The sequence below is a fragment of the Parerythrobacter lutipelagi genome (assembly GCF_005434975.1).
GTDB classification, from domain to species: domain Bacteria; phylum Pseudomonadota; class Alphaproteobacteria; order Sphingomonadales; family Sphingomonadaceae; genus Parerythrobacter_A; species Parerythrobacter_A lutipelagi.
The window spans coordinates 167,269-222,459 of sequence record NZ_SKCJ01000001.1 but is presented as its reverse complement, the minus strand read 5'-3'; the positions used below and the strand labels follow the sequence as shown (position 1 = coordinate 222,459).

61 protein-coding genes (2 of these 61 cut by a window edge) are annotated in these 55,191 nt (G+C 60.7%); 31 read left to right on the top strand and 30 right to left on the bottom strand.

The annotated features are described in order from the left end of the window. A protein-coding gene (gene uvrC / locus E0502_RS01140) for an excinuclease ABC subunit UvrC (RefSeq protein WP_137677462.1) crosses the window boundary here: on the top strand, positions 1 to 1,851 show its 3' portion. The gene continues 135 nt to the left of window position 1, outside the view; only the last 1,851 of its 1,986 coding nucleotides appear in the window; its start codon lies off the left edge, out of view; its stop codon occupies positions 1,849 to 1,851. Positions 1,852 to 1,943: 92 nt separating this feature from the next. Here the strand turns inward: uvrC and E0502_RS01135 are convergent, their stop codons facing one another. Then, the gene (locus E0502_RS01135) at positions 1,944 to 2,225 is read right to left on the bottom strand and encodes a hypothetical protein (RefSeq protein ID WP_137676155.1); all 282 of its coding nucleotides are present in this window, start codon (positions 2,223 to 2,225) and stop codon (positions 1,944 to 1,946) included. Positions 2,226 to 2,483: 258 nt separating this feature from the next. On the opposite strand from E0502_RS01135, the gene E0502_RS01130 reads away from it, so the two are divergent. Next, a complete protein-coding gene (locus E0502_RS01130) occupies positions 2,484 to 4,451 on the top strand; it encodes a TIR domain-containing protein (RefSeq protein ID WP_137676154.1) in 1,968 nt (655 codons plus the stop codon). On the opposite strand, the gene E0502_RS01125 is transcribed toward E0502_RS01130, so the two are convergent. Continuing rightward, a complete protein-coding gene (locus E0502_RS01125) occupies positions 4,432 to 5,934 on the bottom strand; it encodes a carotenoid oxygenase family protein (protein WP_137676153.1) in 1,503 nt (500 codons plus the stop codon). The genes E0502_RS01130 and E0502_RS01125 overlap by 20 nt on opposite strands. Positions 5,935 to 6,247: 313 nt before the next feature. On the opposite strand from E0502_RS01125, the gene E0502_RS01120 reads away from it, so the two are divergent. After that, positions 6,248 to 8,557 (top strand): EAL domain-containing protein, encoded by a 2,310-nt coding sequence (locus E0502_RS01120; protein WP_204517902.1) that lies wholly within the window; start codon positions 6,248 to 6,250, stop codon positions 8,555 to 8,557. A 171-nt stretch (positions 8,558 to 8,728) separates the two neighbouring features. On the opposite strand, the gene E0502_RS01115 is transcribed toward E0502_RS01120, so the two are convergent. The 8 genes from E0502_RS01115 to hisG all read right to left on the bottom strand — a co-directional run bounded on the left by E0502_RS01115 (position 8,729) and on the right by hisG (position 17,537). After that, positions 8,729 to 9,640, bottom strand: coding sequence for an acyl-CoA thioesterase (locus E0502_RS01115; RefSeq protein WP_137676151.1), 912 nt, complete (start codon positions 9,638 to 9,640; stop codon positions 8,729 to 8,731). Between the two features lie 32 nt (positions 9,641 to 9,672). Further along, entirely contained in the window at positions 9,673 to 10,554 is an 882-nt protein-coding gene (locus tag E0502_RS01110; RefSeq protein WP_137676150.1) for a cupin domain-containing protein, read from the bottom strand. 2 nt (positions 10,555 to 10,556) lie between these two features. Continuing rightward, a complete protein-coding gene (locus E0502_RS01105; RefSeq protein WP_240048803.1) occupies positions 10,557 to 11,540 on the bottom strand; it encodes a GNAT family N-acetyltransferase in 984 nt (327 codons plus the stop codon). A gap of 360 nt (positions 11,541 to 11,900) precedes the next feature. Then, positions 11,901 to 14,048, bottom strand: a complete 2,148-nt coding sequence (locus tag E0502_RS01100) for a sodium-translocating pyrophosphatase (RefSeq protein WP_137676148.1) — start codon at positions 14,046 to 14,048, stop codon at positions 11,901 to 11,903. 135 nt (positions 14,049 to 14,183) lie between these two features. Continuing rightward, complete coding sequence (thiL, locus tag E0502_RS01095; RefSeq protein ID WP_137676147.1) at positions 14,184 to 15,155, bottom strand: thiamine-phosphate kinase; 972 nt, start codon at positions 15,153 to 15,155, stop codon at positions 14,184 to 14,186. Further along, positions 15,152 to 15,595 (bottom strand): transcription antitermination factor NusB, encoded by a 444-nt coding sequence (nusB, locus tag E0502_RS01090; protein ID WP_137676146.1) that lies wholly within the window; start codon positions 15,593 to 15,595, stop codon positions 15,152 to 15,154. Before nusB ends, thiL begins: the two co-directional genes overlap by 4 nt. Next, positions 15,592 to 16,884: a histidinol dehydrogenase gene (hisD, locus tag E0502_RS01085; RefSeq protein ID WP_137676145.1), complete on the bottom strand. Its 1,293-nt coding sequence runs from the start codon at positions 16,882 to 16,884 to the stop codon at positions 15,592 to 15,594. The genes nusB and hisD overlap by 4 nt, the downstream gene beginning before the upstream one ends. Beyond that, complete coding sequence (gene hisG, locus E0502_RS01080) at positions 16,884 to 17,537, bottom strand: ATP phosphoribosyltransferase (RefSeq protein ID WP_137676144.1); 654 nt, start codon at positions 17,535 to 17,537, stop codon at positions 16,884 to 16,886. The genes hisD and hisG overlap by 1 nt, the downstream gene beginning before the upstream one ends. A 38-nt stretch (positions 17,538 to 17,575) precedes the next feature. Between hisG and E0502_RS01075 the strand changes: the two genes are divergently transcribed. Beyond that, positions 17,576 to 18,667 (top strand): DUF2332 domain-containing protein, encoded by a 1,092-nt coding sequence (locus tag E0502_RS01075; protein WP_137676143.1) that lies wholly within the window; start codon positions 17,576 to 17,578, stop codon positions 18,665 to 18,667. Positions 18,668 to 18,944: 277 nt separating this feature from the next. On the opposite strand, the gene E0502_RS01070 is transcribed toward E0502_RS01075, so the two are convergent. From E0502_RS01070 to E0502_RS01050, 5 genes are read right to left on the bottom strand one after another with little or no spacing between them, the layout of a single operon-like run. After that, complete coding sequence (locus E0502_RS01070; RefSeq protein WP_137676142.1) at positions 18,945 to 19,841, bottom strand: alpha/beta fold hydrolase; 897 nt, start codon at positions 19,839 to 19,841, stop codon at positions 18,945 to 18,947. Positions 19,842 to 19,843: 2 nt separating this feature from the next. Beyond that, positions 19,844 to 20,659 carry an SDR family NAD(P)-dependent oxidoreductase gene (locus E0502_RS01065; RefSeq protein ID WP_137676141.1) on the bottom strand — a complete coding sequence of 272 codons (816 nt, stop codon included), beginning with the start codon at positions 20,657 to 20,659 and terminating at the stop codon, positions 19,844 to 19,846. Positions 20,660 to 20,668: 9 nt separating this feature from the next. Continuing rightward, on the bottom strand, positions 20,669 to 21,550 hold the full coding sequence (locus E0502_RS01060; RefSeq protein ID WP_137676140.1) for a pirin family protein: 882 nt from the start codon (positions 21,548 to 21,550) through the stop codon (positions 20,669 to 20,671). 45 nt (positions 21,551 to 21,595) lie between these two features. Then, positions 21,596 to 22,435: a helix-turn-helix domain-containing protein gene (locus tag E0502_RS01055; RefSeq protein ID WP_137676139.1), complete on the bottom strand. Its 840-nt coding sequence runs from the start codon at positions 22,433 to 22,435 to the stop codon at positions 21,596 to 21,598. Between the two features lie 3 nt (positions 22,436 to 22,438). Continuing rightward, entirely contained in the window at positions 22,439 to 22,708 is a 270-nt protein-coding gene (locus E0502_RS01050; RefSeq protein ID WP_137676138.1) for a BolA family protein, read from the bottom strand. A 53-nt stretch (positions 22,709 to 22,761) separates the two neighbouring features. On the opposite strand from E0502_RS01050, the gene E0502_RS01045 reads away from it, so the two are divergent. Beyond that, a complete protein-coding gene (locus E0502_RS01045; protein WP_192895936.1) occupies positions 22,762 to 23,355 on the top strand; it encodes a J domain-containing protein in 594 nt (197 codons plus the stop codon). 354 nt (positions 23,356 to 23,709) lie between these two features. On the opposite strand, the gene E0502_RS01035 is transcribed toward E0502_RS01045, so the two are convergent. After that, complete coding sequence (locus E0502_RS01035; protein WP_137676137.1) at positions 23,710 to 24,081, bottom strand: DUF1428 domain-containing protein; 372 nt, start codon at positions 24,079 to 24,081, stop codon at positions 23,710 to 23,712. 51 nt (positions 24,082 to 24,132) lie between these two features. Beyond that, the gene (locus E0502_RS01030; RefSeq protein ID WP_137676136.1) at positions 24,133 to 24,978 is read right to left on the bottom strand and encodes an oxygenase MpaB family protein; all 846 of its coding nucleotides are present in this window, start codon (positions 24,976 to 24,978) and stop codon (positions 24,133 to 24,135) included. A gap of 91 nt (positions 24,979 to 25,069) precedes the next feature. Here E0502_RS01030 and cobS point away from each other — a divergent pair, with 91 nt between their 5' ends. Continuing rightward, positions 25,070 to 26,062, top strand: a complete 993-nt coding sequence (cobS, locus tag E0502_RS01025; protein ID WP_137676135.1) for a cobaltochelatase subunit CobS — start codon at positions 25,070 to 25,072, stop codon at positions 26,060 to 26,062. Positions 26,063 to 26,144: 82 nt separating this feature from the next. Next, entirely contained in the window at positions 26,145 to 28,307 is a 2,163-nt protein-coding gene (locus tag E0502_RS01020) for a transglycosylase domain-containing protein (protein WP_137676134.1), read from the top strand. A gap of 9 nt (positions 28,308 to 28,316) precedes the next feature. Here E0502_RS01020 and E0502_RS01015 read toward each other — a convergent pair whose 3' ends face one another. After that, on the bottom strand, positions 28,317 to 28,730 hold the full coding sequence (locus tag E0502_RS01015) for a PaaI family thioesterase (protein WP_137676133.1): 414 nt from the start codon (positions 28,728 to 28,730) through the stop codon (positions 28,317 to 28,319). Continuing rightward, positions 28,717 to 29,172, bottom strand: coding sequence for a PaaI family thioesterase (locus E0502_RS01010; protein ID WP_137676132.1), 456 nt, complete (start codon positions 29,170 to 29,172; stop codon positions 28,717 to 28,719). The genes E0502_RS01015 and E0502_RS01010 overlap by 14 nt, the downstream gene beginning before the upstream one ends. Before the next feature lie 124 nt (positions 29,173 to 29,296). Between E0502_RS01010 and E0502_RS15145 the strand changes: the two genes are divergently transcribed. From E0502_RS15145 to E0502_RS01000, 3 genes are read left to right on the top strand one after another with little or no spacing between them, the layout of a single operon-like run. Continuing rightward, the gene (locus E0502_RS15145; RefSeq protein WP_192895897.1) at positions 29,297 to 29,461 is read left to right on the top strand and encodes a hypothetical protein; all 165 of its coding nucleotides are present in this window, start codon (positions 29,297 to 29,299) and stop codon (positions 29,459 to 29,461) included. A gap of 6 nt (positions 29,462 to 29,467) precedes the next feature. Next, positions 29,468 to 30,424, top strand: a complete 957-nt coding sequence (locus E0502_RS01005; RefSeq protein ID WP_137676131.1) for a hypothetical protein — start codon at positions 29,468 to 29,470, stop codon at positions 30,422 to 30,424. After that, positions 30,412 to 31,311, top strand: coding sequence for a transposase (locus tag E0502_RS01000; protein WP_192895896.1), 900 nt, complete (start codon positions 30,412 to 30,414; stop codon positions 31,309 to 31,311). The genes E0502_RS01005 and E0502_RS01000 overlap by 13 nt, the downstream gene beginning before the upstream one ends. Here the strand turns inward: E0502_RS01000 and ruvX are convergent. The 7 genes from ruvX to pyrE are packed head-to-tail and all read right to left on the bottom strand — an operon-like array spanning position 31,308 to position 36,675. Further along, positions 31,308 to 31,793, bottom strand: coding sequence for a Holliday junction resolvase RuvX (gene ruvX, locus E0502_RS00995; RefSeq protein WP_137676130.1), 486 nt, complete (start codon positions 31,791 to 31,793; stop codon positions 31,308 to 31,310). The genes E0502_RS01000 and ruvX overlap by 4 nt on opposite strands. Beyond that, positions 31,775 to 32,911 (bottom strand): DUF3089 domain-containing protein, encoded by a 1,137-nt coding sequence (locus E0502_RS00990; protein WP_137676129.1) that lies wholly within the window; start codon positions 32,909 to 32,911, stop codon positions 31,775 to 31,777. The genes ruvX and E0502_RS00990 overlap by 19 nt, the downstream gene beginning before the upstream one ends. A gap of 2 nt (positions 32,912 to 32,913) precedes the next feature. After that, the gene (locus E0502_RS00985) at positions 32,914 to 34,005 is read right to left on the bottom strand and encodes an AI-2E family transporter (RefSeq protein WP_137676128.1); all 1,092 of its coding nucleotides are present in this window, start codon (positions 34,003 to 34,005) and stop codon (positions 32,914 to 32,916) included. After that, positions 34,002 to 34,913, bottom strand: coding sequence for a signal peptidase I (gene lepB, locus E0502_RS00980; protein ID WP_420813464.1), 912 nt, complete (start codon positions 34,911 to 34,913; stop codon positions 34,002 to 34,004). Before lepB ends, E0502_RS00985 begins: the two co-directional genes overlap by 4 nt. A 15-nt stretch (positions 34,914 to 34,928) precedes the next feature. After that, on the bottom strand, positions 34,929 to 35,330 hold the full coding sequence (gene acpS, locus E0502_RS00975; protein WP_137676127.1) for a holo-ACP synthase: 402 nt from the start codon (positions 35,328 to 35,330) through the stop codon (positions 34,929 to 34,931). 24 nt (positions 35,331 to 35,354) lie between these two features. Beyond that, a complete protein-coding gene (locus tag E0502_RS00970) occupies positions 35,355 to 36,095 on the bottom strand; it encodes a pyridoxine 5'-phosphate synthase (RefSeq protein WP_137676126.1) in 741 nt (246 codons plus the stop codon). Between the two features lies 1 nt (position 36,096). Further along, a complete protein-coding gene (gene pyrE / locus E0502_RS00965) occupies positions 36,097 to 36,675 on the bottom strand; it encodes an orotate phosphoribosyltransferase (protein ID WP_137676125.1) in 579 nt (192 codons plus the stop codon). Positions 36,676 to 36,868: 193 nt separating this feature from the next. Between pyrE and coxB the strand changes: the two genes are divergently transcribed. From coxB to E0502_RS00880, 17 genes are all read left to right on the top strand, one after another. Next, positions 36,869 to 37,909, top strand: coding sequence for a cytochrome c oxidase subunit II (coxB, locus tag E0502_RS00960; RefSeq protein WP_137676124.1), 1,041 nt, complete (start codon positions 36,869 to 36,871; stop codon positions 37,907 to 37,909). Positions 37,910 to 37,943: 34 nt separating this feature from the next. Next, positions 37,944 to 39,662, top strand: coding sequence for a cytochrome c oxidase subunit I (ctaD, locus tag E0502_RS00955; protein ID WP_137676123.1), 1,719 nt, complete (start codon positions 37,944 to 37,946; stop codon positions 39,660 to 39,662). A gap of 87 nt (positions 39,663 to 39,749) precedes the next feature. After that, positions 39,750 to 40,712, top strand: coding sequence for an alpha/beta fold hydrolase (locus E0502_RS00950; RefSeq protein WP_137676122.1), 963 nt, complete (start codon positions 39,750 to 39,752; stop codon positions 40,710 to 40,712). An 11-nt stretch (positions 40,713 to 40,723) separates the two neighbouring features. Beyond that, a complete protein-coding gene (locus tag E0502_RS00945; RefSeq protein WP_137677459.1) occupies positions 40,724 to 41,641 on the top strand; it encodes a heme o synthase in 918 nt (305 codons plus the stop codon). A gap of 124 nt (positions 41,642 to 41,765) precedes the next feature. Then, positions 41,766 to 42,356, top strand: coding sequence for a cytochrome c oxidase assembly protein (locus E0502_RS00940; RefSeq protein ID WP_137676121.1), 591 nt, complete (start codon positions 41,766 to 41,768; stop codon positions 42,354 to 42,356). Between the two features lie 65 nt (positions 42,357 to 42,421). Next, positions 42,422 to 43,243 (top strand): cytochrome c oxidase subunit 3, encoded by an 822-nt coding sequence (locus tag E0502_RS00935; protein WP_137676120.1) that lies wholly within the window; start codon positions 42,422 to 42,424, stop codon positions 43,241 to 43,243. Between the two features lie 92 nt (positions 43,244 to 43,335). Further along, positions 43,336 to 43,629 (top strand): DUF983 domain-containing protein, encoded by a 294-nt coding sequence (locus tag E0502_RS00930; RefSeq protein ID WP_338047300.1) that lies wholly within the window; start codon positions 43,336 to 43,338, stop codon positions 43,627 to 43,629. Further along, a complete protein-coding gene (locus tag E0502_RS00925) occupies positions 43,626 to 44,201 on the top strand; it encodes an SURF1 family protein (RefSeq protein ID WP_137676118.1) in 576 nt (191 codons plus the stop codon). The genes E0502_RS00930 and E0502_RS00925 overlap by 4 nt, the downstream gene beginning before the upstream one ends. Positions 44,202 to 44,274: 73 nt before the next feature. Then, complete coding sequence (thrC, locus tag E0502_RS00920; protein ID WP_137676117.1) at positions 44,275 to 45,675, top strand: threonine synthase; 1,401 nt, start codon at positions 44,275 to 44,277, stop codon at positions 45,673 to 45,675. Further along, positions 45,675 to 46,565, top strand: coding sequence for a class I SAM-dependent rRNA methyltransferase (locus tag E0502_RS00915; protein WP_137676116.1), 891 nt, complete (start codon positions 45,675 to 45,677; stop codon positions 46,563 to 46,565). The genes thrC and E0502_RS00915 overlap by 1 nt, the downstream gene beginning before the upstream one ends. Next, positions 46,562 to 46,936 carry a hypothetical protein gene (locus E0502_RS00910; protein ID WP_137676115.1) on the top strand — a complete coding sequence of 125 codons (375 nt, stop codon included), beginning with the start codon at positions 46,562 to 46,564 and terminating at the stop codon, positions 46,934 to 46,936. Before E0502_RS00915 ends, E0502_RS00910 begins: the two co-directional genes overlap by 4 nt. 38 nt (positions 46,937 to 46,974) lie before the next feature. Next, complete coding sequence (locus tag E0502_RS00905) at positions 46,975 to 47,346, top strand: dihydroneopterin aldolase (RefSeq protein WP_137676114.1); 372 nt, start codon at positions 46,975 to 46,977, stop codon at positions 47,344 to 47,346. 10 nt (positions 47,347 to 47,356) lie between these two features. After that, positions 47,357 to 47,680, top strand: coding sequence for a Rossmann fold domain-containing protein (locus E0502_RS00900; RefSeq protein WP_137676113.1), 324 nt, complete (start codon positions 47,357 to 47,359; stop codon positions 47,678 to 47,680). Continuing rightward, positions 47,673 to 48,677 carry a GTP 3',8-cyclase MoaA gene (gene moaA, locus E0502_RS00895; protein ID WP_137676112.1) on the top strand — a complete coding sequence of 335 codons (1,005 nt, stop codon included), beginning with the start codon at positions 47,673 to 47,675 and terminating at the stop codon, positions 48,675 to 48,677. The genes E0502_RS00900 and moaA overlap by 8 nt, the downstream gene beginning before the upstream one ends. A gap of 1 nt (position 48,678) precedes the next feature. Next, a complete protein-coding gene (locus E0502_RS00890; protein WP_137676111.1) occupies positions 48,679 to 48,921 on the top strand; it encodes a MoaD/ThiS family protein in 243 nt (80 codons plus the stop codon). 3 nt (positions 48,922 to 48,924) lie between these two features. After that, positions 48,925 to 49,377, top strand: coding sequence for a molybdenum cofactor biosynthesis protein MoaE (locus tag E0502_RS00885; protein ID WP_137676110.1), 453 nt, complete (start codon positions 48,925 to 48,927; stop codon positions 49,375 to 49,377). Positions 49,378 to 49,455: 78 nt separating this feature from the next. After that, complete coding sequence (locus E0502_RS00880) at positions 49,456 to 49,878, top strand: hypothetical protein (RefSeq protein ID WP_137676109.1); 423 nt, start codon at positions 49,456 to 49,458, stop codon at positions 49,876 to 49,878. A 109-nt stretch (positions 49,879 to 49,987) separates the two neighbouring features. Here E0502_RS00880 and E0502_RS00875 read toward each other — a convergent pair whose 3' ends face one another. After that, positions 49,988 to 50,500: a hypothetical protein gene (locus E0502_RS00875; RefSeq protein ID WP_137676108.1), complete on the bottom strand. Its 513-nt coding sequence runs from the start codon at positions 50,498 to 50,500 to the stop codon at positions 49,988 to 49,990. A 208-nt stretch (positions 50,501 to 50,708) separates the two neighbouring features. On the opposite strand from E0502_RS00875, the gene rplU reads away from it, so the two are divergent. The 3 genes from rplU (at position 50,709) to E0502_RS00860 (ending at position 52,250) form a co-directional block, all read left to right on the top strand. Beyond that, positions 50,709 to 51,224, top strand: coding sequence for a 50S ribosomal protein L21 (gene rplU / locus E0502_RS00870; RefSeq protein ID WP_137676107.1), 516 nt, complete (start codon positions 50,709 to 50,711; stop codon positions 51,222 to 51,224). A 13-nt stretch (positions 51,225 to 51,237) separates the two neighbouring features. Further along, complete coding sequence (gene rpmA / locus E0502_RS00865; RefSeq protein ID WP_137676106.1) at positions 51,238 to 51,507, top strand: 50S ribosomal protein L27; 270 nt, start codon at positions 51,238 to 51,240, stop codon at positions 51,505 to 51,507. Positions 51,508 to 51,701: 194 nt separating this feature from the next. Next, a complete protein-coding gene (locus E0502_RS00860; protein WP_137676105.1) occupies positions 51,702 to 52,250 on the top strand; it encodes a GNAT family N-acetyltransferase in 549 nt (182 codons plus the stop codon). A gap of 54 nt (positions 52,251 to 52,304) precedes the next feature. Here E0502_RS00860 and E0502_RS00855 read toward each other — a convergent pair whose 3' ends face one another. Next, complete coding sequence (locus E0502_RS00855; protein WP_137676104.1) at positions 52,305 to 53,180, bottom strand: metal-dependent hydrolase; 876 nt, start codon at positions 53,178 to 53,180, stop codon at positions 52,305 to 52,307. An 89-nt stretch (positions 53,181 to 53,269) separates the two neighbouring features. Next, a complete protein-coding gene (locus E0502_RS00850; protein ID WP_137676103.1) occupies positions 53,270 to 54,211 on the bottom strand; it encodes a metal-dependent hydrolase in 942 nt (313 codons plus the stop codon). 30 nt (positions 54,212 to 54,241) lie between these two features. Between E0502_RS00850 and E0502_RS00845 the strand changes: the two genes are divergently transcribed. Beyond that, positions 54,242 to 54,859 carry a TetR/AcrR family transcriptional regulator gene (locus E0502_RS00845; protein ID WP_137676102.1) on the top strand — a complete coding sequence of 206 codons (618 nt, stop codon included), beginning with the start codon at positions 54,242 to 54,244 and terminating at the stop codon, positions 54,857 to 54,859. Here the strand turns inward: E0502_RS00845 and ygfZ are convergent. Next, positions 54,840 to 55,191, bottom strand: partial view of a CAF17-like 4Fe-4S cluster assembly/insertion protein YgfZ gene (gene ygfZ, locus E0502_RS00840; protein ID WP_137676101.1) — the end only. The gene runs 395 nt beyond the window's last position; 352 of the gene's 747 nt are visible here — the last part of the coding sequence; its start codon lies off the right edge, out of view — the gene reads right to left on this strand; it ends in the stop codon at positions 54,840 to 54,842. The genes E0502_RS00845 and ygfZ overlap by 20 nt on opposite strands.

The following is a 55,191-nucleotide window of genomic DNA, read 5'->3' as shown; positions in this document are numbered from 1 at the left end:
CGCGAGACAGTGAAGACGCTCAAGCCGGTACCCGGGGTTTACCGCATGCTCGATGCGCGCGGAGACGTGCTGTATGTCGGCAAGGCGCGTGCGCTGAAAAACCGTGTGGCTAATTACGCCCAGGTGCAGGGGCTGACCAACCGGCTGCAGCGAATGGTCAGCCAATGCCGCGCGATGGAGATCGTCACCACCAACTCCGAGGCAGAAGCGCTCCTGCTCGAGGCTCAACTGGTCAAACGCTTCCGGCCGCCATTCAACGTGCTGCTGCGTGATGACAAGAGCTTCCCCTTCATCCTGCTGCGCACCGGACATGATTTCCCGCGCATCATGAAACATCGCGGTGCGCGCAAGGCCAAGGGCAATTACTACGGGCCTTTTGCGAGTGCAGGCAGCGTCAACACCACGATCAACGCGCTGCAAAAACTGTTTCTGTTGCGCAGCTGTACGGACAGCTTCTTCAGCCGCCGTGATCGCCCGTGCCTGCTCTACCAGATCAAGCGCTGTAGCGCGCCGTGCGTGGGACGGATAAGCGAAGCCGATTACAACGCTCTGGTCGACCAGACGAAGGACTTCCTGTCAGGCAAATCGGGGCAGGTGCAGCACGACCTCGAGCAGCAAATGCGCAAGGCTTCGGAGGATCTCGACTTCGAGACCGCCGCGATCCTGCGCGACCGGTTGCGCGCTGCGACTTTCATTCAGGGCAGCCAGGCGATCAATGCGCAAGGCGTGGGCGATGCCGATGTTTTCGCGCTCGCTTCCAAGGTCGGGCAGGTCGGCATCCAGGCGTTTTTCATTCGCGGCGGCCAGAACTGGGGCCACCGGGCAATCTTCCCGACGCACACCAGGGATGTCGAGGAGGCCAAGGTGCTGTCCGATGTCATCCTGCAATTCTATGAGGAAGTGCCGCCCCCGCCGATGGTGCTGGTCGATCGCGCGCTGCCGGAGAGCAAATTGATAGAGCAGGCGCTGAGCGAGCTAGCGGGCCGCAAGGTGGTGCTATCGGTCCCGCAGCGTGGTGACCGTCGCAAGCTCATGGAGCAGGCGAGCCGGAACGCGACAGAAGCGCTCGAACGGCGCATGGCGGAAAGCGGGACCAAAGCGAAAATCCAGCGCGAGCTGGCGGAGTTTCTCGAACTCGAAAGCGTACCGCGACGGATCGAAGTGTACGACAACAGCCACATTCAGGGCACCAAGGCGGTTGGCGCCATGGTGGTCGCAGGCGCGGAAGGTTTCCTTAAAAACCAGTATCGCAAGTTCAACATCCGCGAAGCGCAGACCAACGACGATTTCGGGATGATGCGCGAAGTCATGCGGCGGCGGTTTCGCAAGCTGGCGGAATCGGAGCGCGAGGACAGCGACACCAGCTCAGCAGCCGACAAGGGAACCCATCACGACAATTGGCCCGATCTGGTGCTGATCGACGGCGGCAAAGGCCAGATGTCGAGCGTGCGCGATACGCTGGAGGAACTCGGCATCGAGGATGTTCCGCTGATTGCCATCGCCAAGGGGCCGCATCACGGGCGCGAGGGGCGCGAGGTGTTTCATTTCCCCGACGGACGAGAGAAAACGCTGCCAACCAACTCGCCGCTCCTGTTCTACCTCCAGACCTTGCGCGACGAAGTGCACCGCTACGCCATCGGGGCGCACCGGGCGAAGCGCAGCCGTGCTATCACCGCCTCACCGCTCGACGAGATCCCCGGCATCGGTCCGGCCCGCAAACGGGCGTTGCTGCTGCATTTTGGCACAGCGGGCAAGGTAAGGGCCGCCTCGCTCGAAGACCTGCAACGCGCGCCAGGCGTGAGCGAGACCGTGGCGCGGACGGTGTATGATTTTTATCATGCGGGCGGGTAAAACCATTGTCTGAGAAGAGTTCATAAACTCAACAGGAACGGGCCAGAGGATCGCTCCTCCGGCCCGTCCGTTTGAGCCGTGGCTCGCTGCGCTTAAGAGCGGAGCGCCTTGATGCATTGCCCAACATTGGGGAAGCCAAGCACCTCCAGGAGGTCGAACGTCTTCAGGTAGTTGCAGAACTGCACTTCGCCTTCGGTATGATAGAAGCGAACGCATTCGCCGGGGGAGTAGGCACCCGTTGCTGCTGAGCCAGCTTTGCAAAATTCTGCAACGGCCTTGTTGTAGTCGCTTTGTCCCTGTGCTGCAGCAGGCGTGGACAGGCCAATGGTTGCTGCCATGCCAATGGCTGCAGCGGTAGCGATAATTTTCTTCATGAGTTTTCTCCCAACTTCAAGTGCAGGACAATCCTGCACTTCCATTGCGAGCCCGAAGTGCGGGACCATACAGAATCCGGTCTGACGCTGCAAACTGGACGACTAACTCGCTTAATTTTCGCAGAGTTTTGTGTGCTCGCGAAGCGTATTTCGTTGAGGCAAACTGCGACTCGGGCACCCGCGGCGGTTTCACACTGCCTTGATGCAATCTGGCAAAGTTGTATCTCCGATTACTGAGTTGAGCTTTGGGGGAAGCGATTGCCGCAGCCAGACATCTTTCTGTCTTATAGTCGCAGCGATTCCGCGAAGGCGAAGCTTTTTGCCGAAGCATTCGAGGAGTGCGGGCTAAAAGTCTGGTGGGACACGGTGCTTCGTTCGGGCGAAGCCTATGACGAGGTAACCGAAGCGGCGTTGCGTGGTGCGAAAGCGACCGTGGTGTTGTGGTCCAGGCGATCGGTGGTTTCACGCTGGGTTCGGGCGGAAGCGACGCTGGCTGATCGGAGCGCGACACTTATGCCGTGCATGATCGAACCATGCGAACGCCCGATCATGTTCGAGCTGACCCAGACAGCAGAACTTGCGCATTGGACCGGCGCAAAGGACGACAAGAGCTGGTGCGGTTTTCTGCGTGATGTGCAGCGCATGGTCGAGAGCCATCGTTCCGATGTGCCGGACAGCCAGCAGGCGGTGCCCGGCCTTCGCGAAATTGTTGCCGAACCACCTCCTCCGCGCGCAACCCTTGTTGCCGTACTCCCCTTCGAAAACCTGTCCAGCGACACGGAAATGAACTACTTTTCCGATGGGATATCCGAAGATATCCTGGGCCATCTGGCTCGAAGCTCCGATCTCCGGGTCGCCGGTCGGGCGTCTAGCTTTGCCTACCGCGGGGCTGACAAGCGCAAAGCGCCCGATGGGCTCAACGCGACCCATATCGTCGATGGCTCTGTGCGGAGAGCAGCGAACAAAATCAGGATTTCCGCCCATCTTTCGGAAACCGAAGGCCACACGACCTTGTGGTCCGATCACTACGACCGCGACCTGGACGACATTTTCGCCGTGCAGGATGAGATATCCCAAGCGATTGCAACCGCCCTCGATGTCGCATTTGCCCCGGTTGGCGCGGGCAAGGTCGATCCGGAGACCTACGACCGCTACCTGAATATCCGCGCCCATATGTACACGGACAACGACGCGCGACGGACGAATGCACTCACCGCCGATCTCGTACGATCAGCACCGGACTTCGCCGAGGGGTGGGCCCTGCACGCATTGACCACCGCGTTGCTGCGAAACGAGATTCCGTTCCGCGACCGGCCACCGCTCGAAGCCGAGAGTCATGCGGCAATCGAACGCTGTCTGGAACTTGCGCCCGACAGCCCGAATGTGTTCTCCGCGCAATGGGCGCTATGCCGGCCATTCGGGCAGTTCCTTGAACAGCATAAAGCCATGCTCAAGATGATGGAGCACTGGGAGAGGTCATCGCTGGCCGAATTCAGCATGCCGTTCCACCTGGAATGTGTGGGGCGCTCACGTGAAGCGATTGCCTTGCTAAGAGACTTTCAGCGGCAGAATCCGGCAGTCTACAATTCTTATCTCGGAATGGTCTTGTGGCGTTCCGGGCGATTTGCGGAGGGGCGCGCGGTCCTGGAAAAAGAGCTGGAGCTTTTGCCTGTCAATCATCACACCCGTGCGACGTTGGCCGGCGCCTATTGGCACGACCGTGATATGGAGGCGGCCAGGCGCCTGCTCGATCCCGCTGTGCTCGCCAGGTACCCCCTCTATGAATATTCGTGGCTGACGACGCTGGCCGAAGTCGTGGATGACGGGTCCGACGAAAAAATCGACGAATATATGAAATGGCTTCAAGAGAACTTCGTCAAGGACGGAGCAGCTGAACCAAATCTACTGTCCTATCTCGCCGCCGTGGGCGAGGTCGACGATGTGTTTGCCGTGGCGGAAAGTGTGCGCTTCGGCCCTAGCGGCGGCCCGGCCGATGTCCTTGGGGCGACCGGTTACCGAACGCATCATTTGTGGTCGGCACAGCATCCGCAATTTCGCGAAGACCCACGCTTCGTGAAAATCTGCGCCCGTCTGGGGCTGGTCGAATACTGGCTTGCGACGGAACTCTGGCCTGACTGCGCGGACGAAGTACCGTATGATTTCCGCGCCGAATGCGAGAAGTATCGCGACTACCCGAAAGATCCGTTCATACCGGAGCCGGGCTAGGTTTCATCCTCGGCCGGGTCAGGTGCTCTCGCTCTACCCATGTCGCGTGCACCCCGCTCGAAATCTTGTGCGGCAGGCGCGCACGGCAGATCGGGCCTTGCGAGATGTCGCTCGCGTCGAGAATCGCCAACTCGCTGGTGCCTGTGTTCTCGTCGATCAGGAAGGTCACGAGGTATCCATCATCTTCCGACTTGCCGCCCTTTCGCGGCACCATCGGGCTTTCGCTGGCAAAAACGCCTTCGGGCAGTTTGTAGATATGCTCTTCACCCGTCCGCGTATCCTGACGCGCATAGCCGTTGAACAAAAACCAGCCCAGCTTGGTGGTGGTTGACCAGACGTAGCGGCTCTTTTCCATCAGGCAGGCCGGATTTATCATCCCGAATTCGACGATCCGGTCGGACAGACGTTCTTCGCGGCATTCACCGGTTGCCAGGTTGAAGCGCCAACGGTGGAGGCGGCTCTGGAAGCTGTGTTCATCGACATAGGCCATCATATGCGCGTAGCGCCCATGCTCGGCGAGCGGTTCGGGCATCGGGCAGGACTGGTGATAGCCTTCGAGCACCACCTCGTCGCCATCGGGCCCCGAAACCTCATAGGCATTGGTCCAGTGAAGGACATAGGTCGGGTCAGCCTCGAACCAGCGGATGTCCTCCGGCTGCCCGTGGCGCGGGATCAGCGCGAAGCGCGTCGGCAGGCCGTCATGCATGCGCGCGGCATGGATATCGCGTTCCAGCGCTTCCGCATCCCAGAACAGCGGCATGTCGTTGAGGATCGACCAGTTCTTCGTAATCGCCATGTCGTGCGGTAGACGGGGGCCGGGCAGGGGAATTGGCACATAATGAACCAGCTTCCCGGCACGGTCGACCACGCCATAGTGCATGTAAGGCGCATGAACCGAGTAGTTGAAGAACATCAGTTCGCCGGTCTCCTCGTCCACCTTGGGATGGGCGGAGACACCGTCGAGCGGCCCCCACGGTGCCTTGCCAAGGTTGTCCAGCGTCTGCGGATCCAGCATCCACGCTTCACCACATTGGTAAAAGGTCGCGTAAGCCACCCCTGCATGAACGATGATGTCCGTGCTGCCTGTATCTTTCAAACCGCCGTGTGCGCCAAAGCCGGGTCGTTTCGAAGTGCCCGGCGGGTCCATCAAACCGCCCCACAAACTGCCCCCGGCGATCTGCTCTGCCTCGAAGCATTGGGTGCGCACGAAGCGGTTGCGGTAGCTGGCCTTGCCGTTCGCGATACTGACCTGGTGGATCATCGCGTCACCGTCGAACGGGTGGTAGCGACCGAGCGGTTGGTGGAGCGGGTTTTCCGTGTTGCGCAGATAGATACCGTCGATGTCTTGCGGAATAGCGCCTTCGATTACCTCCAGCTCGTCGACATCCACTTCTTCCGCCAGCGGAGACCACGGACCGGACAGATAGGGATGGTTCGACGGTTCTAGCGAATGTCGCAAAGCCGGCAGTCGGGAAATCTGCATCGGGGTTCCTCTCTCGGCAATAGAGTAGCGCAGCGCCCGACGTGTGCAAGCCGTGCGGTCAGGGGTTCCGGCGTGCGGGCGCCTGTTGGCAGCCAAGCGCCACGCTGGCTGAGGCCGGATTCGCTCCATAACGGAGCGATCGGTAACCATCGCCCAGAGGAAGAATTAAGGCTGAAATTAACCATGCTTCCCACATGATTGAGCGCAAGCATATGATTTTAATGAGGTTTTAGTAAACAGGCCCAACCGGGCGCTGGAAACCCCATCTTTACGATGTTTCGCTAGGGCAGAAGTCGAATTGGAGAAATGCGCTTTGCCGCAACTGGTGCGAAAATTCCTCGCCTCCGAAAGGCTCCGCCATGCGGGCATCGCCATTATTCTGGCGGCGCTGTTCGCTGCGGCAACGATTTTTCGCCCGCTCGATATTTCCATCTGGTCGATCCAGTCCAAGATGTTCGACAAGCAGGCAAGCGGCGAAATCGCGCTGGTCACTCTTGAAAGCACCGACACCTCGACAGGTGCGGTCGTCGCGAACCGGCAACTCGTCGACACTCTGACGAAACTCGATGCCGAAGGCGCAAAACGCGTTGTGCTCGATTTCCCGATCCGGAAAAGCGGATCGCAAGACCTCGATAGCGAGCTGCGCAAGACGCTAGTCGGCTTGGGTGACAGGGTTTTCCTTACCCGGACGGTCCGGTCGGATTTGCTCGAGAGCCGGGGTGTCGCGGAAACTGATCAGTACTTCTCTCGCGAGATGCGTTTCGTCAGCAGCGACTTTGAGACCGACTTTCTCGATTTCGTCTGGGGCGTTGAGCCATTCTTCGCAGACAACAGGGCAAACGTCCCGGCCATGTGGACCCTGCTTGCTGGCGAGGGCACACCTGCACGCCCGATTTATCCTGACTACACGATCGACATGGCGTCGATTCCGCATAGCACCTCGATTGCTCTGGTAGACGGGTCGTCCATCGCCGTGTCCGGCAAATCCGTGGTTGTTGGTGCAACCGGTTCGCCGGCGCGCGCGGTAAAGGTGCCAGACCAGGGCTTCGTGACCTCGAGCCTCGTCCATATTGTCGCTGCCGAAACGGCCAAGCGAGGTAGCGGACAGTCTTTTGACTGGGGCACGTCAATCACCGTTTTCGCGATTGCCTTTATCCTGCTCCTCGCAGCATTGCGCACCACGCCGCGCCGCAGGGTCGGCTATGCGCTATGGATGACGTCTATCGCGGTCGCCATCTTCATCACGTCCGGACTCGGTGTACGGGTGCTTTTCACTGGGCCGCTGGGTCTTGCCGGTTTTTATGCCATCCTGCGCTTCACAGCGAATTTCAAGCGGCGGCACTTGAACATCGAACAGCGAAGCGGGTTGCCCAACTTCGTCGCGATGAACCGCGACATGGGCAATCGCATCGGCGGTGATCGCTTGGCAATCGTCGTCGCCAAGATTGCCCGTCTCGATGCAATTTTCGCCACTCTCTCGCAGGGCGACCAGGGCAAGTACCTGCGCCAGATCGCGGGGCGCTTGTCGCTCGGCGAGCATGGCCAGACAATCTATTACGACGGGGGAAAGAACTTTGCTTTCGTACTACCGAGTGCTGCCTACAACGACATGCGGGGGCACCTTGAGGGGCTGCGGGCGATCGCGTCGCAATCGGTAAGCGTATCCAAGCGCGATCTAGACGTTTCGATGACCATCGGCGTCGACCAGTCGTTCGAAAAATCGATGTCGAGCCGGCTCAATTCGGCCATTGCGGCGGCCGATCAGGCGCGCGAGGCCTATCGCCCGGTGTTTGTCATTTCCGATTTCGAGGCGGATAGCGAAGACTGGGACTATTCGCTCCAGGCCCGGCTCGAGGATGCACTGTCGGAAGACCGGATCGGGATCAAGCTGCAGCCGCAGGCCGATCTGCAGACCGGGGAAATCATTGGCGCGGAGTCGCTCGCTCGATGGGTCGACGAAGAGCATGGCGACATCTCGCCGGCGCGCTTCATCCTTCAATGCGAGAGGGTGGGGCGTCTCGACGACCTGACCAAGCGCATTACGCACAAGACACTGAGGGCAGCCGAAAGTCTGCTCGAAGACGGCTTTGAACCGCAGATTTCAATCAATGTTTCGGCAATCCAGTTTGTCGATCACCGGATCGCCGACCTGGTCGAAGAGAACTTGGCCGCCTGCAGGATGAAGCCCGAAAACCTAACAATCGAGGTGACCGAGACGGCGCGCATCGAAAATTTCTCCGTTGCACGCGAGGTGTTCGAGCGGATTGGCAAGTCAGGCGTCAAATTCTCGATCGACGACTTCGGCATCGCCAGTGCTAATTTCGACGCGCTGTCGGAACTGCCGTTCGATGAGATCAAGATCGATCAGGTCTTTGTGCAGCGAATGCAAGCATCGAAGATGGCGCGGTCAATTGTCTCGAATATTATCCGACTGGCAGGAGAAACAGGACTGACTTCCGTGGCCGAAGGAATCGAGGATCGCGAATCGTACCAGATGCTTAAGGATTTGGGCTGCGAAGTTGGCCAAGGCTTCTATATCGCGCGACCGTTAACCCTTGCAGAGATGCATGAAACACTTATTTTACAGAGGGATAGGACACACTTTACCCGCAGAATTGGTTAACAGTTTACAAACATTCTAGGTTAACGTAATCTTCTGATGCTAGTCGCAACAGGAGAAAAAATATGTGGCGTTCAATCTGGGATTGGATCCTGAAATAAGATCCTGACGAATTATCAATAGAAAAGGGTCCCTCACGGGGCCCTTTTTTGTTTGATGTGCGGCAATCATGACCTAGCTGCGTTTGCGCCGGATCATTCCTTCCTGCGCTACGCTGGCGACAAGGTCGCCGTTGCGGTTGAATATCTTGCCAAGGTTGAATCCCCGGCCACCGCCGCTCCACGGGCTTTCCGTGACATAGAGCAACCATTCGTCAACCCGGGCGGGGCGGTGGAACCAGATCGCATGATCCAGGCTCGCCCCGACCAATTCACCCCGCATCCATGACAGCCCGTGGGGCAGCGCGCTTGTGCCAAGCAGTGTGAAATCGCTGGCGTAGGCGACGATCGCACGGTGGAGCGCGGGATCGTCTGGCAAAGGTGCCACTGTCCGAAACCAGCTGTGCGCCCGCGGTTCTTTGGCTTCGTTGTTCATCCAGTGCAGCTTGTCAGTCGTGCGCATGTCTATCGGGCGCGGGCGCAGCATTAGCCGCTGTTGCATCTCGGACAGCCGGTCACCGAGCCGCTCTGCAACGGAGCGCCGTATTTCCATGTCGGACTTCAATTCCTCTGGCGGCGGGACATCGGGCATCGAGGCCTCTTGATGTTCGAGGCCGCTCTCGTGCGACTGGAAGCTCGCCGTCAGATTCAGAATGGGTTTGCCATCCTGGCTCGCGACAACCCGCCGATTGGCAAAACTGCGGCCTTCAAAGTCGCAGGTGGTCGCATAGTCGATTCCCGGACCTTCTTTACCGCCGCGGAGGAAGTACGCGTGCAACGAATGCGCGACCTTGTCGTCAGCGACAGATGCTTGCGCCGCTTGCAGCGCCTGTGCGATCACCTGACCGCCAAAGACGCGGCCGATGCCGCCCGTTTGGGGCTGACCTGCAAACAGGTTGCTGCCGCGCTGCTCGACAGTGAGCAGGCGAACGAGATTCGCGACAAGTTTTTCGGGCGATGGGTCCGGTCGCTGAGAATGATCTGCCATGTCACGCGCTTTGCTGCGCAGCGTTGGCTACGTCAACGCGTGAGACCGAGTTTCCGGAGCGCGCGATAGGCAATCGCCTTGCCGCCATTTGGTGCTGGCCAGCGGCCAGGTGCGGCGGGCTGTAGTCCCAGCTTGCGGACCATACGGTTGAATCCGCGCGCATCGGCCTCCGCAAAGCTCCAGTCGCTGCGCCAGGTGATCGAGAGCGAAATCGAGCGTTCATGCCCGTTGCGGACAAAATGCGGGGCCATTACCGGGACGAACACGGCTTCGCCCGGACCGATGGCAAATTCGCGTCCGTGCTGGCGGAAGCTGTCTTTCCAGACCAATTCCCGCGCGCCGCCGGAGTGATAACTTTCATGCACCGCATCAGGCGCAAAGCGCGCGTCGCCAGCGGGGAACTGGGTCATGACCTTGGACCCTGCCAACTGAAGCAGAATGTTGTGCTCGGGGTCGAAATGGTAAGGCGTAACGGCATCAGGACTGGAGATGAAGATAAAGCCCTGCGGACGCATCATCGCGCCTGTCTTTGCTTCGATTTCCCCGCGCAGTTCGTTCAGCAGCTCGAGCAGCAAACCTTCGTACTCGGGCACTTGTTCGACATTCTTGAGCACCGCCCAGCTATTGCTCGATGCAATTCGCCGGATCGTATCCTCGATCGACAAGCCGGTCGGATCAGGCTTGCCATCGACCCCGATGGGTAGATCGGCCCGATTGAATTCGATCGACGTGTCGGGCAGCTTGCCGGCCAGCTGTGCCAGACCTTCGAGCTCAAGCAATGGATTGAGCCCGAGGCGATGATGCAATTTGTGCGGTGTTTCCGGATAGCTTGCGGCGAACCTGGCTCTGGCTTGCGTATCGAACACCGGTGCGGTTCGCGGCGCAGCAACGGGGATGTCCTGCAGGGCTCCCATAGCTAGTTTCCTTCCATTTCGGTCGGGGCTTCGCGGCGCAGGATCTGGCGGCACAGTGCCTGCCGTGCCTTTCCGCCAATGGCGGCGGAGACGCGCACCATACTGCGCTTTTCGCGCCAAATGCGGTCGATCATCGGGTGGTTGGCGGATGCGCAGCTATCGCTCCAGCGGATCTCGGGATTGCCGAGCACCTTGAGGTTTTCGCGCTGTAGCAACACCCCGGGGGAGAAGCGCGCGTAGCGCTCATCATATGCGGTCTTGTACGAGAACGCGCCAGGCGGCGACAGAAAATTGGCCAGCATGGCGATGGGGCAGCCGTTCATCAGCATGGTCAGGCGTTCGAGCTTGCCGGCGTTGCTTGCTCCCTCCAATGTGCTGCGGAAAAGGCTTTCGGTTGCCGGGTCGCACGCCAATGCGGAGCCGTTCTTGCCTTTCCAGCCTGCTTTTTCGAGCGTCAGGAAATCCTCCGTCCATCGAGAGAGACCGCGATCGTCAATCTTGCGCTCGAAAGTGAGTTCGCCCTCTTCGGCTAGACGGCGATGCTGGCGGCGCAGTTCCTTGCGTTTTTTGCCGCTCATTGACGCTGCAAGATAATCATCCGGCGAAAGGTCGGATCGCAGAAATGCGCGTTCTTCGCGGTGCACGATTGCAACAGGGCGCCCCTGGCTGGATGCGCTGGTCAGCAGTGCAGCGCACAGCGGCCCGTCCTCGGCAAGGTGCGAGAGATGCAGAAACAGAGCGCGGCCTGCGTGTTTGTCGGCCCAGTCGAGCAATGCCGCCCAGAACCGGTCCTCTTGTCCGGTGCGGACCAGAGGGCCGCCGCAGAACGCATTGTCATGGGTCCAGTTCTGCAGATTGGGCAGGGGATAGCGATAGTAGCGCATTGAACTGACGAGAGGGACAATTCCGATCAGCAGGTCGCCGGCGCGGCAGACCAGCAGCTGGCTCCTGCTTGCCGGATCATGTTCTCGCAGTGCGGGCAGCAAGGCCCAGGGCTCGTGGAAGGGGTTGGGCTCGCAGCAATTCTGCGCGAGTTGCTTCCAGTCTGCGAGAAATCCGGCATCCGATGTGCATTCCAGCCAAGGGCGCGATGTTATGGCAACAGGGTGCGCGGAAGCAACCGGCCGGGAGGCAGGTCCGAGATCTTGCGATTGCGGCCTGGGCTGGCTCGCCATTCGTTAACCTTCGTCTTCCGCAGCAATGCGTGCCGCCCCCTTTGTGTAAGGCTGATAGGCTGCGAAAAGTTTAACGCACTGTGGCTGGCCGACCAACGCAAAGACCCCGCCCGGATCGCTCCGGACGGGGTCTTTGCTTGCTGAACCGCGAAGGTCAGGCAGATTGTCGGATCAAGCCGCTCCGCCGGCCAGTGCTGCCAGAAGCAGCAGGGCGACGATGTTGGTGATCTTGATCATCGGGTTCACGGCAGGGCCCGCAGTATCCTTGTAAGGATCGCCTACGGTGTCACCGGTCACAGCAGCCTTGTGGGCTTCCGAACCTTTGCCGCCGTGATTGCCGTCTTCGATGTACTTCTTTGCATTATCCCATGCGCCGCCACCGGCAGTCATGGAAAGCGCAACGAACAGGCCGCCGACGATCACGCCGAGGAGCAGCGCACCCAGAGCAGCGAAACCGCTTGCCGGTCCGTCGATCCAGCTGATCACGAAGTAGACCACGATCGGAGCGAGAACTGGCAGCAGTGACGGTACGATCATTTCCTTGATCGCAGCCTTGGTCACCAGATCCACCGTGCGGGCGTAGTCAGGCTTTTCCGAGTAATCCATGATACCCGGTTTTTCCTTGAACTGCGCACGCACATCCTTGACCACATCGCCCGCAGCGCGGCCGACAGCGGTCATGCCCATCGCACCGAACAGATACGGCAGCAATGCGCCGAGCAGCAGCCCGACGATCACGAACGGGTTCTCGAGGCTGAAGTTCACCGCCGCACGGCCATCGACCACATCCAGACCCAGCTTATCGGCATAGGCGTTGAGGTCGGCGGTATAGGCGGCGAACAGCACCAGAGCGGCAAGACCGGCAGAGCCGATGGCATAGCCCTTGGTGACGGCCTTGGTGGTGTTGCCGACTGCATCGAGCAGATCGGTTTTCTCGCGAACACTGTCGTCGAGGCCCGCCATTTCGGCGATGCCGCCAGCGTTGTCGGTGACCGGGCCGTAAGCGTCCAGCGCGACGACCATGCCGGCAAGAGCCAGCATCGCAGTGGCACCGAATGCCAGACCGATCAGGCCGGCGATCTGATAGCAACCGATGATCGCAGCGATAATCGCCAACGTCGGCAAAGCAGTCGATTCAAGGCTGATGGCCAGACCCTGGATCACATTGGTGCCGTGGCCCGTTTCCGAAGCCTTGGCGATCGAGCGTACCGGACGGAAATTCGTGCCCGTGTAATACTCGGTGATCCAGATGATGATGCCGGTCAGCAGCAGCCCGATGATCGAACAATAGAACAAGTCCATGCCGGTGAACGGAACCATGCCCGTGCCATCGTTGATGACTGTGTTCATGCCTGTGCCGACTGTGCCGAGCGCATATTGCGTGACGAGGTAGATCAGCGGAACCGCAAGAACGGCGGTTACGATGAAGCCCTTGTACATTGCGCCCATCACATTCGTGCCGTTGCCGAGACGAACGAAATAGGTGCCGATGATCGAAGTCACGATACATGCACCGCCGATCAGCAGCGGGAGCGCCATCAGCGGAAGCAGCAGGTCGTCCAGCTGGGTCAGCAGCAGCGCGATCAGCACCATTGTCGCACCAACGGTGACGACATAGGTTTCGAACAGATCGGCAGCCATACCGGCGCAATCGCCGACGTTGTCGCCGACATTGTCCGCGATCACGGCCGGGTTGCGGGGATCGTCTTCTGGAATACCCGCTTCGACCTTGCCGACGAGATCGGCGCCTACGTCTGCCGCTTTGGTGAAGATACCGCCGCCGAGGCGAGCGAAGATCGAAATCAGCGAAGCACCGAAGGCCAATGCAACCAGGGCATCGATCACTTCGCGGCTGGCCGGTTCATACTGCATCGGACCAATCAGCACATAGAAGAACACAGCGATTGCGAGCAGCGCCAGACCAGCGACGAGCATGCCTGTGATGGCACCGGCGCGGAAGGCAAGGGTGAGACCCTCTTGCAGCCCCTTCGATGCCGCCTGCGCCGTGCGCACGTTGGCTTTGACTGAGATGTTCATCCCGATATAGCCAGCGACCCCGGACAGGATGGCACCGATCAGGAAGCCGACTGCCGGAACCAGGCCAAGGAACACGCCGACCAGCACGGCGACGACTGCGCCGACCATGGCGATGGTGGCATATTGGCGGTTCAGATAGGCTTTTGCGCCTTCCTGAATGGCTCCGGCGATTTCCTGCATTTTTTCGTTCCCGGCATCTGCGCCGAGAACCTGACGGCTGGTCACGAAGCCGTAAATCACGGCGAGCAGACCAAGCCCGATTGAAATGAGTACGAGTGTCACGAAATTCCCCCAATCCTCTGAGTGGAAACGGCCCGTTTTTGTGGGTCCGCGAAAGGTGGCACGGCTATAGAAGCGTGTCGCTTTCGTGCAAGCCCCTATCGCAGGGTTTGCACGCCTTGGCGCAAGCGGGCTTCGTCAGTGCTCGTAGCCGAGCGTCTCGTCCGGTGACGGCGGTTTTCCGCCGATCAGAAGACTGTGTTCGTCTTGCGGCAGAACCTGTCCGATCCGAGATGCTTCGACCGGAGGGTTTGCGCCGGCCGGCAGCGTGAAGAGCAGGGCGTAATCATCTCCCCAGCCAGCCGCTGCGCGGCGCACCGGGTAACCTCGGCTGAGAACGTCAAGCTGATTGCCCTCTGCCGCGTCGCGCATGAAGCGTGCTGAAAACGGAATGGCATCGAAGTCGATGTCGATCGCCACGCGGCTGGCGACTGCCATGCGCTGCACGTCGAGGAAGAGCCCGTCAGACACATCCATCATGGCTGTGACGACCGGGGCTAAGGCAATTCCTTCGGCCAGTAGGGGCTTCGGGCGGAGGAACTTTTCGACGAAATAGGGGTCTGGCGCCTTCGCCGTGCTGCGCGCGAACCCCATGGCTTCTGCGCGGTCGCCGGCGGTCAGATCGTCAAAGCCGCGCTTGGCATCCCCGATCGTCCCGCAGAGCCAGACTGTGTCGCCAACGCTTGCGCCGCTGCGCGACGGCGGCGGCGTATGCGTGGCCCGGCCAATCGCTGTCAGTGCCAGAGTGCGGGGCCCGGCGGCAGCAATCGTATCACCGCCAAGCAAGGGCACGTCGTAGCGGCCCAATACGGCCTGCAATCCCTCGATAAAGCGCGCGTCATCTGATCCAAGCGAATAGGACAGCAGTACGCCCAAGGGCTGCGCGCCTTTGGCAGCCAGATCAGACAGGTTCGCCGCAACCAGCTTCCAGGCGATATCGTATGGGTCGGTGCCTTCCAGCCAATGCGTGCCTTCGGCCATGCTGTCCTGCGTCAGGACCAGCGTTTCGCTGCCGAACTCCAGAACTGCTGCGTCGTCTTCTAGATTGCGTGCGGCGGGATGCGTCGCAAGGGCGCGCAGGCGTGCGATAAATTCCAGCTCGCCGCTCACCTGACCTCTTTGGCGACGGCGTCCAGAATGCCGTTCGCGAATTTCGCTTCGCGGTCGTCGAAGAAGGCCTTGGCGACGTCGAGATATTCGTTGATTACGGTGCCGACCGTCACATCGGCCCGCGCCATCAGTTCATACGAACCGGCGCGCAGGATCTGAAGCATGGTCTTGTCCATCCGGGCCAGGGTCCACCCATCCGCGAGATTCGCAGCCAGCCTGCCGTCGATTTCGTCGCGCCGCGCATCGACGCCGCTCACCACATCGTCGAAGAAATCGACATCGGCCTCGGCATATTGATCGTCTTCGATCTCGCGGCCCAGGCGATGCTGGTGAAATTCATTGAGCAGGCGGGCAAGCGGGGTGCCTTCCATCTGCTGCTGGTAAAGCGCCTGTACGGCGGCGAGACGGGCGGCCGCACGGGCCTGCGAACGCGAGGTCATTTCTGCAATCTCAATTCGATGGATTTGGCATGGGCGGGCAAGCCTTCGGCTTCGGCCAAAGCGATCCCTGCCGGACCGACTGCGGCCAATGCGGCGTCGTCGGCGGAAAGGAAGCTGGTGCGCTTCATGAAGTCAAGCACCGACAGCCCGCTGGCAAAGCGAGCGCGCCGTCCGGTCGGCAGAACATGATTGGGCCCGGCGAGATAATCTCCGACGGCCTCAGGCGTCATCCGGCCCAGGAAGACGCTGCCCGCATGGCGAAGCTGGGCGAACAGCGCGTCGGGATCGTCAACCGCCAGTTCGACGTGTTCAGCCGCCAGACGATTGGCGAGCGGTATGGCATCTTCGATCTTGTCGACCACGATGATTACGCCGTGTGCGTCCCAGCTCGCGCGGGCCACCTTGCTGGTCGCAAGCATCGCGGCTTGCACGTCGACGCGGTCTTCCACCTGCAAGGCGAAATCGGCATCGTCGGTAATCAGGATCGATTGCGAGGACGGATCATGCTCGGCCTGGCTCAACAGGTCGGCGGCGATCCAGTCTGGATCGTTCGTGCCATCGGCAATGACGAGGATTTCGCTTGGCCCGGCGACCATGTCGATCCCGACCACGCCGAACAGCTGACGCTTCGCTTCGGCGACCCATGCATTTCCCGGACCGGTGACGACATCGACGCGCTCGATTGTCCCGGTGCCATAGGCAAGCGCGGCGACGGCCTGTGCACCGCCGATGCGCCACAGCGTATCGATCCCGGCGACATGCGCTGCTGCGAGCACCAGCGGGTTGATCTTGCCGCCCGGAGTGGGCGACACAGCGACAATCCGCTCGACCCCGGCAACCTTGGCCGGGATGGCATTCATCAGCAGCGAGGAGGGGTAAGCCGCGCGTCCGCCGGGCACATACAGCCCCGCCGCATCGACCGGCAGCCATTTCGCACCCAGGCGCATTCCGACAGCATCGGTATAATCGCGGTCTTCCGGCAATTGCGCTTCGTGATAGGCGGTGATCCGCTTCGCCGCGAGATCGAGCGCATCGCGCAGTCCGCTTTCCAGCGCCTCGTAAGCGGCGGCAAACTCGGCCGGGCCGATCTGCCAGCTTTCAGGCGTGTCGAGCGTGTACTGGTCGAACCGCGCAGTCAGCTGGACCAGCGCCTTGTCGCCCCGATTGCGCACATCGGCGAGGATCGAGGCCACGTCCTTGGCCACATCGTCGTCGCTCTCGCGGCGGTCGTCGACGATTGCCGCGAACGCACGCTCGAACCCGGGGGCGGAGGCCTTGAGCAATTGCATCAGGCGGCTTCCCGTTCGGCTTCGGCGCGGAAAGCCTCCACCAGCGCTGCAACACGCGGGTCGGTCTTGAGCGCCGCGCGGTTGACGATCAGCCGGGCGGAGATGTCCATGATCTTCGAAGTTTCGACCAGCCCGTTGTCCCTCAGGGTCTGGCCGCTTGAAACCAGATCGACGATTCGCCCGCACATCCCTAGGCTAGGGGCGATTTCCATCGCGCCGTTCAGCTTGACGCATTCGGCCTGAATACCCTGCGCTTCAAAATGGCGGCGGGTGAGGCTGGGATATTTGGTCGCAACACGCACGTGGCTGGCGCCGTCGATGCTGGCGGCGCCGTTCTTGGGTTCGGCCACGGACAAGTGGCAGTGGCCGATGTCGAGATCAACCGGAGCGTAGAGGTCGGCGTAGTCGAATTCCTCGATCACGTCCGACCCGACAATCCCGATCTGTGCCGCGCCATGCGCCACAAAAGTGGCCACGTCGAACGCGCGCACGCGGATCAGGCGCATATCGTCGCGGTTGGTCGCGAAAGTCAGGCTGCGGTTGCTCTTGTCGTGAAACGCATCTTCCGGCACGACGCCTGCACGCGCCATGACTGGCAGAGCCTCGTCGAGGATCCGCCCCTTGGGAATGGCAAAGGTCAACTGTGTCGGCATAGCGTGCGGGCAGATAGGCAGAAGGCGGGCAAAGGGCAATGGTGAAGCAAGCGGCAAAGTACGTGGTGGCCGACCCGCAGGCGCGCGGGGCCGAAGCGGTCGCCCGCTCGCTGGAAAACCAGGTCGCCTATTGCCGCGACAACGACGCGCCGATCACCGCTTCGGTCTGTGCTGCGCTGCGCAGCCTGCTTGATAGCGAGCGAGGCGGGGTGGTGATGGAGCGGGTGCGCAAATGGGCCGGGCCGGCTCTGGCCGATGCGCTGCCGCTGCGCGTCGCGGGCGGTCTTCACGCGCTGCACCTTGCCGGCTCCGAGCCGGAGTTGCGCCCGATCTACGAAGGGCTGGAGCCGACCGATGCGCAAGACCGCATTGCGCAGGCACTGGAAACGCATGAGGCGTTCTTGCTGCCATGGCTCGACAGTCCGCCGCAAACCAATGAGGCGGGGCGGTCATGGGCATTTGCCGCTGCCATGCTGTGGCTGGTCGATGAAGGTCTGCCGGAGAAGTTCGAGCTGCTCGAATTGGGCTCGAGCGCGGGGATCAATCTCATGATGCAGCGCTATCGGTTCGATCTGGGCGGGGTGATTGCCGGGCCTGAGCGCGCTTCGATGCAGTTGTCGCCCGAATGGCGCGGCGATCCGCCGCCTCAGGCCAGCTTCGATATCGTCAGCGCGCGGGGTTGTGACGTTGCTCCGGTCGACCTGACCGACCCCGATCAGGCGCTGCGGCTGAAGGCCTATATCTGGCCCGAATTTCATGCACGGTTCGCCCGGATGGACGCCGCCATCGAAGCGGCGCAGACCGTGCCGCCTCAAATCATGCGGAGCGGCGCGGGCGATTTCCTGTCCGACGCGCTGGCCGAACCGCAGGAAGACGGCGTCACTCGCATGGTGATGCATTCGGTCGTGTGGCAATACATCCCCGCGCACGAACGCGACCGGATCACCACGCTGATGGAATCCAGCGGCGCGGCGGCAACCGACGACGCCCCGCTCGCGTGGGTCTCGCTCGAAGCGAACCGCGACACCCATCGCCACGAACTGAGCGTGCGCTACTGGCCCGGCGGCGAGGAATGGGTGAAACTAGGCACCGCGCACCCGCACGGCCAGTGGGTGGAGTGGGAAGGGTGAAGCGACCCCTCACAATCTGAGCCTCGTTCGTGTGGCCGAGTGACTGTGCGCGCGTCAGTCTGCAAGATATTCCGAAACCATTTTCCTACACGCGAGGCGCCCGCTAATCTCCGGCGCGCTATTAAAAAATTGCGGGTCCTTGCAGCGGGTCGGCGAAGCGCGAAATCAAAGTTCCTGCGCGTGGTGTCACCCTGTAGGGAATATGAAAATCACGCAATTTCAGGACTTTGGAAAATCCAACAGGGTGACACGTGTCACCTTATTCCGGCAAATCGGCCTACTCGGTGGCGGTCAGGAAGTCTTCCATTGCAGCGTTGAACGCCTCGGGCGTTTCCCACTGGACGAAGTGGCCGCAATCGGGGACTTTCGCCACCTTCGGGTCCTCGATCACCTCGCCCAGCCGGTCGAGATTGGCAGCGGGCAGCGCTTCGTCCTCCATCGCCCAGATCACCAGCGTCGGGATAGCGAGCTTCGGCAGCGGGTAGGGCGTGTAATCATCCGGTAGCGCGTAAGGCGCATCGACCGGCGGCACGGTTATCGGGCTCGCCCGGTAATAATTGAGCATCCCGAAAGCGGCGTCGGGGTCGGACCAGTCCTGCAGCATGGCGGCTTGCTCCTCTTCCTCCAGTTTCGATGCGACCTTGCCTTCGAAAGCCTTCATCAGCAACGGGGCGAGGCCATGCTGGCGGATCATCGGATCGTTCGCCGGGTCGCGGAACATGCTGAAATACTGGCTCGCCTCGCGCTGCTGGCGGTTGGTGTAGAGCAATTCGGGGAACAGCACCGGATGCGGCGCATTGGCGATGATTGCGCGCGTGACCCGCCCGTTCATCATCCCGGCGTGAGCGACACCCCATGCAATCGCACCGCCCCAATCGTGTCCGACGATGGTGAAGTTTTGAATGCCCAGTGCATCAGCCAGCAGGAAGACATCACCAACGAGTTTGTCCGGCGTATAGGCCTCAACCTCTTGCGGTTTCGAGCTGCCGCGATAGCCGCGCTGGTCGGGCGCTATGCAGCGATAGCGATCGGAGAAGTGCGCGATCTGGTTGCGCCAGGTGCGGTGGCTTTCAGGGAAGCCGTGGAGGAAGATGAGCGCGGGTGCGTCTGCTGGTCCGGCATCGACCACATCAAGTTCGATCCCGTTGGCGAGGGTAACGCGCCGCTGTTCCATGCTCAGCTCTCCGCTTCCATCTTGTCCATATATCCGGCCGCGACCATGGCGGAAACCTGGTCGAACAACTGGTCGGGCGTGCGGCGCAGCTCGCCCATCGCTTCTTCCATCCCGCGCGCGACGATGATCTCGCGCTGGTTGAGAGCGACCGCGTCGATCATGGTCTTCGCCGCTTCATCTGCCGGAATGCCCTCGTCGATCGCCTTGTCGCTTACGCCGCGCTTGCTCCCGTCAGAGGTGAGCGCGTTGCGCGAAACATCGGTCGCCACCGAGCCGGGGTAAATCACGTGCACGCCGACCCCGTCCTGCGACAGCTCGGCACGCAGCGCGTCGGCATAGCCCGCCAGGCCGAATTTGGCGGCACAATAGGCGGTCCGCATCGGCACCCCGACTTTGCCCGCGATCGAGGAAATGAACAGCAAATGCCCGCTGCCGCGCCCGGTCATGTGGCCGATCAGACCCTGAGTGAAAGCGATCTGCGCGGTGAGGTCGATGGCGATGATCTCGCGATAGACCGACATGTCGGTTTTCGCCGCCCGGCTGCGCTGCGAGACGCCCGCATTGGCGATGGCGATATCGACCTGTCCCTTCCAGCCGATCGCCTTGGCGGTTGCGTCCGCCAGCGCCTCGTCGTCGCGCACGTCGAACGGCAATATCAGCGAAGCCGTGCCCAGTTCGGCGGCGACCGCATTCAGCCGATCTTCGTCACGGCCTGAGAGGATGCACTGCACTCCGCGTCCCGCAAGGTCTCGCGCCAGTGCGGCACCAATGCCGGAGCTCGCCCCGGTAATCCACGCAACCTGTCCTTCGAAACTCATGGTATCTCCTTACGGATAGCTGACTGTGTTCGGCTGATCGGGCAGGGGGATGAATTCCTCCTCGTCGCCCGGCACCGTGGGGAAGCGGCCCTGTGTCCAGTCGTCCCGCGCCTGTCTGATACGATCGCGGTCGGAACTGACGAAATTCCACCACACATGGCGCTTGGTCGCGAAGGCTTCGCCGCCGAGCAGCATGACGCGGCCGCCCTTGTCGGACCTGAGCAACATGTTGCGGCCCGGTGAGAGCACTGTCAGTTCGTAAAGGCTGAGCGGCTGGCCGTCGACGCTGGCCTCGCCGCCAACCAGCATCAGCGCCCGTTCGTCGGCGCTGATCTCGATTGGCAGCGCGCCGGCCGGAGCAAGCGTGATCTCGGCGTAGATTGTGTCGGCATGGGTCGTGGTCGCGGCGCGCCTGCCCCACAATTCGCCCATGATGACAACAGCCCTGGCACCTTTGTCTTCAATGACAGGCAGGTCCGATCTGGCCTCGAATGCCGGGTCGATTTCCTCGCGCCCGTCGGGCAGCGCGAGCCAGGTCTGCATGCCGTTTAGCTTCGGTCCCGCATCGCGCTCGTCCTGCGGGCTGCGCTCCGAATGGACGATGCCGCGGCCGGCGGTCATCAGGTTGATGGTTCCGGGACGGATGGTCGAAAAGCTGCCGATGCTGTCGCGGTGTTCGATCGCCCCTTCAAACAGCCATGTGACGGTCGAGAGGTTGATATGCGGGTGCGGGCGAACATCCATTCCGGCCCCGATATCGAGCTGGGCCGGGCCGAATTGATCGACGAAGATGAACGGGCCGACCATTGTGCGCTCGCGGCCCGGAATGGCGCGGCGGACCTGAAACTTGCCAAGGTCGTGGGTGACGGGGGTGATGGTCTGTTCGATCACGCCGGACGTTGTGTCATGGCATGCGCGCGCGGTGCAAGCGGTTTCCTAATCCTCGAACCGGCTTTCCTCGCGCAGCTTGAGACCGGCGGTTTGCAGCGGGGTCATGGCGTTCTCGAACTGGGTCGGGGTCATCCGGGTGAACCGCTTGAACTCGCGCGCGATATGCGACTGGTCGAAATAGCGAAGCGCTGCGAGATCCTGATCGGAAGGGCTTGAAAAACCGCGCATTGCAGTCGCCATATCGAGGAACCGGCTGCGGCGGAGGATCGCCTTCGGGGTCAGCCCGAAAGTGTACTGGCAGCGCCGCTCAAGCTGGCGAACGGAGAGGCCGATCTGGCGCGCAGCGTCGTCGACCTTGATGGAACTGTCGGTGCGGGCGAAGACTTCGAACCGGGCCATCTGCGGGTCGATCGTGTAAGAGCCAACAGCCTCCAGCCGCGCAAGGATCGCCGCCTCCATCGCGGCCAGTTTTCCGGCGTCGTCACTCGCCTGCTCGACACCGTTCTGCATCGCAGTGGCGATGTCGCCCCAAAGCTCCTGAAGCGTAAGCAGTCGATCGGCAAATTCGCGGTGCGAGCCCTCGAACAGGCCCTTCCAGCCGCTCGGCCTGATCGCGAACCCGGCTACGGCAAAGCTGCCTTTCACGCGCACCCGAAACGGCAGCGCGTTGGCGCCGAAGAAAAGCGTCTTTCCCGGTTGGCTCCATTCACCGGGCGCAACCTCGCCTTTCCAGTCTCCCTTGAGCAGGCAGCGAACAAAGGCGGTTTCCGAGAGAAGGAAATCCTCGATCACCATCTCGCCGGGCAATTCCGCTTCGAAGACATAGAAACGCCGCACGTAAGGAGCGAGCGCTTCGGACGGGCGGTAAGTGCGTGAAAGCAGCATGGGTCAGGCGGGTGTCGAGACCTTTATCGCGAGCGCGTGAACCCGTTGCCCGGGGATGTCCCCCAACGCGCGATTGACCATTCGCTGTCGCTCGAGCCGCGAAACCTCTGCAAAGGAAGCGCTTTCGATGACGATGGTAAAGTGCGATTCGCCGCTGCCATCGTCACCCGAATGGCCCGAGTGCTTCGCGCTGTCGTTGATGATCTCCAGCTTGCTCGGCGCGAACGCCTCGCGCAGCAAGGCTTCCATTTCCTGTGCGACCGAATTTGCCATAAACCATACCTTGGGGCTTCACTTCCGGCTTGTCCATGCCCATCCTATGCCGCGTGAAACAATCGCGATTCCACGGACGATACGAAGACGGCAGCCGGTTGTGCGAGAAGCCGGGCTGCCGCGAAGCGGGTGAATTTCGCGCGCCGGGCACGCGCGGACACGGCTTTGACGGACCTGGCGTGTGGCGCTGGATGTGCCTCGAGCATGTGCGCGAATTCAATGCCGGTTACGACTGGTTCGAAGGAATGAGCGCAGAAGAAATCTTTGCCGCACAGTCACCGGCATCGGGTTGGCGGACCGAAAGCCCGAGCTTCCGGCCAACCGGCGGCGTCGACGGAATGCCGCGGTGGGCGGACTTCGAAGATCCGCTCGACGCGATTTCCTCGCGCGCCAACGGGATCAAAAGCAAGGCGCGGCGCGAGGCCGAAATGGCAATGGACGGGCGATTTTCTCGTGAAGAGGCGCAAGCGCTCGAAGTCCTTGGCCTCGGGATTGGTGCCGACCGGGCACGTTTGCGGCGGCGCTATTCGGAACTGGTTCGGCGTTACCATCCGGACCGTAACGGCGGTGATCGAAAGTTCGAGAAGCGCCTGACGAAAGTGGTCGAAGCCTATCAACTGCTACGCAAGAGCCGTGCTTTCGCCTAGCCTGCGATGGCTTCTTCGATCGCTGCGTGGTCGATCTTGACCATCTGCATCATGGCCGAGGCCATCCATTACGATATGGGGCACAACCTGCCAGCGGATTCGGAAACGGTCAGCTAGCAAGATGCACGCCATCGGGCTGCCTTTCATCGCCACGACTGGTCGCTCGAGAAGTGTGAAGTGGACCGTCAGGACATCGTCCTTCTTCCCGCCGGGCCAGTCCGATGGTGCCTCGTTGACTGCGTGAACCGCGTTATCCGGAAACAGTCAGCAATAGAACCGCGCCGCATTTTCTGCGCTTTCGCGAAACCAGAGGCACAGCGCGGATTTCTCCCGGCGATTGGGCTTTCCCATGGCTCAGGCCTCCTGCCAGACGAGTGGTTCGAATGCGCCGAAGATCATGCGTTTACCATCGAAAGGCATGTCGCTTCCATCGGGCGCACCGAAATTCTCTGCCATGCGCGGATCGGTCATCATTTTTTCGTGACCTGCGTCGGCGTCTTCCTTGCTGTCCCAGGTCACCCAGCTGAAAACGATTTTCTCGCCATTCTCCGCGTGGACCGCGCGACGGAAATCGGTGACTTCTCCATCCGGCACATCGGCTTCCCAGCATTCGATCTGGGATCTCGCGCCGCAGTCACGGGCGATCTCCCAAAATTTCTCAGCGACATCGCGATAGGCATCCTTGTTCGCTTCCGGAACGGGGATCACGAAACCCTGCACATACATGGCAATTCTCCTCCCGCGTGCATCGTAGAACGATTTCGCGGCAATTGCATGTCATCGCTGCCTGAATGCCCAGCGAAGCGTGCGCCCCGCAGAACGGGCTGCAATCCGCGCGGGCAGGGCTGAAAGGCCCGGCGCCTCGATGTCGAGCAACGTCCGCGCGTATGGTGGCAGCAGGTCGACCACGGCGGTTCCGAGGGCCGCCTGCACGCCGGGAGGCGCACCCTTAGGCTTCTGGTTCAGTACCAGCTCGGCGATCTCCCTTGCTGCAAGTGAAGTTGCGAGGTCCCCGCGCATCTCTCTCATCAGCTTTTCCGCTTCGTTCTTCGTCTCGGGAACGGGGTCGGCCCCGAGCGCTCGGGCGATCACGGCGAACTGGCGAAAGTATTCGTCCTGCTCAGCGAATGGCATGGTGGGCCGCACATAGCGAAGATAGGCTTCGAGGAAGCTCGTCGCTTCGGCCACATGTACCCAGGCGAGCGTCCGCGCATTAGTTGCCGAATAGGCCGAACCGTCCGGCAGAGTTCCCGAAACCTGCGAGTGAATGGAATTGACCCGTTCGATCACTCTGGCGGCTTCATCGCGATGGCCGAAGGTCGTCACCGCGATGAAGCGCGCAGTCCGTCTCAGCCGGCCATGCATGTCGGCGCGGAAATTGGAATGATCGAGAACGCCCTGCAACGCGTGAGGATGAAGCATCTGCAGCAGGAGACTGCGCACCCCACCAATCATCATCGATACGACATCGGCATGCACCAGCCGGATCGGCGTATCTTTGGCAAACAGCGCATCGTCGGATACGGGAACCGGCTGTTCGCCGCCTTCAACATCGTTGAACACCGCGCGAACACGTTCGACGAGCCGTTGGCGAATATGTTCGGATGGGCGGAGCGACTCCATAAAGCGCAATATAGGATTGCGGGCCGTGAATGGAATGTTGCGCTTCATTCGCTTGCAGCCGCAAGCGCGCGCGTCTAGGTCCGCCCGCGAGATGAACGACATGACCGAAAAAACCTTCGAAGCCGCCGACAAGACCGTCCTCGCCGCACCCGACATGGAAGTCGACGTGCGTGAGACTTTCGGCATCGATATCGACTGGAAAGTCCCTGCCTTTTCCAAGGCTGATGAGCGGGTACCCGATCTGGACGAAAGCTACGTCTTCGATCCTGACACCACGCTCGCGATCCTGGCTGGCTTTGCGCATGACCGGCGGGTGATGATCCAGGGTTATCACGGCACCGGCAAATCGACTCATATCGAGCAGGTTGCCGCGCGCCTCAACTGGCCCTGCATCCGGATCAATCTGGATGCGCATATCAGCCGGATCGATCTTGTCGGCCGCGATGCGATCGTCTTGCGAGACGGATTGCAGGTGACGGAATTCCGCGAAGGTCTGTTGCCGTGGGCGCTTCAGCACCCTGTTGCTCTGGTGTTCGACGAATATGACGCCGGGCGCCCGGACGTGATGTTTGTCATCCAGCGCGTGCTTGAACAGCAAGGCAAGCTGACCTTGCTCGATCAGAACCGCGTGATTCGGCCCGACCCCAATTTCCGGCTGTTCGCGACCGCCAACACCGTTGGCCTTGGCGACACAAGCGGGCTTTATCACGGCACGCAGGCGATCAACCAGGGACAAATGGACCGCTGGAACATCGTCGTCGGCCTGAACTATCTGCCTCAGGAAACAGAGCGGAAAATCGTCAAGTCGAAGAATCCCGAGACAGACGAAAAGGTCATCGCCGATATGATCAAGGTGGCCGATCTGACGCGTCAGGGCTTCATGAACGGTGATATCTCGACGGTCATGAGCCCGCGCACCGTGATCACCTGGGCGCAGAATGCGGCCATCTTCAAGGATGTCGGCTTCGCCTTCCGCCTCAGCTTCCTCAACAAATGCGACGAGGCCGAACGGATGCTGGTGGCTGAATATTACCAGCGCGTATTCGGTGAGGATTTGCCGGAGAGCGTGGTCAAACAAGGCTGAACTGGCGCTCAGGCCCGGTTCACTGCGCGGACCGCAAAGATTGCACTCGCAATTAGTGTATTGTCCGGGTAATACAGCCTGAATGGCATCGATTTTCCAGTTCTTCCGCGGGACTAAAGGCCGCGACCGTGCGGCGGAAAGCCATCGCGGTTACTATTCGTTGTACGAATCAAGTCAGCCCGATTGGGAAGGCGAAGAAGACGAGCCGGTCTATCGTTCCGGCACGCGCAGCCCCGATTACAAAAAATGGGATGCCCGGCTCGAGGCGCTCGACAGTGAAATTGCGGCTGCGCGCCCAAAGCAGAGTTTCTGGCGGCCTTCCTATTGGAAGGGACGACGCAAGCGGTGGTGGGCAGTGCGCATTGCCGCAGGGTTCTTCGCGCTGTTTATCCTGCTTGTCGCATGGTTGGCGATCACCGCGCCGCTATCCAAATCGCTCGAGCCGATCGCAGCGCCGCAGATTACGCTCTTGGCTGCCGATGGCACGCCGATTGCACGCAACGGCGCGATCGTGGCGGAACCGGTCGAAATAGCCGAATTGCCGCCACATGTGGTCGACGCGTTTCTGTCGGTCGAGGATCGCCGATTCTACGATCACTGGGGTGTCGATCCGCGCGGCATCGCGCGCGCGGCATGGACGGGGTACGGCGGCGGCAGCACCATTACCCAGCAGCTTGCAAAGTTCACTTTCCTGACACCGGAGCGGAGCCTTGGCCGCAAGGGCCGCGAAATGCTGATCGCGCTGTGGCTCGAGACATGGCTGACCAAGGACGAAATTCTCGAGCGCTACCTCTCCAACGCCTATTTCGGCGACAACGTCTATGGTCTGCGCGCTGCGTCGCTGCACTTTTTCTATCGCAAGCCGGAGAACCTGAAGCCTGAACAGGCCGCGATGCTTGCGGGTCTCGTTCAGGCACCGTCACGCTACAACCCTGTCCAGCACTATGGCCGTGCGGAAAAGCGCATGCGTGTGGTCATTTCGACCATGGTTGCGAATGGGAAGCTGACGCAAGCGCAAGCTGCTGCGATGCCGTCACCCAGAATCGACAAGCGCGCGAAAAACGACCTGCCGACCGGGACTTATTTTGCCGATTGGGCTCTGCCACAGGCCCGCGAAATGGTTGAGAGCGGCTATTCGAGCCAGACGCTCACCACAACGCTCGATTCGCGCTTGCAAGACTTTGCCCGCCGCGCCGTCGCTCGCGCCCCGCTGGGTGATGCGCAGGTAGCGCTTGTCGCTATGCGGCCCAACGGTGAAGTCGTCGCGATGATCGGCGGCAAGGACTATGGCCAGTCATCCTTCAACCGGGTGACGCAGGCGCAGCGCCAGCCGGGCTCGACCTTCAAACTGTTCGTCTATCTTGCAGCGTTGGAAGCCGGTCTCAAGCCGGACGATTTGATCGACAACACTGCGATCGAGCGGGGAAGTTATCGCCCCAGAAACTCAGGCGAGAATTACTCGGAAAGCCTGACGCTCGAACAGGCATTCGCGCGGTCCAGCAATGTCGCCGCTGTCCGTCTGTTCGAACGTGTCGGTGATGACGCAATAATCCGCACAGCGCGGGATTTCGGCATCCGCTCGCCACTCGCCAAAGGTGATCCCAGCCTTGCGCTGGGAACCTCGACAACGAATTTGCTGGAGATGACCGCTGCCTATGCCGGTGTTGCTGGCAACAGTTATCCGGTCGTGCCGCGCGCTGTCCCGGCAGAAGAGGAAGGCTGGTTCGACTGGTTGTGGGGCGGCACCGACGATCTCTCGTCATCGACTCATGAGGGAATCGAGCAGTTGCTGCGCGCTGCGATCAACAGCGGTACCGGACGAGCCGCAATGCTGCGCAGTCCCAACTTCGGCAAGACCGGAACGAGCCAGCAGAACCGCGATGCATTGTTCATCGGCTATGCTGGCGATCTGGTCGTAGGGGTGTGGATCGGCAATGACGACAACACTCCGCTAGACGGGATTTCCGGCGGCGGACTGCCAGCGCGTATCTGGCGTGATTTCATGAAGCAGGCCTTGGGCGAAGTGGAGGCACCGCGCCGCCAGCGCCAGGCGCCTGCACCCGACCCGAGCGGCCCGGTCCAGCCGATGGACGATATCCCGCTCGGCGAGAATGGATCGCGCATGCGTGTGCGTGAAGGAGAAGTGACGGTGTCGACGCAGGTCGAAGGCGTGCCGATTGATATCCGGCTCGACGAAAACGGCTTGCGGCTTGAACCTGGCGAGCGCGAACCAGCTGGCAATTAGGCTGTACGCCTAATCTTCGGAGCCGGACATCAGTATGTTCATCACCGCCGATGCGACAGGGCGATCGCGGTCGCTCTGCCATGCTTCGACCGAGAGGTTCGCATTGCGCCGCCCGAGTTTGGTAATGCGCGCCTTGGCGAAGGTTGGCTGGCTTTTCGCCGCTGACAGGAATTGCACGGTGATGTTGACCGGCTTGAGTTGCGGCTGGGTTTCCCGGCCGGCCAGCGCACAGCGCAGGGCGGAATAGCCAGCCGTTTCCAGCAGGCCGCTGGTTGCTCCGCCATGGAACACGCCGGGGCGCCCCTCCACGTTGGAGGCAAACGGCAGCGTCAGCACCGGCACGCCGTCCTCGTAACCATCGACCGTAATTCCGAGCGATTGGGCATAGGGCGTCAGCGATATGGCAGGCTTATTGCGGGACACGGCGCGTATCCCCCATGATCCACATGAAAATGCCTGCAATATTGGCTACCGGATCATCCGGATCGCCATCATGGGCGATGCCGCGCACAAAGGCCGCCGACTTGGTTATCTTGTAGCATTCGGCGCGGCCGATAACCGCCGCCCGTTCGCGGGCGGGGCGCTGGTAATCAACCCGCAAATCCAGCGTTGCGATCGCTTCGAATTTTTTCATCTTCGTCCACACGCACAGGCCCGAAGCCATATCCATCAGACTGATTATCGGACCGGAGGCGAGCACGTGCCGGTCGGGCTCGCCCAGCAGGTCCTTTCGCCATGGAAGCTCCAGCTCGATCCAGTTGTCGCCAGAGCCGCGAAACTTCAGGCCGAGCCACCCCGCATGGCCGTGGCCGAGCAGAAACTGCGCCGCTTTCGCCGGTTCGAATTTTGCTTCTGTCTGGGCCACTCGAATGCTTTGGAGAGGCCCGCATTCCCTTGCAATCTTTTAATTTCCTCCCCGGACTTGCGGCCCCCATCCAAGTGCCTGGGCGGGGCAATATCGCGGTCGCCCGCATTCAGGAGGGACGCAGATGAAACTGCCTAAAATCGACCTTGCAAGTTTGCCCGATCTACCCGGCGCAAGCGGCATGTTCGGCACATTGTCGGACTTGGCCACGGCCGGTACCGACGACCGTGTCGTGGTAATAATGGTGTTCGTCTACGAGACGGTGCCGCCAGAGAGTCTGGTCTTTTGACGCGCCATGCTGGTTCGTGAACAAATAAGCTTTCTGCGGGGCAATCCAGCCCCGCAGCATCGCGCGCAGCAGGCACTCGAACGTGCCAGGGACGGATGGCTCTCAGGGCCCGGATCGGCCATCGCGAGCAATCTGGCGGACTATGACCAGGGCGTTCCGGTTGAGGATTGTGCGGCATTGTCCGGCGTGCTTGCCGGCTGCGACCGGCGCGCGCTCGAAGGTCTGGTGAGCGAGTATATCGATATTCTGCGTATGTATCCGCTTGGCCATATCCCCATGCGGCATCATCTTTCGCACGGTGTCGGGCTGTTGCAATTGGTCGAGCGAGGGCGCGCGTCGCTCGCAATAGTTATGGATGAACCCCATGAAGAACGGCCAGCCCCTCAATCGGTGAGCTTCTCCGATGCGGAGCGGCATGAAGTTGTCCTCGCGGGCAGGGGAACTGCCAGAGTTCTCAGCTGGTCGGGCGTCGATGGCGAAATTCCGGCGTCCCGCAATTCAGTGCTCGAACCGGGCAGTCGCACATCGCTGTTTGGCATGGCGCAGGCCAAAGTGACGGAAACCGTCGGGCAAACTCTGGTCACGCTCCGGATCAGCCGCACAGCTGCAAAGCCGCGACCTGGTGCCGAAGTTAGTCTCGCAGACGGGCAGGTAATCCACCGCTCGGTTGGAGACCGTGACGAGAGCCGGCGCGAAATTGCCATGGCGTTGCTCTGCGCCATGGGGCGCATGGATGCGGTGCCGCACTGTACGGTTCTCGCTTCGCAGGGCACCGCCGAAGAACGCTGGCAAGCCGTGCGCCACTGTCTGGCGCTGGACACGGGTCAGGGACTCGCGGTGCTCGACGTGATCGCGCAGGATCATGACGACTTGCTTTGCGCGCCCGCGAATGCACTGCGTGAGCAATTGTTCGCCGCGCATCCCGAACTCGCTGACCAGGAGGGTGAATTATGCCTCGGATAATCGAGCTCGGGCAGCGCAGTGACGCAATGACGGTCGACGAATGCGCTGCGGCGATTGCGTCCAGCGGGTTCGATGCACGATGCGAAGCCAGCGTCCTCGCTGTTGCAGGATATCTCAAGGCATTGGGTGAAAACCGGACCTTTCTTGGCGACTGGATGATCGGTTTGCTGGCCGGCACAGGCAAGCGGGACGGTCCGGACAGTTCCTACAGTGCGCAATCGATCATGCTGACCGCCCCGCGCGACGGGTTTTTCCTGCGGGCGAACATCTGGCCAAGTGAACGGGACAGTTGTTTCCGCCGGAGCGGTGCCCATAGCTTCGCCTACGGAGCCGCGCATGATCACAACTTCGATTTCCTGACTTACGGCTATTTGGGGCCCGGCTATCGCAGCGACTATTTCGAATATGACCATCACGCAGTTGCCGGATACCGGGGCGAGCCAGCAGGATTGCGCTTCATCGAACGCAGTGCTCTGCATGAGGGCAAGCTGATGCACTACCGCGCACATCGCGATGTGCATTCGCAATTGCCGCCTGATAGCCTCTCCGTCTCGCTCAATGTAATGGCGTGTGATCCGTCGCAAGGATGGTACGACCAATACGGCTTCGACTTGGCGCAAGGGACGGTCAGCGATGTGTTAAGCACAGGCTCGACCGAGACTTTCCTGAGAGCAGCGGTCGCGATGGGCGGGGACAATGCAATCGGGCTGGCTCAGGATTGGGGCCGCTCCCATCCGAGCGACAGGATTCGTTTGGCAGGGTTCGAAGCCCGGGCCCATGCCGCCGCAAATGTCGCGGAGCGGGACGAGATCTGGCGCGATGCCGAACAATCGGGCAGCGTGCTGGTCGCAAAGGAAGCCGCACGCAAACGGCGGCTGATCGCCTAGAATGCGCTTCCGGAGAGCGCGTCGATCGCGGCCTGGAGGATGATCGCTGCGGCGTGACTGTCAATCCGCTCGGCCCGTTTGCGGCGGCTGAAGTCCTGCCCGATCATGTCACGCTCGGCACTGCTGGTTGACCAACGTTCGTCCCACAGCAGCACGGGCAGGTCCAGCGCCTGCGCCAGATTGCGCGCATAAGCGCGGCTTGATTGCGCGCGCGGCCCTTCGCTGCCGTCCATGTTGCGGGGCAGGCCGAGCACGATGCCTCTGATCGCGCGATCCTGCACGACTGCAGCGAGTGCGGCCGCATCTTTGGAGAATTTGCCTTTCGACAGTGTCTTGCCAGCGGTGGCGAAATTCCACGCCGCATCGCAGGTCGCGATGCCGATGGTCTTGGTTCCGAGGTCGAGCCCGAGCAGCCCGCCGCCGTCGCTCAGCGCGTCGCGAAACTCGCCGGCATTTTCCGTAATCAGGACTGTTTGCCCCATGCCTCAACTCGCGAAATCACGTCAGCCTGTACGTTCTTCCAGAACAGCGGAATATCGTAGACGTGGTAATTGTTGCCCGGAAGCACTGCATTGCCGACTTCTGGCGGGTCACCGATCAGCAGCAGTCCGCGCGCATCGCAGCGGGCCGGGACCGATTGCGGTACAAGCTCGCCGGTGGAATAATCCGCTTCCGGTATGAGCGTGCCCAGGTTGCGCTCTGCACCGGCTTGCCCGTTCACTGTGCCTGTCAGCGGGTTGGTGCACAGGATCTTGCTATCGCCGCGCGGCTTGCCGTCGAACCCGGTCGAATTGCTGTATGTTTCCATCACCGCGCTCGGGTCTGCCGGTTCGGCAAAGGTCGACCAGCTCATGATGCAGGCAGACTGGTTCGGCGCGGCGCAAGCGGGGAAACCAAGCGCGGGCAGATCGTGCTCGACAGAAATCGGCCAGCCCACCGCATAAACGGCTGCAACCCGCGGCGCCGCCGCGCTTCCCGACACTTCCTCGCGCAACAAGCGCAGCAGATGCAAAGAGCCTTGGCTGTGCCCGACAAGGACGATCGGGGTGTCCTGATCAACCGTCGCGATGAAAAACTCATAGGCCTGTTTCACGTCGGCATAAGCCGCGCCGATTGCCTTGTCGGCTTCTTCGCCAGTGGTGAGGAAACTGCCGATTGTCGCCTGGCGATATTTCGGAGCCCATATTTCGCTGGCCGCATTAAACGGGCTCGCCATGCCGCGGACATAAAGCCGGGCAACATTCTGCGAGTCCTCGTCGTCAAGCGGAGCATTCCAGCTGGAGCGATTCAAATAGCTGGTTGGATGGACGAAAAAGACCGCAAAATCCGCTGAATCGGCGACCGGGTCCGGCTTTGCGACATCATTTTCGAGCAATGCGGGTTGCCAGCGCGCGGGATCATCGACGCCGATGCCGGGGCGAGACAGCCACATTTTCGGGTCCTGATAGGCATTGCTGTCTAGCGGCTGCTGGTCGACATAATCTGTCGATGGCACAAACGCGATCGCGGTCAGCTCTTTCGACCAGATCGTCAGGGCAATCAGTCCGAGTATCACCACCATGATGATCCCGGCGACAAGATAGAGGAATTTCCGCGCCATCGTTATTCGGCCTTTTCCAGCAGGGCTTTGTCCACTGCATCATTGTGTTCCGCGCGGCGTTCCAGTGCGACTTTCAGCATGGCGAGCAGCGGGTCGGCCAGAAACAGCCCCAGAATGCCGAACAATATGCCCATGATGAGCTGTGCTGCAAGCACCAGCGCCGGGGCCAGGTCCACCGTCTTTTTTGCGATCATCGGGATGACCACATAGCCGTCGAATGTCTGGACAAGCAGATAGACGATGATCGTGTAAATGCCCATGTCGGTCCCGCCCGAGAACCCGACCAGGACCATCAGGCCCCCGGCAATCAGCGCGCCAAGGTTGGGTATGAAGGCGAGCAAGCCGGTGAGTATCGCGAGAAGCGCAGCCATCGGGACACCGTAGAGCGCAAGCATGATCCAGGTAAACAAACCTTCGAACACCATCCCGACCAGTCGCCCGGCCATCAAGCGCCGCATGGTGTAGCCCATCTTCGATGCCGTCTCGAAGAATTCAGCGCGGCGCTGGCGCGGCAGCATCCAGGCGACACCGCGTTCATAAAGCTGCGGCTCCAGCGCGACGTAGACCCCGATTATGGTGATCAGCAGGAATGTCGTCAGCCCACCGAGCAGGCCGCCAATTGCGCGCGTCACGGTCCCGACGCCGCTGATCAGATTGCTTGCAAGGCTCTGAATGTCGGCCTGGCGAATCTCGAAGCCCTGTGCCTGCATCCATCCGATCGCGACGTTCAATTGTTCCTGCAGAATACCGGGAAGAGACGCTGCTTCCCGGGAGATCTGCGATCCGGCATAAACAGCCAGCCAGTAGAGAAACGCCGACGCAGCCAGCAGCACGATGATGACCAGCCATGTCCGCGAAAAAGGAAGTACGCGGGCAAGCAAGCGAGCGCCGCCATCGACCATGGAGGCGAAAACCATCGCGCCGAAGATCACGAGCAAGGACTGTGATATGTAGATCGCCAGGATTATTCCGCCGATCACCAGTGTCCAGACAAACGCACGCTGTGCTTCGAACCGCAGTTCCGGGCTGGCGATGCGTGACGGGCTCGTGCCGAGGTCGTCGTCTTCGATGTTCTGGCCAGTCTCCTCGGTCATTCGCTGTCTGCTTGTTGCTTGATCGATGGACGCAGTGTTGTCCAAGCGCGGTCGCCGCGCAAGGCTCCGACCCAGCTCAAAGGGTTCCAGCTTGCCGTCCCATCGAGCGAGAATGTGATAAACTCTGCGCGGCCACCGACATTCTCGAGCGGTACGGGGCCGCCAAGACCTTGATTGAAATCCTCTTCGCGGCTGTCGGCAGAATGGTCACGATTGTCCCCCATCATGAACACATGGCCGGCAGGAATTTGCGTTGCAGGATAATTGTCGAGCCGTTGCTGTCGGTGGTCGATCACGAGATAACTCGCGCCATTGGGCAAGGTTTCGCGCAGCACAGGAAGTTCATAGACCTCCCGACCGTCGTCGAGGTTCTTGCGGTACATGTCGAAATAACCGAGGCAGGTCACTTGATCGCAGAGCTGCTCGTCATCGACTTCGATACGGATGGCGGGCTCGACTTCCTGCCGGACCGGCTGGCCATTGAGAATGATCTGGCCGTTGCGCACTTCGATCGTATCGCCCGGCAAACCAACAACCCGCTTGATATAATCCTCGTCGCGGCCGGGCGGCACGGCAATCACCACATCGCCATATTCCGGAGTGTCGGGCCAGATTCGCGTAGTGCCTCGTGGCAGCACGTGGAAGGATGCCGATACCCAAGACCAGCCATAGGGATATTTGCTCACGATCAGCCGGTCGCCGACGAGCAGATTGGGGACCATTGAGGTCGACGGAATATAGAATGGCTTGGCAATGAAGCTGTGAAAGCCGAGTACCGCGAGCAGCATCAGGGCCAGCCCGCGAATTTCCGCGAACCAGTTGATCGGTTCTTTTTCGTCAGCGCCGTCTTCGGTGGGATCGGTTTCAGGCGCTTCGAGGGGTTCGATTTCAGTGATGAGTTCAGTCACTTGCAGGGAGCCGGATTAGAGTGGGCGGGCCTCGATGATCACGTAAGCCTGCGCCCATGGATGGTCGTCGGTGAGGGTGAGATGAATAAGTGCCTCATGGCCATGCGGCACCATTTCAGCAAGCCGAATTGCCGCCCCGCCTTCGAGTTTCAGCGTCGGAGCACCCGAAGGCGCATTCACAACGCCAATGTCCTTCATGAAAACGCCGCGCCGAAAACCTGTCCCGACGGCTTTTGAGAATGCTTCCTTGGCGGCAAAACGCTTTGCGTAGGTCCCGGCGATGGTGAAAGGCCGTCTCTGTGCCTTGGCCCGCTCGATTTCGGTGAAGACACGGTTTTCGAACCGCTCGCCGAACCGGTCGAGCGAGTTCTGGATGCGCTCGATATTGCACAGGTCGGATCCAACGCCGATGATCATTGGACCGTCCTCATCGCGCCCAACTCATCGCGCGTCATCCATGAGTTCGCGCATGTTGCGCACAGCCTGTTCCAGCCCGACGAACACCGCTTCACCGACAAGATAATGACCTATGTTCAATTCGGCCAGCTGCGGGATGGCGGCAATCGGCTGAACGTTTTCATAGGTCAGGCCGTGCCCGGCATGCGGTTCGATGCCGTTCTTGGCGGCAAGGGCCGACATGTCGGCAATGCGCTTGAGCTCGGAGGCGATGCGGTCGCGGTCGCCATCGGCAAATGCATGGGCATATTCGCCGGTATGGAATTCCACCACCGGTGCGCCGAGCCGCAGCGCTGCGTCGAGCTGGCGCTCGTTAGCTTCGATAAACAGGCTGACCCGTATCCCTTCGTCGGCGAGCTGGGTGACGATCGGCGCGAGCTGGTTGTGCAGGCCGGCTGCATCGAGACCACCTTCAGTCGTCCGCTCCTCGCGCTTTTCCGGCACGATGCAGGCGGCGTGCGGTTTGTGACGCAGCGCGATAGCCAGCATTTCCTCGGTTGCGGCCATTTCCAGATTTAGCGGCAAATCGGTGGCTGACTGGATGCGTGCCAGATCCTCGTCCCGGATATGGCGCCTGTCTTCACGCAAATGCGCGGTTATCCCGTCACCGCCGACCGACGCGACAATTTCTGCCGCGCGAACGGGATCGGGATGGTCGCCACCCCGGGCGTTGCGGATGGTCGCAACGTGATCGATGTTGACGCCAAGACGGAGGCGGTTGGTCATGTTATTTCCGGCTCCCAGGCTTGGTCACTGGCACCGCGGCGAGATCGTCCGGTACTTCGTCTGCGGCGTAGGTCGGGAAATTGATCTGGACCAGCGGGAAGAACGGAATGCCCAGTTCGGCCTTGCCGCCCGATCGATCGATCAGCGCGACTTCCGCCAGCACCTCGCCGCCTTCGCGGCCGACCGCTGCGATCGCTTCACGGCTGGACAAGCCGGTCGTGACCACATCTTCGACCATCAGCACTTTTGCTCCGGGTTCAAGAGCGAAGCCGCGCCGCAAGTGAAACTCGCCGTCAGGCCGTTCGAGAAACAGGGCGTCCTTGCCCAGTGCGCGTCCCATCTCGTGCCCGATGATGACCCCGCCCATCGCCGGCGAAACGACAGTATCGATCTGGCTCCTTATCTCGCGCGGGATGCGTGCGGCCAGCGCTGCTGCGAGGCGGTTGGCGCGTTCCGGGTTCATCAGCACACGAGCGCTTTGCAGGTAAAAGCCGCTGTGACGCCCGGAGGACAGTTGGAAATGCCCTTCCAGCAAAGCGCCCGAGGCACGGTATTCGGCAAGAACTTCATCTTCTGTCATAGTGGTCTGTCTTGGCTTCATGCTGGATTGGAAAGCATCGTTGCCGCGCAGGCAATGATGGTTGCGGATTTTTCTCCTAGAAGTGCTTGAGACAGGGGGCAAGCATGCGTATACGCGCCGCAGAATTGCCCCTTGCCGGGGGCGTGCAGCTGCATCCAGCTGTTTCGGTGACTGACAGAGAGCATTGAAAACAATGATTTTCAGCAATTCGCCCAAGCGGGCTCCGCGACTGGCAACAACGCTTTGGGCAGCATTTCTGCTCGCTTTCGCGCCGCAGGCGGCATTCGCGCAAGACGCGGCTGAGGCACCGGTGGCAGAAGTTTCCGCTACGGAAACGACGGTCGCTGCGACGGATGCGGCAAGCACAGAGGTTGCGGCCGAATCGGGCTACACGCCGCTCGGTCCAGAACACATCAAAGGCGCTCCGACCGACAAGGGCTGGAATGTCCAGGATCAGTATTCGCCGATCGGTCATCAGGCGAACAAGCTGCACTGGGGCCTGATCTGGTTCATGGCGATCATTTCGGCTTTCGTTCTCGGCCTGCTCCTGTGGGTCATCATCCGCTACAACAAGCGCGCCAATCCGACGCCTTCGAAAACGACGCACAACACGTTGATCGAAGTTATCTGGACAGTGGTGCCGGTGCTGATTCTCGTCGGTATTGCGATCCCGTCGATTGGACTGCTGGCAAAGCAGTACGAAACACCACCGGAAGACGCGGTGACCGTGAAGGCGATCGGTTATCAGTGGTACTGGGGCTATGAATACCCGGACAATGGCGGTTTCGAAGTCGTTTCGAACATGCTCGACGAACAAGCTGCTGCCGCAGCAGGTGAGCCGCACCAGCTCGCTGTCGACAAGCGCATGGTCGTGCCGGTGAACACGCCGATCCGCTTGCAGACGACTGCGGCCGACGTGATTCACTCGTTTGCAGTGCCGTCGCTGTGGTTCAAGCTGGACGCCGTCCCGGGCCGGATCAACGAGAAGCTGCTCTACATTGAAGAGCCTGGCATTTATTACGGTCAGTGTTCCGAACTGTGCGGGATCAAGCATGGCTACATGCCGATCGCAGTCGAGGCCTTGCCCCGCGACCAATGGGAAGCCTGGGTCCGCACACAGCCAGGCGGCACCGTTGAAGGTGACGCTACAGCGGACGCATCAGAAGGCGAGGCCGATGGCGCTGCGCCTGCAGAGACCGAAGCCGACACTGCTGCACCCGCAGCCGCCGAATAAGTTACGATTTCAGATAGAGCGATAGAGACAGACCATGGCAACCACCGCTGAAGGTTTCGACACTCCGGATCATGGGCACACCGACGCCCACGCGCATGACGCCGACCACAAGCCCGGCTTCTTCGCGCGCTGGTTCATGTCGACCAACCACAAGGACATCGGCACGCTGTACCTGATCTTCGCGATTATCGCGGGTCTTGTCGGCGGCGCGCTGTCGGGCATCATGCGGATGGAGCTGGCCGAGCCAGGCATCCAATACCTCGGCTGGTATGTGAATATGATGGGCGGCGAGCCGAGCTTCGAAGCCAATCTTCACGCGTGGAACGTGATCATCACCGCGCACGGCCTGATCATGGTCTTCTTCATGGTCATGCCCGCGATGATCGGCGGTTTCGGCAACTGGTTTGTCCCGCTGATGATCGGCGCGCCGGACATGGCGTTCCCGCGCATGAACAACATCTCGTTCTGGCTGACCGTCGCTGGTTTCTTCAGCCTGTGCTTCTCTCTATTCGTGCCGGGCGGCGCGGGCGGACTTGGGGCTGGCGTGGGCTGGACGGTTTATGCGCCATTGTCGACCAGCGGGTCGGTCGGGCCGGCGGTCGATTTTGCGATCTTCTCGCTCCACCTGGCGGGCGCAGGCTCGATCCTCGGGGCGACCAACTTCATCACCACCATCTTCAACATGCGCGCGCCGGGCATGACCCTGCACAAGATGCCGCTGTTCGTCTGGTCGGTGCTGGTTACCGCGTTCCTGCTGTTGCTCGCGCTGCCGGTGCTTGCCGCCGCAATCACCATGCTGATTACCGACCGTAACTTCGGCACGACATTCTTCGATCCGGCCGGCGGCGGTGACCCGATCCTCTACCAGCATCTGTTCTGGTTCTTCGGCCACCCCGAAGTCTACATCATGATCCTGCCGGGCTTCGGCATGATCTCGCAGATCGTGGCCACCTTCAGCCGCAAGCCGGTGTTCGGCTATCTCGGCATGGCATACGCCATGGTCGCGATCGGTGTCGTCGGGTTTATCGTGTGGGCGCACCACATGTACACGGTCGGTCTCGACGTGAACACGAAGATGTATTTCACTGCGGCGACGATGGTCATTGCGGTCCCGACCGGGGTGAAAATCTTCAGCTGGATCGCAACCATGTGGGGCGGCTCGATCGAGTTCAAATCACCGATGGTGTGGGCGTTCGGCTTCATCTTCCTGTTCACCGTGGGCGGCGTGACCGGCGTCTACCTCGCCAATGGCGGCGTGGACGATGTGGTGCATGACACTTACTTCGTTGTGGCGCATTTCCACTATGTGCTCTCGATGGGTGCGGTGTTCTCGCTCTTCGCGGCGTTCTATTACTGGTTCCCGAAGATGAGCGGCAAGATGCACAGCGAATTCCTCGCGCACCTTCATTTCTGGGGCTTCTTCATCGGGGTGAACGTGATCTTCTTCCCGCAGCATTTCCTCGGCTGGCAGGGCATGCCGCGTCGCTATCCGGACTATGCAGACGCCTTCGCATACTGGAACAGCTGGAGCTCGCTCGGCTACACGATCATGGCTGCATCGATGGTGGTCTTCTTCGTGAACCTTGCTTACGCATACATCGCGGGCAAGAAGGCGGAAGGCAACTATTGGGGCGAAGGCGCGACCACGCTCGAATGGACACTGTCCAGCCCGCCGCCGTTCCACCAGTTCGAAACGCTGCCGGTGATCGAGGATCATCACGATTACCACGATCACAGCACGTCCAAGGCCTGAGGCCGGACCGCAGCCTGAAAAAGCTTACGGCCGGCCCGGAAGGGTCGGCCGTTTGCGTATCCATCTGACGAGGTGACCATGCCGCAAATGCGTGACATCGAAGTTGGCGAACTTTCACTGCGCTGTGCGGTTGAGGGCGATGGGCCCTTGGTCATCTTCGTCCATGGCTTTCCAGAAAGCTGGTACAGCTGGCGTCACCAGCTTGGCCCGGTTGCCGCAGCCGGTTTCACGGCCTGCGCGATCGACGTTCGTGGCTATGGTGGTTCGGGCAAGCCGCAGCCGGTCGAAGCCTATGCGATGGAACAGATTGTCGGCGATCTCGTCGGTCTGAAGCAGGCGCTGCAGCCGGATCAACCGGCTGTTCTCGTCGGGCATGACTGGGGCGCGCCGATTGTCTGGAACTCCGCGCTTACCAACCCGCAGCATTTCCGCGCGGTAGCGGGCCTCTCCGTGCCCTTCGCCGGTGTGCCCAACCGGCCGTTTACAAAGGTGTTCCACGAACACTTCACCAGTCAGGGCAAGTTCTTCTATCAGGAGTATTTTCAGGCACCGGGCGTCGCCGAAGCGGAAGCGGAAAAAGACCCGCGCGACTGGGTGCAGCGCATGATGTATTCGATCAGCGGAGATGTACCGCCCGGTGAGTACTGGTCGAAACCTTATGGCGCGACATTTCTCGAAGGCTTGCCCGATCCGCAGCCGGTCGCATGGCTGACGGAAGAAGACATGGATTTCTACGAGGCTGAATTCAAAGCCTCCGGCTTCCGCGGACCGCTCAACCGTTACCGCAATCACGAGCGCGATTACGCGTGGCTCCAGGGTTGGGCCGGCAAGCGGATCGAGCAGCCTGCATTGTTCATCGGCGGAACGCGCGATCCGGCTACCTTTCTGTTCGGCGCTGTGACCGATCCGGTCGCGATGATAAAAATGTTCGCACCGAACGTTGAAGGACATATCCTCGACGGTGTGGGTCACTGGACGCAGCAAGAACGCCCCGACCAGGTCAACGCGCTGTTGATCGACTGGCTAAAGGGGTTGAGAGAACCTATATGAGCGCCGATCCCATGACTCAGGCTGCAACCACCCCTCTGCCCGCCGAATGGCGCGACTTTTTCGCGCTTACGAAGCCGCGCGTGATGACCCTAGTGATTTTCACCGGACTGTGCGGTTTGCTTGCCGCTCCGGGTGATATCCATCCGGTGATCGGCTTTGCCGCGATCCTGTGTATCGCCGTCGGGGCGGGAGGGGCGGCCGCGCTCAACATGTGGTGGGAAGCCGATCTCGACAGCGGGATGAAACGCACTGCCAAACGCCCCATTCCGATGGGCCGCCTCGACCCGAAAGACGCGCGCGATTTCGGCCTGATGCTGAGCGGTATGTCGGTCATGATCATGGGTCTTGCGGTCAGCTGGCTGGCGGCCGGGATCCTCGCTTTTTCGATTTTCTACTATGCGGTGATTTACACCATCTGGCTCAAGCCGCGCACACCGCAAAACATCGTGATCGGCGGCGGGGCAGGGGCCTTCCCGCCGATGATTGGCTGGGTCGCGGTCACCGGCGATATAACCGCCATGCCCATCTTGCTGTTCGCAATCATCTTCATGTGGACGCCGCCGCATTTCTGGGCGCTCGCGCTGTTCGTGCAGACCGACTATGCCAAGGTCGGGATACCGATGATGCCGGTGGTGAAGGGCGAGAAATCGACCCGCTGGCAAATCCTCGCCTATTCGGTCCTGCTTGTGCCGCTCGCCGCTGCGCCGTGGTTTATCGGTGAAACCGGCGCTATCTACGGTGTTGCAGCGCTTGCGCTGTCGCTTGCATTTCTTGCGCTTTCGCTGCCCGTCGCTTTCCGGCAATCTGAGGCCAATGACACCATGAAGCCGGAGAAGCGCCTCTTTGCTTTCAGCATTGTCTATCTCTTCGCGCTGTTCGCCGCGCTGGTGGTCGATGCAGTGGCGCGCAATCAGGGAATTCTCGCATGACGCCTGAAGAAAAAGACGAAATCCGCCGCCGCCAGAAAAGCCGTAACCTTGTGATGGGTGCGGTTCTCCTGTTTCTGGCGGTGCTGTTTTACGCGATCACGATTGTCCGGATGTAAGCGCAGCTATGCCTACCGTCGCTCTGGAAAAGAAGAATACCCGCACCGCGCTATTCGCCTTCCTTGGTGCCTTGGCCATGCTTGGGCTCGGATACGCAGCGGTCCCGCTTTACCAGTTGTTCTGCCAGGTCACCGGATTTGGCGGAACGACCCAGCGCGCGACCGATGCCGAAGCTGACGGCGCGGCGGCACGAGCAGCAGGCCAGCAGATCTCGATCCGGTTCGATGCGAACACAGCCTCGGACATGCCGTGGACATTCAAGCCGGTGCAGGTGACTGACACCATCGCTATCGGGCAGCGCGAACTGGCGTTCTACACGGCTCGCAACGATAGCAATGTTCCGATTACCGGCACCGCGACGTTCAACGTAGAGCCCGAGCAGACCGGCGCCTATTTCAGCAAGATCCAGTGCTTTTGTTTTACCGAGCAGACATTGCAGCCGGGCGAGGAAATTCGCATGCCGGTGCTCTATTTCGTCGACCCGGCAATTCTCGATGACGAGAATGCGAGGGGGGTCGAACAGATTACCCTCAGCTACACCTTCCACAAGGCCATCGAGCAGACGGCTGCAAACAAGGGTGAGAAACCCGCTTCGTGACACTGGACCTGCCCGCTTCAGATGATTATGGGCAGGCGCAACAGTTCTGACAGGACAAGAGACTCATGGCTGGCGCTAAGAACCACGACTACCATATCCTTCCGCCCGACATCTGGCCGCTGATCGGCGCGCTTGCCGGGCTGACCTTTACCAGCGGCATGGTGCTGTACATGCACGAAATGGCGAATGCCTACCTCGTGCTCGGCATCGGTGTCGCGCTGCTGATCGCCACTTTCTTCAGCTGGTGGGCCAATGTGGTCAAGGAAGCTGAGAGCGGTTACCACACGCCTGTGGTGCAGCTGCACATGCGTTATGGCATGATCCTGTTCATCGCTTCGGAAGTCATGTTCTTTGTCGGCTGGTTCTGGGCGTTTTTCGATTTCGCTCTGTTCCCGTCAGCACTGACTGAAGTCGTCGGCGGGCAGTTCCCGCCAGTGGCGATCGAAGCGGTGATGAATCCGTTCAGCTTGCCGCTGCTCAACACGCTGATCCTGCTGTGTTCGGGCACGACAGTCACCTGGGCGCACCACTCGCTGATCCATGGCGACCGTGAAGGCCTCAAAAAGGGTCTTTGGCTGACCATCGGTCTTGGCGTGCTGTTCAGCGCGATCCAGGCCTACGAGTATATGCACGCACCGTTCGGCTTTGGTGGCAACACCTACAGCTCGGCGTTCTACATGGCGACCGGCTTCCACGGCTTCCATGTGCTGGTCGGTACGATCTTCCTGATCGTCTGCCTCGTGCGCACTTACAAGGGCCACTTCACCCCGCGCCAGCACTTCGGTTTCGAAGCGGCGGCATGGTATTGGCACTTCGTCGATGTCGTGTGGCTTTTCCTCTTCGTCGCCATCTACATCTGGGGCGGCTGGGGCGCACCGATCCACTGATGCCCTCCGACAATTCGGATACCACGAAAGGGCAGCCCCGCTTGGTCGAGGCTGCCCTTTCCGGTCTTTGCCCGCAGTGCAATGCGCCGACGTTGTTCGAAGGAATTGCGAAGTTTGCGCCCCGCTGCACGAAATGCGATCTCGATTTCTTCGGGTTCAATGTCGGTGACGGCCCAGCGGCCTTTCTCACGCTGATAATTGGTGCGGTGGTTGTCGGCCTTGCAATGTGGCTGGAAATTGCCGTGACGCCGCCGATCTGGGTCCATGCGTTGCTATGGATACCGCTAGTGGTTCTGTCGGTCTTTGCCGGATTGCGGCTGGCGAAAACGTGGCTGATCCATGCCGAATACCGCAATCGAGCCGGTGAAGCGGGGAGAGACGAATGAGCTGGCGCGAAATCCCGATATTCTCGACTATCATCGTCCTGAGCGCTGCAATGACGATGATTGCGCTCGGCTTTTGGCAGCTAAATCGCGCTGATGAGAAGAACGCGCTCCTCGCATATTACAAAGCGGCGCCGATCGATACAGAAACGATGCCTTATCCCGAGGGTGAGGACGCGATCGAGCAAGCCTTGTATCGCCGCGTTACCGCGCAATGTGCTGACGTGGAGGCTGTCCTCGGGAAAGCCGGGACCAATCGTGTTGGCGTGAAAGGCTGGGCGCAGGTCGCACAATGCACCTTGGCGAATGGCCAGAAGGCGGATGTCGCGCTGGGCTGGTCACGCCGGCCGGAACCGCCCGAGTACGCTGGCGGACCCGTAAGCGGGATTCTCGCGCCTGGCGGACGTATCGTGGCCGATCCGCCGCTCGCCGACCTTGGCCCGCTGGCGGCACCGGATCCTGCGGACTTGCCCAACAATCACCTCGCTTATGCGGGCCAGTGGTTCTTCTTCGCACTGACCGCACTGGTCATTTATTTCCTCGCTCTACGCAAGAAGCTTCGCCGACCGGACTGAGCAGATGAACTTGACGCGCGCCAAGCCTCGCTCGCTTGCCCGGCATCACATCGGAGGCTAACCGCCGCTGACTATGAAATATGTCTCCACCCGTGGCAGCGCACCAGCGCTCGATTTCGAGGGCGTGACGCTCGCCGGTCTGGCGTCCGATGGCGGACTTTATGTGCCGGAAGAATGGCCGCGCTTCTCGCCCGATGAATTCGCGGCGATGCGCGGATTGCCATACGCAGAGCTGGCGACACGGGTCATGCTGCCGTTTGTTGCGGGCAGCCTGACCGAAGCCGAGCTGAGCGGCTTGTGCCAGCGCGCCTATGGCAAGTTTGCCCATGCCGCAGTCACGCCGCTCAAGCAGTTCGACGAGCAGCAGTGGCTGCTTGAACTGTTTCACGGGCCGACGCTCGCGTTCAAAGACGTCGCCTTGCAATTGCTCGGCCTGCTGTTCGAAACATTCCTCGCGCGCAGCAGCGACCAACTGACGATTGTCGGTGCGACCAGCGGGGATACCGGCTCGGCTGCGATAAACGCGGTCGCCGGGCGCGAACGGATCGACATTTTCATGCTCCATCCGGACGGGCGCATCAGCGATGTCCAGCGCCGCCAGATGACCACGGTCCTTGCACCGAACGTCCACAATATCGCGATCGACGGCAGCTTCGATGATGCGCAAGCGAACGTGAAGCGGATGTTCAACGATCCGGCAATGACGGATCGATTCCATATCGGCGCAGTCAATTCGATCAACTGGGCCCGGCTGATGGCGCAGGTGGTTTATTACTTCGCCGCAGCACTGCAGTTGGGCGCGCCCGAGCGCGAAGTTGCGTTCAGTGTTCCGACCGGCAATTTCGGCGATGTGTTTGCAGGTTATGTTGCAGCCCAAATGGGCCTCCCGATCGAGCGACTGATCGTTGCGACCAACGTCAATGACATCCTCCACCGGGCCTTGTCCGATGGTGATTATTCGGCCGGCAATGTCACACCAACCGCCGCGCCATCAATGGATATTCAGGTCAGTTCGAATTTCGAGCGGCTGCTGTTCGATGTCGGTGGGCGCGATGGGGCGGCCATGGCAGAGCAAATGCGCGGGTTTGAAAGCAACAGAGGCATGCACCTAACCAATGCTCAGCGAGAGGGTGCATCGAAGCTTTTCACCAGCGCTCGCGCCGAAGCGGACGATATGGCCCGCGCGATGCGCTGGGCTTACGAGAAGTGCGGCGAAGTGATCGATCCACACACCGCAATCGGCCTTCACGCAGCGCGCGTGGCGGAGTTGCCTTCCAGTGTCCCGGTGGTGACTCTTGCGACAGCCCATCCAGCGAAATTTCGCGACGCTGTTGAACGCGCCACCGGCGTCCGCCCGGCGTTGCCTGCCCGGGTGGGAGATTTGTTTGCCCGCGAGGAACGCTACGAAACTTTGTCCGGCGATTATGAGGCTATCGCTTCTTACGTCGCCGAACGCGCGAGCGCCAAAGACTGATGGCACAGCTTCACGAACAACCGGCCTTGCTGCAAGGGGAGGCGTGGGAAGACTACGGTCTCGTCGATAGCGGAAATGGCCGCAAGCTTGAGCGTTACGGCCCGTATCGCTTTATTCGGCCCGAACCTCAGGCCATGTGGCAACCAAGGCTATCCGATTGGCAAGCGGACGGCGAATTCGTCCCCGGCTCTGACGAAGACGGTGGCGGTCGCTGGCAGTTCGATCGGCCTGTGCCGGACGACGGCTGGCCGTTGGCGTGGAAAGAAGCGCATTTCACTGCGCAGTGCACACCGTTCCGCCATCTCGGTTTCTTTCCCGATATGGCGCCCGTGTGGGACTGGATGCGAGGGCAGCTCGGCGGGCGGACCGACGCAGAGACCATGAATTTGTTCGGCTATACCGGTGTCGGCTCTTTGGCGCTAAGTAGCCACGGCCGTGTTACCCATGTCGATGCATCAAAGAAATCGGTCGCGCAGGCGCGCGAGAATGCAGCGATTTCAGGCATGGAAGATCGCCCGATCCGGTGGCTGGTCGACGATGCGGCGAAGTTCACCGCGCGCGAAGTGCGGCGCGGCAACCGCTACGACGGGATAATCCTCGATCCCCCGAAATTCGGTCGCGGTCCCAAGAACGAAACCTGGCGGATAGAGGAAGGGCTTGCCGATCTGGTGGGTGATTGCGCGCAATTGCTGGATGGCAACAGCCGCTTTCTGTTCCTGACTGTCTACGCAGTCCGGATGAGCAGCCTCGCGCTCGGCGGACTTTTGGCGGAGAAGCTGGCGCACCTGCCGGGAAGTATCGAGCATGGTGATCTGGCAGTCCGGGAAGAAGGCGAGGGTGGTCGCTTGCTGCCCACGGCGATCTTTGCCCGATGGAGCAACCAGGAATGACTTTTCTTCGCGCTGCCTGCCTGGCCAGCCTGTCTGTGCTGGGCACAAGTTGCGGCGAGCCTGAACGGCAGGCCGGTGCGTGGTTCGGCAATATCAAGCTCTGTGCCGGAAACGTCGAAAATTATCGGCGGTCCATCGACCGGCCAACTCAGCTACCTGTCTTGCGGGTCGCCTTTCGAAAAAATGTGGCGAGGCAGCTGGAGGAAATGAGCCGTGATTTCGTCGGCAAACCGATTGCCTTGCGGGTCAATGGGGAGGAACTGGTTGCACCGACCCTGATCGAACCCCTGACCGAGGGGAAAGTGGAGTTGCTCGGGCTGGAGCCTGACCGGTTGGTCGATGTCATCGCCTATATGGATCGGCCCTGCTGACTTCGCGCTTTGACACGAATTGTCTAAGGCTACCCGCTATGCCCGATTCGCTCATCCTCGAAGTCGCCGATCTTGAACACAATGTCCTGACCGGCATCTATTCGGAGGAGACCGGCAAGCCCCAGCCGCTGCGGATCACCATTCAGGCCCAGATGAGGATTGCTGAACGGTACGAGCCGGATACACCGCTCGAAGCGAGCAAGAACTACATGGATCTGAAATTTGCCGCGAGCGATGCCTTGCCGCCAGGTGTCCATTTCAAATTGATCGAAGCCGTTGCCGATCACATTTGCGAAACACTGTTTCTTCAGGATGAGCGGGTCGAAGCGGTTACGGTGAAGATCGTGAAACTCGCTATCTCCGAAGCAGACGAGAAAATCGGTATCACGCTCACGCGGCATCGGCGCTGAGGTGATGCAGGTGGCTCTGCGCATAGAACGGTTGCCAGAGACAGCGCTGGAAGCGGCCGAAGCTTTTCGCGAACATCATTTGCACAGCGCCCGCAAGTATCTCGCGGAAGGGAAAGACCTCGCTATTGTCGTTCCACCGGCAAGCTTCGATCATGCCGATTGGCGGCGCGCCATGGCGCATGACCTTGCGCGCGCTCACGCGCCTGCCCGGGTGAACATCGTTGCGGGTGACGACGAGGCATCGATTGCCGCAGCGCTGGCTTTTCTGGAGCAGGCGCCGGGCGTGACAGGGCAATATCTGCCGCTCCACGGGGCGGGCCGGTTCGATGGCTGAGGGGCGACCATTGATTGACGGGTTCGCCCGCAAAATCAATTATTTGCGCCTGTCGGTGACCGACCGGTGTGACTTGCGCTGCACTTATTGCATGCCGGAGCAGATGCGATTCCTGCCTAAGGCCGAGGTGCTGACACTTGAAGAGCTATATGAGTTGGCCCAGGGGTTCATGGCGCGAGGCATTCGGCGAATACGGCTGACCGGAGGCGAGCCCCTGGTGCGGCGTGACATGGTCGATCTGGTGCAGGCGCTTGGCCGTCATGTCGGCGGCGATCTTGACGAAGTGACATTGACGACGAACGGCACTCAGCTGGCCCGATTTGCGCACGCGCTGGCAGACGCCGGTGTCAGGCGGATCAACGTATCGCTCGATACGCTCGACAGGGAGGTTTTCCAGCAACTGTCGCGGCGCGATGTTTTGCCGCAAGTGCTGGCAGGACTCACAGCGGCGAAGGACGCCGGATTGGCAGTGAAGATCAACACCGTTGCGCTGAAAGGGATCAACGACGCAGAGATCCCCGCATTGCTGCGCTGGGCACATGGACAAGGGTTCGATATCAGTCTGATCGAGACGATGCCTCTGGGCGAAGTGGATGACGTGAGGCTTGATCGCTTTCTGCCTCTGACTGAAATCCGCCGAGGTCTCGAAGATGAGTTCACACTTGCCCCGTCTGAGCATCGGACGGGGGGGCCTGCGCGCTATTTCGATGTTCACGAGACGGGCGGCCGGATCGGCTTTATCTCGCCTCTGACGGATAATTTCTGCGCCGGGTGCAATCGCATGCGGGTGACCGCCACCGGACAATTGTTTCCATGCCTTGGCGGCGGTGAGCAAGTGGATCTGCGTGCAGCGCTTCGTTCGGAGGCGCCGGAGCGGGAGATCGAAAGCGCTCTTGACCGGGCGATGCTGATCAAGCCCGAACGGCACCATTTTCGGATCGACGCCGCGCATGACGCTCCTGCCTTGGCCCGTCATATGTCGATGACGGGCGGCTGACATGCCCGTACGAATCCTTTTCCTCGGGCCGTTGCAAGACCTCGTCGGCTGCCCCGAAATGCAGGCCCAAGCGCCGCTGGATTGGTCGGGTCTGCTCGATCTGGTCGGGCCGGAAATGTCTGCAGTGCTTTGCGAAGATCGCGTCAATGTCGCCTGCAGGGGCCAGGTGCTGGCGGTAAAATCTGATCTGCTGGCCGACCATGGTGACGAAATCGCCTTGCTGCCGCCAGTCAGCGGAGGTTGACTTTTGCGCGACGCTCGCTTGCTGGCCGAACCCTTCGTTCCTGCCGAATTGATCGACAAGTTTGCCAAGGCGCATCCTCAATCGGGCGGCGTCTGCCACTTCGTGGGGGAAGTGCGCGGAGGGCAGGGCATCGAAGGTCTGGAGCTGTCCTGTTACCGGCCGCTCACGCTGCCCGGGATAGAACATCTGGCTCATGCGGCGCACAACCGGTTCGATCTCTTGGGCATTCTGATCGCGCACCGGGTGGGCGTTCTGCAAGTGGGTGAACCAATCGTCTGTGTTTCAGCGGCGGCTCCTCACCGGCGTGAAGCGATCGACGCTGTGGACTACTGCATGGACCATCTCAAATGCGCTTCGTGGTTCTGGAAACGGGAGCAGCGTGCCGACGGCTGGCACTGGATCGAGCCGCGAAGCGATGATCACGCTGCCATCGCACGCTGGAATGACGGGAAATAATTTCGCGACTTTGATCCAGATCAAGGCGTGTGCGTTTTCGCGGACGCAGAAAGGGCTCAACAGACAAAGGAGCCTACAATGTCCAAGCATCTCGTCCGCGAAGAGATTCTCGATCGTGCAATTGTTCGCGAAATTCCGGTCAAATCGCATGAGGTTGATCGGACCTTCGAACTGCCGCGCGCGCTCTATGGTATCACGGTTGGCCTTTATCTCGGCTTCCTCGCGATAGCGGCAATCGGGTTCTCTTCGCCCGGGCTCATCCTGCCGATGGCGATCTGCTTCATTTTCGTGTTTGCCGCATTTGGTGTCCCGACCATCTGGGCACGGCTTGCGCCGGAAACGAAGAGCCAGGCTTTGAGCTTCGGCCAGCTCAAACATAGCGGTATCCAGACGTTTACCGGGCGCCTGAGCGGAAAGGACGCGATGGTCCAGATGCTCATCCTGCCAGTCCTGATCCTGATGTGGGGTCTGGCAACCATTACGATTGCGGCGCTGGTTTAGGTCGGGAGAGGACGCCGCACCCAGCAATGGGATTTATCAGCGCTGCAAGCGTGCGGGATCGCGCAAAGCGGTCTCGCACGTTTTCTGTCGGGCGATTTCTTGGACAGGCCTATTGAGAGAGCGCGCCGCGCAACTCGGCAAGGATTTCATCCTCCTCGCGGATAAGCAGAGTCGCATACTCGCGGGCATTCGCGACGGCGTCACGCTCTTCAAACGCGAGCGTCGTGTCGACGAACATCAGATCGAGGTCGCTCAAGACGACCGCAGCCAGGCTCCGGCGCGATTCGAGCGAGGAAAGCGCAACTTGCGCCGCAGACCAGCGATCGTTGCCTACGGACGTGCCTGCCGCGCCGCGCACAGCATTTCTTGCGCTAGGTACCTCGCCCATGAATGTTTGATGGGCACTGGCAATGTTCTGACGAAGAGCGGCGACACGCGCCATTTTTTCGAGCGGCAAGGGTGCCGGGGTCAAGGCCGCTGAGCCTTCCGGCGCTTCGAAACTGCCTTGCTGGCGTTCGAAGTCCCGAATCGACAGCGTGGGATAGTCTGCCTTGCTGGCGGCACAACCAGACAGCGCAATCGCGGCGGACAAGGTGATAGCAAAGGAAACTGGCCATTTCATCGCTTGCCCTGTAGCACGGTGTCCGACGCTTGCCAGTATCTGCTGCAACATGACACCGGGCAGCAAAAAACCGCACGGCTTGGCGTTGACTTGGCAGCGGGTTTCCCTTAACGGCACGCTTCTTTCCGGGCCACGCCAATCGGCGGGTGTTCGGACGCGCCGTTTTCGCGAGAATGCGGCACAGCAACAAGATTGAGAGATTACGACCATGTTCGCAGTAGTGCGCACGGGCGGCAAACAATACCGGGTTGCCGCCGGAGACAAAATCGCGGTTGAGAAGCTGGCTGGAGAAGCCGGCGACACAGTGACGCTGGGTGATATCCTCCTCGCTGGCGAAGGCGATTCGATTTCCGACGCTTCGAAGGTAACCGTTTCGGCTGAAATCATCGCGCAGGCGAAGAGCGAGAAGGTGATCGTTTTCAAGAAACGTCGCCGTCATAACTACCGCCGGAAGAATGGTCACCGCCAGCAGTTGACCCTGCTGCGCATCACCGATGTCGGCGAAGGCTCGAAAAAGAAGGCCGCGCCGAAGAAGGAAGCTGCAAAGCCGGCTGACGCTCCTGCCAAGGAAACGAAGAAGGCTGAAACCAAAGCGGCTCCAGCCAAGAAGGCGGACGCTGAGACAAAGCCAGCAGCCAAGAAGGCCGCACCGAAGAAAACCGCAGCCGCCAAGAAGCCGGCAGCCAAGAATGCGCCGGCCAAAAAGCCGGCAGCGAAGAAGTAAGAGGTAATCGACGATGGCACATAAAAAAGCAGGTGGTTCGTCTCGCAACGGTCGTGATTCGGCCGGTCGTCGCCTTGGTGTGAAGAAGTTCGGCAGCCAGGCTGTGATCGCCGGCAACATTATCGTGCGCCAGCGTGGCACCAAGTTCTATCCGGCAGACAATGTCGGCATGGGCAAGGACCACACGCTGTTCGCGCTTACCGATGGCGTGGTGCGATTCCACAAAGGCAAGCTCGGCCGTAAATTCGTGTCGGTGGACATGATGGCGGAAGCAGCCGAATAAACGGATGATTCACTGACAGGATCATCCAGCAGGATGGTCCAGCCGGTTCAGACCGGCACTGAAGAGGGAGATGGGCCAGCCTGTCTCCCTCTTGTCGTTTCTCCCTCCAAGCTCGGCGGAATATGTTTCGCTGAAATGCAATTGTCACGCGGCCGGAATAGGAGCCTGGCGCGGGGCGCAGAGGAGTAGATGAAATGTTTCACCGTACCGACAGGCTATTGCTGAGGCCGGTCTGGAAAGAGGACTGGCAGGCCATCTACGGCGGGATCGCCGATGAAGGTGTCGTGCGGAATCTCGCACGCGCACCCTGGCCGTACAGGGTTGAAGACGCGCAAGCGTTTGTCGAATTGCCGAGAGACCCGATGTCGCCGCGCTTCCTCATCACTCGCGCCGCCAATGCGCAGTTGATCGGTTGCATCGGAATTGACCGGACCGGAGACGGGGTTGAGCTAGGCTATTGGATTGGTCGTCCATACTGGGGGCAGGGGTTCGCCACCGAGGCCGGGCGGGCAGTTATCGAAATCGCCCGTATGCTGGGGCATGACGAGCTGGTTGCGAGCCATTTTCTCGACAATCCCGCGTCCGGCAGCGTCCTCACCAAACTGGGGTTCGCGCCGACTGGAGCAATTGCCATGAGGCACAGCTGTGGTCGCGGCGAGGAAGCTCCGACAGCGGAATATCGGCTCAGCCTCGGGCAGGACTCGGCCTTCTCCGGTCCTGCGGCATCCAGTCAGGCAGCCTGAAACGAAAAAGGCCCCGCAGCAATGCGGGGCCCATTCACTAGAATCGAGCGGGGATCACTCTGCCGGCATCAGGGCGGCTTCAAATTCACCTTCGTAGAGTTTGATCAGCTCGCGGTCGTCGTGGTCCCACGGGTGAAAGCCCGGCTTGAAATAGGCGAGCCACGCCGGGAAAATGCGGCGCACCACGCCAGGCGACCAGGCGAGATATTTGAACAGCCCCCAGCGCGCTTTCCAGCCGGTGATGCCGTCCTGCGCGAGCAGGTTCATCGAATCAGCCCAGCGGTTCTTGAAAAAGCGGCCCGTGACGGAAACCATCACCAGACTGCGCACTTTCCAACGCTGCCAGCCGGTCCAGCTCCGCGTAGCGTGGTTCCATGTGTCGTAAGCCACACCCTTGTGCTCGACTTCCTCGACCGAGTGCCAGCGCCACATATCGCGGATTTCCGGGTCGGCTTTGTCGAAGTGCTTCGGGTTGGCGAGGAATTCATGCGCCATCATCGCAGTATAGTGCTCGAGCGCCATGGTGACGGCGAGATTGGCAATCGCCGGCCGGTCCTTGGTCAGTTCGAGCATCTGGCGAACGCGCTCGTCGATCGCCTTGATGTCGTAACCGTGATTCTCTGCCAGCTTGTTGAAAGCGATATGTTCGCGCGTGTGATTGATTTCCTGTTTCACAAACGCGCGGATTTCTGCGGCCAATTTGGGGTCGGCGCCTTCACGGTGTGCTTTTACCGCCTCGATGAAGAAGGCTTCGCCGCGCGGAAAGGTCGCTGAGAGCGCATTGTGCCACGCTGTGCCAAAGGGTTCGCCGGCCCACCAACGGTCCGGGGTCGTCCCCCGATTGAACCGCTCGTCACGCACAGTGATATCGAGATCTTCGGGCGTCGGATTTTTGCGGGCATCGAGATCGATCTGGGCAGGGGCGTTCACGGACGGACTCCAATAATTACTGACATCAGTGTAAGTATCCACTACTTACATCAATGTCAATAAGGATGCCCCGCCGCCGGTCCAGCCCCTCACTCGGCCGGCATTACCGCGTCGGAATAGGGACTGTCGAACTTGCTGATCAGCGCCCGGTCGTCACGGTTCCAGGGGTGGAACCCCGGCATCAGGATCGCGGCCCACTCCAAAAACATCCGCCGCATCATGCCCGGCTTCCACCACAGGAATGCGTACAGTTTCCATTTCGCCTTGCGCCGACTGAAACCGTCCTGCTCCAGCAAGCCGATTGCATCGCGAATGCGGTTTCCGAAGTACTTCCTCGTGATCAGGGCCGCGACGAGTGCGCGCGTCTTGTACCGCTTCCATCCGCTCCAATCGCGTGTCGCATGGAGCCAGACATCGTAGACCAGCCCCTTGTGCTCGATTTCTTCGGTCGCGTGCCAGCGCCACACGTCGGCCGCAACTTTGTCGGCCCCGTCGAGATAACGCGGGTCGACCAGCAATTGACGACTGATCATCGCGGCGAAATGTTCGAGCGCGATGGTGATCGCGAGATTGAATTCCTTGGGCCGCCCTTCAGTCAGGTCGAGCATCGCCTGGATACCCTGTTCAATACTTTCGACGTTGTAGCCATGGGCCGAGACCAACCGGTTGAAAGCCACGTGTTCGCGCGTGTGATTGATTTCCTGCGTGGTGAACGCTTTCACTTCGCGCGCCAACTTCGGCGGCAAATCGTCACGGAAATTGCGCAGCGTATCGATGAAGAAGGCCTCTCCGCGCGGCAGACTGGCGGAAACCGAATTGTACCATGCCGTCGCGACAGGATCGTTCGAGTGCCACCAGCGCGGGGATCGGTGATTGCGATCAAACCTTACGTCCCGCACGATCAGTTCGTGCTCGTCCGGGGTTGCACTGCCATGATTGGCATGGCTGGAATGGAGCTTGTCCACACCGTGCCCTCGCGTCTTGCCCGCAGGTCCGGCGCGCTCTAGGTCGAAGGATGACTGATCATTCATAAGTTAAGAGTCTATTAGGCAAGCGAATCGATGGCAACCCGCAAGCGTCTTACCCCGGAAGAGTCCCGCACCGCTGCGCTCGAAGCAGCGCGCAGGCTGTTGATCGAAACGGGGCCTCAATCGGTCACGCTCAAGGCCGTCGCGCAGCGCATTGGGCGGACACACGCCAATTTGCTGCATCATTTCGGTTCGGCTTCGGGTTTGCAGAAAGCATTGGCGGCCCATCTTGCGGCGACGGTGTGCGAAACGATCAAGGACGCTGTGCGCGCTAGCCGGGCTGGGCTGGGGAGCCCGCGCGAAGTGGTCGATCTGGCCTTCGATGCATTTGATCGCGAAGGCGCGGGAGCATTGGCGAGCTGGATGCTTCTGACCGGCAACGAAGATGCGCTCGACCCGATTATCGAGACGATCCATCAGCTCGTGGACGAGATCGCCCCGGAAGAGGCGGAAACCCATGAAGAGATCATGCGCGTGCATGAAGAGACGCTCAGCCTGGTGCTATTGGCGCTGGGCGATGCGCTGATGGGGGCCCCCATGGCGAAGTCTCTCGGCCTGCCAAGGGATTCGGCACGCCGGCGGGCGGAGGCAATGCTGGTCCGGTCGCTCGACTTGGCTTCGCTCGATCTGGCTAAGCCAGACCAGACGTAGACAGGGCGCTGCGCTGCCACTCTGGCAGTGCCGCCGGATCGAGTTCGCTCACCCGCAAGTGATCCACGGCTTTGCCCAGCTCGGGATAGGCTGCCTTTCGGCGCTTCTCGTCTGACTGCTCCTGCGGCACGACAACCAGCCTCCGGTTCACTTTTTGCCGCCAGTTCATTCGCGCGGTGTTTTCCTGACCAATATAGCAGCCTTTTTCGAAGCTTACGCCGTTAAGTTCGACAGCATTGGTCTCCAGCCACAGGATATCGCCGAGTTCGCAATGGCCTTCCGGGACGCCCAGCGCCAGCCGGTGTTTGAGCCACGCATCGTCGACCGCTTCG

What these genes read in the sequence shown, in the direction of transcription:
- E0502_RS01005 (WP_137676131.1), top strand. Translation starts at nt 29,468, where the DNA reads ATGCTGGTTCGTGAACAAATAAGCTTTCTGCGGGGCAATCCAGCCCCG.
- E0502_RS00990 (WP_137676129.1), bottom strand. Translation starts at nt 32,911, where the DNA reads ATGGCGCGGAAATTCCTCTATCTTGTCGCCGGGATCATCATGGTGGTG.
- E0502_RS00985 (WP_137676128.1), bottom strand. Translation starts at nt 34,005, where the DNA reads ATGACCGAGGAGACTGGCCAGAACATCGAAGACGACGACCTCGGCACG.
- E0502_RS01075 (WP_137676143.1), top strand. Translation starts at nt 17,576, where the DNA reads ATGGTGAAGCAAGCGGCAAAGTACGTGGTGGCCGACCCGCAGGCGCGC.
- acpS (WP_137676127.1), bottom strand. Translation starts at nt 35,330, where the DNA reads ATGATCATCGGCGTTGGATCCGACCTGTGCAATATCGAGCGCATCCAG.
- moaA (WP_137676112.1), top strand. Translation starts at nt 47,673, where the DNA reads ATGGCTGAGGGGCGACCATTGATTGACGGGTTCGCCCGCAAAATCAAT.
- E0502_RS00910 (WP_137676115.1), top strand. Translation starts at nt 46,562, where the DNA reads ATGACTTTTCTTCGCGCTGCCTGCCTGGCCAGCCTGTCTGTGCTGGGC.
- E0502_RS00880 (WP_137676109.1), top strand. Translation starts at nt 49,456, where the DNA reads ATGTCCAAGCATCTCGTCCGCGAAGAGATTCTCGATCGTGCAATTGTT.
- E0502_RS00970 (WP_137676126.1), bottom strand. Translation starts at nt 36,095, where the DNA reads ATGACCAACCGCCTCCGTCTTGGCGTCAACATCGATCACGTTGCGACC.
- E0502_RS00950 (WP_137676122.1), top strand. Translation starts at nt 39,750, where the DNA reads ATGCGTGACATCGAAGTTGGCGAACTTTCACTGCGCTGTGCGGTTGAG.
- E0502_RS00945 (WP_137677459.1), top strand. Translation starts at nt 40,724, where the DNA reads ATGACTCAGGCTGCAACCACCCCTCTGCCCGCCGAATGGCGCGACTTT.
- cobS (WP_137676135.1), top strand. Translation starts at nt 25,070, where the DNA reads ATGAACGACATGACCGAAAAAACCTTCGAAGCCGCCGACAAGACCGTC.
- E0502_RS00915 (WP_137676116.1), top strand. Translation starts at nt 45,675, where the DNA reads ATGGCACAGCTTCACGAACAACCGGCCTTGCTGCAAGGGGAGGCGTGG.
- ruvX (WP_137676130.1), bottom strand. Translation starts at nt 31,793, where the DNA reads ATGGGGCAAACAGTCCTGATTACGGAAAATGCCGGCGAGTTTCGCGAC.
- E0502_RS01110 (WP_137676150.1), bottom strand. Translation starts at nt 10,554, where the DNA reads ATGGGAGCCCTGCAGGACATCCCCGTTGCTGCGCCGCGAACCGCACCG.
- rpmA (WP_137676106.1), top strand. Translation starts at nt 51,238, where the DNA reads ATGGCACATAAAAAAGCAGGTGGTTCGTCTCGCAACGGTCGTGATTCG.
- E0502_RS01065 (WP_137676141.1), bottom strand. Translation starts at nt 20,659, where the DNA reads ATGAGTTTCGAAGGACAGGTTGCGTGGATTACCGGGGCGAGCTCCGGC.
- coxB (WP_137676124.1), top strand. Translation starts at nt 36,869, where the DNA reads ATGATTTTCAGCAATTCGCCCAAGCGGGCTCCGCGACTGGCAACAACG.
- E0502_RS01125 (WP_137676153.1), bottom strand. Translation starts at nt 5,934, where the DNA reads ATGCAGATTTCCCGACTGCCGGCTTTGCGACATTCGCTAGAACCGTCG.
- ctaD (WP_137676123.1), top strand. Translation starts at nt 37,944, where the DNA reads ATGGCAACCACCGCTGAAGGTTTCGACACTCCGGATCATGGGCACACC.
- E0502_RS00875 (WP_137676108.1), bottom strand. Translation starts at nt 50,500, where the DNA reads ATGAAATGGCCAGTTTCCTTTGCTATCACCTTGTCCGCCGCGATTGCG.
- E0502_RS01115 (WP_137676151.1), bottom strand. Translation starts at nt 9,640, where the DNA reads ATGGCAGATCATTCTCAGCGACCGGACCCATCGCCCGAAAAACTTGTC.
- thrC (WP_137676117.1), top strand. Translation starts at nt 44,275, where the DNA reads ATGAAATATGTCTCCACCCGTGGCAGCGCACCAGCGCTCGATTTCGAG.
- E0502_RS01035 (WP_137676137.1), bottom strand. Translation starts at nt 24,081, where the DNA reads ATGTATGTGCAGGGTTTCGTGATCCCCGTTCCGGAAGCGAACAAGGAT.
- E0502_RS00860 (WP_137676105.1), top strand. Translation starts at nt 51,702, where the DNA reads ATGTTTCACCGTACCGACAGGCTATTGCTGAGGCCGGTCTGGAAAGAG.
- E0502_RS01070 (WP_137676142.1), bottom strand. Translation starts at nt 19,841, where the DNA reads ATGGAACAGCGGCGCGTTACCCTCGCCAACGGGATCGAACTTGATGTG.
- E0502_RS00850 (WP_137676103.1), bottom strand. Translation starts at nt 54,211, where the DNA reads ATGAATGATCAGTCATCCTTCGACCTAGAGCGCGCCGGACCTGCGGGC.
- hisG (WP_137676144.1), bottom strand. Translation starts at nt 17,537, where the DNA reads ATGCCGACACAGTTGACCTTTGCCATTCCCAAGGGGCGGATCCTCGAC.
- pyrE (WP_137676125.1), bottom strand. Translation starts at nt 36,675, where the DNA reads ATGACAGAAGATGAAGTTCTTGCCGAATACCGTGCCTCGGGCGCTTTG.
- E0502_RS00890 (WP_137676111.1), top strand. Translation starts at nt 48,679, where the DNA reads ATGCCCGTACGAATCCTTTTCCTCGGGCCGTTGCAAGACCTCGTCGGC.
- E0502_RS00925 (WP_137676118.1), top strand. Translation starts at nt 43,626, where the DNA reads ATGAGCTGGCGCGAAATCCCGATATTCTCGACTATCATCGTCCTGAGC.
- rplU (WP_137676107.1), top strand. Translation starts at nt 50,709, where the DNA reads ATGTTCGCAGTAGTGCGCACGGGCGGCAAACAATACCGGGTTGCCGCC.
- E0502_RS01020 (WP_137676134.1), top strand. Translation starts at nt 26,145, where the DNA reads ATGGCATCGATTTTCCAGTTCTTCCGCGGGACTAAAGGCCGCGACCGT.
- E0502_RS01000 (WP_192895896.1), top strand. Translation starts at nt 30,412, where the DNA reads ATGCCTCGGATAATCGAGCTCGGGCAGCGCAGTGACGCAATGACGGTC.
- E0502_RS01055 (WP_137676139.1), bottom strand. Translation starts at nt 22,435, where the DNA reads ATGCTGCTTTCACGCACTTACCGCCCGTCCGAAGCGCTCGCTCCTTAC.
- E0502_RS00905 (WP_137676114.1), top strand. Translation starts at nt 46,975, where the DNA reads ATGCCCGATTCGCTCATCCTCGAAGTCGCCGATCTTGAACACAATGTC.
- E0502_RS00935 (WP_137676120.1), top strand. Translation starts at nt 42,422, where the DNA reads ATGGCTGGCGCTAAGAACCACGACTACCATATCCTTCCGCCCGACATC.
- E0502_RS01135 (WP_137676155.1), bottom strand. Translation starts at nt 2,225, where the DNA reads ATGAAGAAAATTATCGCTACCGCTGCAGCCATTGGCATGGCAGCAACC.
- hisD (WP_137676145.1), bottom strand. Translation starts at nt 16,884, where the DNA reads ATGCAATTGCTCAAGGCCTCCGCCCCCGGGTTCGAGCGTGCGTTCGCG.
- nusB (WP_137676146.1), bottom strand. Translation starts at nt 15,595, where the DNA reads ATGACCTCGCGTTCGCAGGCCCGTGCGGCCGCCCGTCTCGCCGCCGTA.
- E0502_RS00845 (WP_137676102.1), top strand. Translation starts at nt 54,242, where the DNA reads ATGGCAACCCGCAAGCGTCTTACCCCGGAAGAGTCCCGCACCGCTGCG.
- E0502_RS01050 (WP_137676138.1), bottom strand. Translation starts at nt 22,708, where the DNA reads ATGGCAAATTCGGTCGCACAGGAAATGGAAGCCTTGCTGCGCGAGGCG.
- E0502_RS01030 (WP_137676136.1), bottom strand. Translation starts at nt 24,978, where the DNA reads ATGGAGTCGCTCCGCCCATCCGAACATATTCGCCAACGGCTCGTCGAA.
- E0502_RS15145 (WP_192895897.1), top strand. Translation starts at nt 29,297, where the DNA reads ATGAAACTGCCTAAAATCGACCTTGCAAGTTTGCCCGATCTACCCGGC.
- E0502_RS00940 (WP_137676121.1), top strand. Translation starts at nt 41,766, where the DNA reads ATGCCTACCGTCGCTCTGGAAAAGAAGAATACCCGCACCGCGCTATTC.